Source organism: Giesbergeria sp., assembly GCF_028686475.1.
Taxonomy (GTDB): Bacteria; Pseudomonadota; Gammaproteobacteria; order Burkholderiales; family Burkholderiaceae_C; genus Simplicispira.
In genome coordinates this window covers 1-46242 of sequence record NZ_JAQUCA010000025.1, presented here as the reverse complement: position 1 = coordinate 46242, position 46242 = coordinate 1, and the positions used below count along the sequence as shown (strand labels likewise).

Sequence of the window (46242 nt, the reverse complement as noted above, 5' to 3'; positions counted from 1 at the left end):
AGCGGCGCAAGGTTGTTATGGACACACCTAACGCCTTTGCTGCTTCTCCTATGCTTACTAAGCTCTTCATAATGGATATATTAGCATAGATTTGAGTAGATTTGTTGAGTGCTGCTGCTAACCCTTTGGCACGATGCAAAGCTGGTGGTGGATGTAAAAGCCGAAGTTTTGCGCTACTTAGAGCAACTTTATGCCAACCACGCGCCAGAATTCATTTACTTCAAAACGCTTTACCACGTTTTTGAGCGCTTTTTGTCTGACCAGCAGGCCGATGCCGCCCTGTTTGACCAAACCGAGATTGTCGATACCGACATCTGGAAAGCCCTGTTCGACTTCCAAAAAGATGGTGTCAAAGGGGCCATCCACAAAATCAACGCGCACAATGGCTGCATCTTGGCCGATAGCGTGGGCTTGGGCAAAACCTATTCGGCACTGGCCATCATTAAGTATTACGAGCTACGCAACCACCGCGTGCTGGTGCTGTGCCCAAAAAAACTGCGCGACAACTGGACGGTCTATCTGGCACAAAACAACAGCGAACTCAACCCGTTCCTGAAAGACCGGCTGGCCTATACCGTGCTATCGCACACCGATTTATCACGCGATAGCGGCAAAGTAGATGGTGTCGATTTGGCCGCCCTGAACTGGGGCAATTTTGATTTGGTGGTGATTGATGAGTCGCACAACTTTCGCAACAACACCAAAGGCAAATACGACGACGAAGGCCAGCTGATTCGCAAAAGCCGTTACGAGCGCCTGCTGGACGACATCATCCGCGCAGGTGTTAAAACCAAAGTCTTGTTGCTGTCTGCCACCCCAGTCAACAACGACCTGAAAGACCTACGCAACCAAATTTACTTTGTGACCGAAGGGCGTGATGCCGCTTTTGCGAAAGATTTTGGCATCCACAGCATCAAAGATACCCTGAACAGCGCGCAAAAAACCTTTATGGACTGGGCCAAGCGCAGCGGCGATAAAGACGCACGCGACCTGATGGAACGCCTGCCTGCCGGATTTTTCACCCTGCTAGATGAAATCACCATTGCGCGCTCGCGCAAGCACATCCAAAAGTATTACCGTGCCTCGCTGGCGCAGATTGGCCAGTTTCCGCAACGGCAAAAACCGCAATCGGTGTTCTGTGACATTGACAGCAAAGGGCGCTTTCCGTCTTACGACAAGCTCAATGCCGAAATTGGCAACTACCAACTTTCGCTCTACAAACCATCCTTGTACGTCAAAGACGAATACAAAGCACTGTACGAAAAAGGCAACGTGCGTAACTTTAGCCAAGAAAGGCGCGAAGGCTTCCTCATCGACATGATGAAGGTCAACTTTTTGAAGCGACTAGAAAGCTCAGTGTCTTCCTTTGGCATCACGATGGAGCGCACCGTAGCCAAAATTGAACGCTTAGAAGACAAGCTGCAACGTTTTTTGCAACAACAAAGCGCCGCTGCTGCCGACCTGCAAGCCGACCTGTCTTTGGGGCCAGAGGAAACCGAGGAAGACGAAGACCTGGCCCAAGCCTTGGAGGTAGGCGGCAAGCTCAAATATCGCCTAGAGCATTTGCGGGTGACTGACTGGCTAAAAGACTTGGCCAGCGACAAACGGCAATTAGCCCTGCTGGCCGATAGCGCCAATGCCGTAGATGCCAGCCGCGATGCCAAACTGGCCGAGCTGCAAAAGCTGATAGCGCATAAGGTGAGCCACCCGCACACCAACCATCTGGGCCAGCCCAACCGCAAAATCATCGTTTTTTGCGCCTTTGCCGATACCGCCAACTACCTTTACGACGCGCTCCAGCCCTGGGTACGCCAAGAACTCAAGCTGCATATCGCGCTGGTATCGGGTGGCACCCGACCCAACCGCAGCACCTTTGGACAAGCCGACTTTGCCCAAATTTTGACCAACTTTGCTCCGCGTGCCAAAAAGCGCGACAAGATGGCCTCCATGCCGCAAGATGATGAAATCGACATCCTGATTGCCACCGATTGCATCTCTGAAGGGCAAAATTTGCAAGATTGCGACTACCTGATTAACTACGACATCCACTGGAACCCGGTACGCATCATCCAGCGCTTTGGCCGGATTGACCGCATTGGCAGCCCCAATGCCAGCATCCAACTGGTCAACTTTTGGCCTACGCCCGACCTGAACAAATACATCAACCTGAAGAACCGCGTCGAAGCACGCATGGCGCTGGTGGACATTGCTGCCACGGCAGAAGACAACATTTTGCAAGCCGAAGACTTGCAAGAGCTGATTACAGAAGACCTGCGCTACCGCGACAAACAACTGATGCGCCTAAAAGATGAGGTGCTGGACTTGGAAGACTTTAACGAATCGGTAGCGCTGAACGAATTTACCCTAGACGACTTTCGCATGGAGCTGGCCGGTTACATTGAGGCCAATCGGCAACAGTTGCAAGATGCCCCTTTGGGCCTGTATGCGGTAGTGCCACCGCACCCCGATTACCAAAGCATTCAGCCCGGCGTGGTCTATTGCTTGCGCCAGCGCCAAGAAGTGGCGGGCCATGAAACCGTCAACCCCTTGCAGCCTTACTTTTTGGTCTATATCCGTGATGATGGCCAAGTGCGCTACAACTTTACCGCCCCCAAGCAGGTGCTAGAGGTGTTGCGCGCCGTCTGCCAAGGGCAAACCCAAGCCCACCAGCAGCTGTGCGATTGGTTTGATGCCGAAACCCAGCACGGGCAAGACATGCAGCGCTACAACCACTTGCTGAAAAAAGCCGTGGCCGCGATGGCGGCACAGTTTGGCCGTAAAAATGTCGCCAACCTGTTTAGCGGACGTGCTGGCAAGCTGCTCGACAGCCAAGCCACCATCCAAGGCAGCACCGATTTTGACCTTATCACCTGGCTAGTTATCAAAAATGAGCAATAACACCGCACTAAAACTGAGCATCAGCCAGCGCATCCAAGCCTTTGCCAGCCAACCTTTGCGCGATGCCGCCTTGGCCCTGTTTGCCACCTTGGGTTACCGCTCGGACAAAACCATCGCTACTGAATCGGTAGAAGACTTTTGCCAGCAGTTTGACCCGGACCACCGGCTGGCCCACCCGGCGGCATGGGTGCGTGATTGGCGCAATGCCCAATTGTTGTTTCAGTTGACGGATGAGGAGCTGGCGGGCACGGTGGCCCTGTTCAAAGACGATGCGGTGCGTACCTCTTTGCTCCAGTCTTATGTTTTTATGGCGATTGAACTGGGCAGCCAGAGTTACAGCCGCAGCAAACTGGCAGGCATTGCACGCCAGCTGAATCGCATTTTTCCTATGCCGGTGCTGGTGCTGTTCAAAATGGGAGAATATCTCTCGCTGGCTGTCATAAACCGGCGCTTGAACCAGCGTGATGACAGCAAAGACGTGCTGGGCAAAGTTACCTTAATTCAAAACATTACCCTTGCCAAGCCACACCCCGGACATTTGGATATTTTGGCTTCGTTTTCCATCGCCGAACTGACAGCAAGCAAGCGCATTGTTCAAAATTTTGACCAGCTTCATGCCGCTTGGGAAGATATTTTTAATGTAGAACTGCTCAACCAGCGGTTTTATGAAGAACTGTCTAATTGGTACTTTTGGGCGCGCCATCAGGTGCGCTTCCCGGACGATTTGGAGCCAGACGCGCACACCCGCAACGCCACCAGCGTGATACGGCTACTCACCCGGCTGATTTTTTGCTGGTTTTTGAAAGAGAAAAACCTGATTCCAGAGCATATTTTTCAGCAAGATGCTTTGGCTAAACTGCTTAAAAACTTGGCAGAAGATGAAAGCAGCTACTACCGTGCTATTTTGCAAAACTTGTTTTTTGCTACCCTCAACCAGCCGATGAATGCGGGAGATACCACGCACCGCCAATTTGCCACCGAAGGCAGCTTTCAGGATAACCGCAACCAGTATGGAGTGAAAAACCTGTACCGTTATGCGGACTTGTTTCAAAATCCAGAACAAGCGCTGGCCTTGTTTGCTGATATTCCTTTCCTTAATGGGGGCTTATTTGCTTGTTTGGATGTAGAGGACGATGCAGGCAAGGTACAGTATGCTGATGGTTTTTCGCGCAACCCTAAAAAGCAGCCACAGGTGCCCAACCGCCTGTTTTTTGCCGATAGCCACACGGTGGATTTGAGCGGTAAAGAAAATTTTGGCGACAGCAAGAAAAAAAAGGCCAAGGTGCGTGGCCTGCTGCATATTCTCAACAGCTATAAATTTACCATTGCCGAAAACACCCCGGTAGAGCAAGAAATTGCGCTCGACCCCGAGCTGTTGGGCAATGTATTTGAAAACCTGCTGGCCAGCTACAACCCCGAAACTGGCGAAAGCGCCCGCCGCCAGACGGGTTCTTTTTATACACCGCGCCCGATTGTGGATTACATGGTGAACGAGGCACTGAAAGCCTATTTGGCCGATGCCCTGTGCCAGCGCTTGCCGGGCACCGACCGGGTTCATGCCCAAACCCAGTTAGATATTTTGTTTGCCTACACCGAACAAAACCACAGATTTTCGGATACCGAAAGCGATGCCCTGATTGCTGCCATAGATGCTTGCAACATTTTAGACCCAGCCTGTGGCTCGGGGGCTTACCCTATGGGTATTTTGCACAAACTGGTATTTGTGCTGGGCAAGTTAGACCCGAACAACCAAAAATGGTGCCAGCGCCAAGTCAGTAAAGCTGAGGAAATTGAAGATACACAAGCACGCGAATCGGCCATTGCTGCCATTCAAAATGATTTTAGCAACAACGCCTTAGACTATGGCCGCAAACTGTATTTGATTGAAAACTGCATCTACGGTGCAGATATTCAACCAATTGCCATTCAAATTGCCAAACTGCGCTTTTTTATCTCGCTGATTTGCGACCAAAGAACACACCAAGATAAAAGTCGCAACTTGGGTGTTCGGCCTTTGCCAAATTTAGAAACCAAGTTTGTTGCCGCCAATAGCCTGTTGGGGCTGCATTTGCCAAAAGACCGCAATTTGTTTGCAAACTCAGAAATTGAACGCTTAGAAAAAACTTTAGAGCGTGTGCGCCACCGCTATTTTTCGGCACAAAGCAGACAAGCCAAGCGCGATTTACAAAAAAAAGACCGAGAGCTGGTGCAAAAAATTGTTCAGTTGCTCAAGGCGGACGAATTTGGCAACGAAGATGTGTACCGCCGCATTGCGTGGAACCCCTACGACCACCACAGCGTGGCTGATTTTTTTCACCCGGCTACCATGTTTGGGCCGGAGTTAGAGCAGGGGTTTGATGTGGTGATTGGCAACCCGCCCTATGTGCAAATTCAAAAGTTTAGTGCGGCACACAAGCAAGCCTGGCAGGCACAGCATTACAGCACCTATGCCGCTACCGGGGATATTTATTGCCTGTTTTATGAGCAAGGCGTGCGCCTGCTCAAGCCGGGCGGGCAGTTAAGCTATATTACCTCGAATAAATGGATGCGGGCGGGGTATGGTGAAGCCTTGCGCCGCTTTTTAACGCAAGAGGTTGAATTGGCCTCGGTGATGGATTTTGGCATGGCGCAAAATTTTGGTGCAGCCACTACTTATACCTGCATTGTTCATGCCATAAAACAAAAACCTACCCGAGCAGCACGGGCCTGTTATGTTTCGGATGATAGGGTAGCCATGCGCGACCCGGAGGGCTACTTTGCTGAGTATGCTGTAACGCGGAATGATTTTAATGTAGAACCTTGGGTTTTGTTGTCAGCAGAGCGTTACCATATCAAGCAAATGGTAGAGGCACAGGGCATACCCTTGGAGAAATGGCATATTCAAATTAATCGAGGTATTTTGACTGGGTATAACGAAGCCTTTTATATCAGCAGTGAACAACGCGCTGCCTTGATAGCCGAAGACCCACGCTGTGCAGAATTGATTGTGCCGCTGTTGCGTGGGCGTGATATTCAGCGTTACGGTACTGATTGGTCATTACTCAATGATGAAAATTGGATGATTAACACCCACAATGGGATTAAAGAAAAAGGTATTTTGCCGATTAATGTGAAGCGTAATTATCCTTCTTTGTGGCAACATTTAGAACAGCATCAGGAAAAACTCAAACCCAGATTAGACCAAGGAGATGATTGGACAAATTTACGAAATTGCGCTTATTTAGATGATTTTAAGAAGCCAAAAATTATTTATCCTAATATGACTAAATATCTGCCATTTTATTTGGATACGGCAGAACATTTTTTTATTAATGATAAGGCTTTTATCCTCACCAGTGAAGAGGAGTCGCTTTCTTACCTTACGGCGGTGCTTAATTCCACACTATTTCGCTGCTGTTTTAAGGATAATTTCCCGGAGCTAATGGGCAATAGCTACGAAGTGCGTAAAATTTTCATGGACAAAATACCCATTAAAAAGCCCCATGCAGCACAGGTACCCCTGTTTGAAGCCTTGGTATCTTTGGTGCAAGCCGCCAAAGCGCAAGCGCAGTTATGCAACGATGCCAACCTAGCACTGGCAGGCGATTTTTTAACCCAAGTGATAGACGCTTGCGTGATGGAAGTTTATTTTGCCCAGCACATGGCAGAAAGAAACCTTGGCATCAGCGCCCAAGTGCAGCTTTTATTGCCTGCGCCCACCAGTGCATGGAGCCAAGAACAATGGGCCAACGCGGCCTTGGCGTTTTATCACACGGCCAATGGCAACACGCACCCCATACGCAATAGGCTGCTGCGTATCCCCGCCGATAGTCCAGAACTGTTGGCTATTATTCAGCAGGAAGGGGCGGTATGAAATTACCAAGTGCGCTGAAAATGCTCAGACAGAATCAAAAATATCCGCCAAGTTTTGAGCGGTCATAGCGCGGTCAAACCAGGCTTCAATCTGTTCGGTGTCTGCCTGTGCCACCTGCGCCAGCATATCGGCAGACAAAGGGCCAAAGCGGTGTACCAGCAGGCGTTGCAAGATACGTGCTTCGCCCTCTTGGCGGCCTTTTTGTAAGCCTTTTTGCAAGCCTTTTTGCAAGCCTTTTTGTAAGCCTTTTTGCAGACCTTCTTCTTTATGCTGGTAGGCCCACTCTTCAAACCGCGCGGCTAATGTCATTTTAAGCTCCTTCAAATCTTGTACCTTGGGCAGTGCCAAATGGTGCTTGCTTTGGCGCAGCAGCACCGCCCGAATCCAGATGGCAAAAATCCGCATAAGCTCTGGATTGTCCGCCAACCAAGCGTGGAGCTGGTCAATCACCTCCAGCACCATCGCTTGGTCGTGCGGGTGTTGAAGGCGCATCACAGCTGCCGCTAAATTGTGCATTGGTGCCAAATCAGCCTCGGTGTAGCGGTTTTCGGCAATCAGCAAGTATTGCATGTTGGGGACAAACTGTGCCACCAGCCCTGGCACCTTGGGGATGAGATCGGCAATGTTGCTGGCGGCTGTCCAAGGTGCATCGCCGTTATACAGCACGATAGGTAGCACAGGTGGCAGTTTGCGCTGTGGCAGCACCTGCTTGGCCTTGATCAAATCTTGGTACAGTAGCCCGACATAGCTCATCATGCGTACCGCCATCCACGGGTCAACTTTGCTTTGGAACTCGATCAAAATGTAAAGATAGACCCATTCCTTCCCAACTTTGACGCGCCAAACTACATCATCAGCCCGGTGGCGTAAATCGTCGGTGACGTAGCTACCGGGCATTTTTTCTAAGGTGCTGTAATCCAAACTGTGTAGCCAGTCATCAGGGATAAAGCCCAACACCAAATCGCGCACCAACTCAGGCGAGGAGAACAGTAGTTTGTACGACGCATCGTTGTCTTGGTGCATAGGGAAATTGTATGCGGTGGTGGCCTTGGCCGCGTAGGGCGGGCAAGCAATAGCCTGAAATACCGGCACTGTAGCGCAGCACAGGGATTTTTTTCCCCACAATCGGTCGTCCTAGCGGACAATAGCGCCACTTGTCACCAAACTGTAAGTTTGGGCATCCAATTGTTGTTGAAGGATTCTCAATGTTGCTTCCATTCCGTTTGCACACTGTCGCTGCTGCTCTGGGCTTGGCCGGTACTATGCTGCTGCCTGTGGCCCATGCCCAAAATATCAAAATGGCGGTGGTCATTCCGGCCACTGGCCCCGTCACCCAATACGGGGATATGGTCAAAGAAGGGGTCACGACCGCTGTGGAAATGGTCAATGCCGCTGGCGGTATCCACGGCAAAAAAATTGAACTGGTGCCGGTAGATGATGCCTGCGAACCCAAGCAAGGCCCAGTGGCGGCCAACCGGGTGGTCAATGCCAAAATTGGCTATGTGGTCGGCCCTACCTGCTCGGGTGCAGCCATTGCCGCCGCGCCGATTTACAACAATGAAGGCGTGGTGGTGGTCACACCATCGGCCACCTCGCCCGCCCTGACCGAAGGCAAGAACTTCCAGTTCATCTTCCGTACCATTGGCCGCGATGACCAACAAGGCCCAGCGGCGGCCAAGTTTATTGCCGAGAAGGTCAAGCCCAAGAAGGTGGCGGTGTTGCACGATAAGCAATCCTACGGCCAAGGCATTGCCGCCTCGGTGCGCGATGACCTGAAAAAAGCCGGGGTGAATGTGGCTTTGTTTGAAGGCATCAACGCGGGCGACAATGATTATTCCGCCGTCATCACCAAGCTCAAGAGTGCGGGCATTGATTTCGTCTATTACGGCGGTTACCACCCCGAAATGGGCTTGCTACTGCGCCAGTCGGCTGAGCAGGGCCTCAAAACCCGCTTCATGGGGCCAGAGGGCGTAGGCAACCCCGAAGTCAACTCGATTGCTGGCCCCGCCGTAGAGGGCATGTTGCTCACGCTGCCCGCTGACTTCTCGGCCAACCCCAAGAATGCCGCCATCGTCAAAGCGTTTAAGGACAAAAAGCGTGACCCATCGGGTGCGTTCCAGCTGTCTTCTTACGCTGCTGCCCAAGTGCTGATTGAGAGCATCAAGGCCGTGGGCGACAACCCCGCCAAAGTGGCTGAGCATTTGCACAAAACCTCGTTCGAGACCCCGGTGGGCACCGTGGCTTGGGACAAAAAGGGTGATTTGAAGTCGTTTGAGTTCCAGATTTACCAATGGCACAAAGACGGCGGTAAATCCTTGGCCACCAAGTAAAGCGCCGCCTCTCCCTGTCTAGTCCCTTGCCTGAGCATGGCCCCGCAGCAGCGGCGGCCATGCTTTGGTGCGTCATTCACTTGGGGGCGGCTTGCCCCCTTTCTTTTTTTGAGGATGTCTTAGGATGTCTGAACTCTTGCCACAGCTGATACAACAGCTGTTCAACGGCTTGTCGCTGGGTGCGATTTATGCGCTGATTGCCATTGGCTACACGATGGTGTACGGCATTATCGGCATGATTAACTTCGCGCATGGTGAAATTTACATGATTGGCGCTTATGCCGGGCTGGTCACCTTGTCGGTGATTGGCACGCAAAGCGGCCTGCCGATTGCCGTAGTGATTGGCCTGATGCTGCTGGTATCGGCTTTGCTAACCGGCGTATATGGTTTTGTGGTGGAGCAAGTGGCTTACAAGCCGGTGCGCCACGGCCCGCGTTTGGTGGCGTTGATTTCGGCGATTGGTATGTCGATTTTTCTGCAAAACTGGGTGGCTTTGGGCCAAGGCGCACGCGATATGGCTGTGCCCTCACTCATTCCCGGTGCGATGCGTTTTGGCACCGAAGGTGGCTTTGAGATTTATATCCCTTACTCGCGCGTGCTAATTATTGTGGTGGCGGTGGCCTTGATGGTGGCCCTGACGCTGTATATCAAGCACTCGCGCATGGGCCGGGCCTCGCGCGCTTGTTCGCAAGATATGCACATGGCCAATTTGCTGGGCATTGATACCAACCGGGTGATTTCTTTCACTTTTATTTTGGGGGCGATGCTGGCGGCGGTGGGTGGGGTACTGATTGCGCTGGCGGTGGGCAAGCTCAATCCGTTTATTGGATTTTTGGTTGGTATCAAAGCCTTTACGGCAGCGGTGCTGGGCGGTATTGGCAGCATTCCGGGGGCTATGTTGGGCGGTTTGCTGCTGGGGGTGGCCGAAACCTTTGCCGCCGCTTATATCTCGTCCGAATACAAAGATATTGTGGCTTTTGGCTTGCTGGTGCTGATTTTGTTATTCCGCCCCACTGGCCTGCTGGGTAAACCTGAAGTGGAGAAGGTGTAATGCTGCGTTCTAACCTTCGCCATGCGCTCATGGCTACTGTATTGACGGCCTTGGTGGTGATTCCGATTTTTGGCCTGCATTTAGAGCGTACTGGAGGCCGCACGGTGGTGCAGCCGCAGTGGAATTGGGTATTTGGGGCTTGCGCTTTGGTATTTGCAGTGCAAATGCTGCGCCCTTTGCTGGGTAAACGCCTATCCCATTTGCCGTGGCCTGCTCTGCCAGCGGTGTCGGGCAGTCAACGTACCGGCCTGATGTTAGCGGCTTTGCTGATTGCCGTGAGTTGGCCATTTTTTGCTGGGCGCAATGCAGTGGATATTGCCACGCTGGCCATGATTTACGTTATGTTGGGCTTGGGCCTGAACATTGTGGTCGGTTTTGCCGGTTTGCTCGATTTGGGCTTTGTCGGCTTTTATGCCGTGGGTGCTTATACCTATGGTTTGCTGTTCCATTGGGCCGGTTGGAGCTTCTGGGAAGCCCTGCCGCTGGCGGGTGCGGCCTCGGCGCTGTTTGGCTTTTTGCTCGGTTTTCCTGTACTGCGTTTGCGTGGTGATTATCTGGCCATCGTCACGCTAGGTTTTGGCGAGATTATCCGCCTGCTGCTGGTCAACCTGACCGATTGGACGGGCGGCCCAGATGGTATTTCTGGCATTCCTAAGCCTACGGTGTTTGGCTTGGAGCTGGCACGCAACCCCAGCGTTGAAGGCGGCACCACCTTCCACCAATGGCTGGGGCTGGAGTTCAATTCGCTGCACATGGTGATTTTCTTGTACCTGATGGCACTAACGCTGGCGGTATTGACGTTGTGGATTTCTAACCGCCTGATTCGGATGCCGATTGGCCGCGCTTGGGAGGCGCTGCGTGAAGACGAAATTGCCTGCCGCTCCTTGGGCCTGAACCCGATGAAAATCAAACTGTCGGCTTTTACGCTGGGGGCGATGTTTGCCGGTTTTGGTGGGGCCTTTTTTGCGGCACGCCAAGGGATTGTTAGTCCAGAATCATTCACTTTTATTGAGTCGGCTTTGATTTTGGCGATTGTGGTGCTGGGTGGCATGGGTTCCCAATTGGGGGTGATGATTGCGGCCATCTTGATTACTGTGTTGCCTGAATTGGCGCGTGAATTTTCTGAATACCGCATGTTGATATTTGGTTTGGTCATGATTTTGATGATGGTTTGGCGGCCCCAAGGGCTGCTGCCAATGCAACGCCACCATATCGAGGTGCGAACATGAGCGCCCCTTTGTTAGAAATTAGCCAACTCTCTATGCGCTTTGGGGGCCTGTTGGCGGTGGATGGGGTTGAGTTCTCGCTGCAAAGTGGCGAGATTTTTGCCATCATCGGCCCCAATGGGGCCGGTAAAACCACGGTGTTTAACTGCATCAGTGGTTTTTACAAACCCAGTACAGGCCGCATTGCGTTAGAAGGGCGCGATATTGCTGGTTTGGGTAGCCACACGGTGGCAACGCATGGCTTGGTGCGTACTTTTCAGAATGTCCGCCTGTTCAAAAACATGACAGTGTTAGAAAATCTGCTGGTGGCGCAACATCGCCATGCACGCACTGGGTTTTTGGCGGGATTATTCAATACTGCCGCTTACCGCCGCGCTGAGCAAGAAGCCATCGCCCAAGCGGTGCAGTGGCTGGATTATATGGGCCTGCGCGAGTTTGCCAACCGCGAGGCTGGTAATTTAGCCTACGGCCACCAGCGCCGCTTAGAGATTGCCCGTTGCATGATTACGCGCCCGCGTGTTTTGATGCTGGATGAACCTGCGGCGGGTTTGAATCCACAAGAGAAAAAAGACCTGCAAGGCTTGATTCGGCAATTGCGTGACCAACACCAAGTGACGGTATTGCTGATTGAGCACGATATGAGTTTGGTGATGGGCGTTTCGGAACGCATTCTGGTGATGGAATACGGCAAACCGATTGCCTTGGGCGCGCCCGAGGCGATTCGCAACGATGCGCGGGTGATTAAAGCCTATCTGGGAGAAGAATAATGCAAACCATGTTGGAACTACGCGACATCAATACCTACTATGGAGCCATTCGGGCCGCCAGTGATGTCAGTTTGCGCGTGAACCAAGGCGAGATTGTCTCTCTGATTGGCTCCAACGGTGCGGGCAAAACCACCTTGCTGATGACAGTGTGTGGCAACCCGCGCGCCAGCAGTGGCAGCGTTTGGTTGGAGGGCGAAAATATCACCAACTTAGCGCCCCATTTGATTATGCGAAAAGGCATTGCCATTTCGCCTGAAGGACGGCGCGTGTTTGCCGACCTGACCGTGACCGAGAACCTGAAAATGGGTGGTTTCTTTCTCGATAATACCGAGATTGAAGCCGGTATCGAGCATGTGTTTGGCTTGTTTCCGCGCCTGCGCGAGCGGGCGCACCAGCGTTCGGGCACGATGTCGGGCGGTGAGCAGCAAATGCTGGCGATTGGGCGTGCATTGATGTCTAAACCACGTTTGCTGTTGCTGGATGAGCCTACCTTGGGTTTGGCACCGCTTATCATCGCACAAATTTTTGAAATTATTCAAAAAGTGCGTAGTGAAGGCGTGACGGTGTTTCTGGTGGAGCAAAATGCCAACAAAGCACTGCAAATTGCCGACCGGGGTTATGTGCTAGAAAATGGCCGCGTGGTGTTAGAAGATACCGGGGCCAATTTATTGGCCAACGGTGAGATTCGCAAAGCCTATTTAGGCGCGTAAACTGCAACCCTTTGCTCCTGTCCTATGCCCCAAACTCTGGCCGTCCCCGCGCACAGCGAACTCATCATTAAAAAAAGCCGTTTTATCGGTTGCGTGCAGCCGATGAGCGACCGCGCCAGCGCCCAAGCCCATGTCGATGCCCTCTGGAAAGCGCATCCCGGCGCGGCGCATATCTGTTGGGCTTTGCTGGCGGGTGGCCAATCGGCGGCAGTGGACGATGGCGAACCCAGCGGCACCGCTGGGCGGCCCATGTTGGATGTGTTGCGCCACCAAGACCTAGAAGGTGTTTTGGCTACGGTGGTGCGTTATTTTGGTGGGGTCAAACTGGGGGCCGGGGGCTTGGTGCGCGCCTATACCGACAGCATCGCCCAAGCCTTGCTCACAGCACAGAAGGTACAGCTGCAACGTATGCAAACCTTGCAATGCTTGGTGCCCTACGCTTTAGAGGGCTTGTTGCGGCGCGAGATTGAGTACGCTGGGGCAGAACTGTTGCAGGTCGAGCACGCCTCATTGGTCACGCTGCACCTGCGTTTGCCGCAAACCCAAGCGGCCACTTTTGTCGCCCATATCAACGAGCAAGCGCAGGGCAGGGCCGGTTGGCTGTAAGAGACTGCGGCGCAGCGCTGCAAAACCGATTGCGCCCAGCCGCTTTGGCGGCATACAGGGCATCGTCGGCCAGTTTTAATACCGCATCGGCACTCCCCTCTGGCCCAGCTACCACCGAGGCCACGCCCACGCTGAGGGTCACGCAGCCCCAAGGGGATTGGGTATGGGGAATATGCAGCGCCTGCACCCCTTGGCGCAGTGCCTCGGCCATCTGGGCGGCTGCGCTGGGTTCTGCGCTGCTGGCCAGCAGCAAGACAAACTCCTCGCCCCCATAGCGGGCCGCTATATCGCCCGCACGGCGGCTCAGGGCGTGTAGCACTTGGGCTACTTGTACCAAGCAGGCATCTCCGGCGGGGTGGCCGTAGTGGTCGTTAAAGGTTTTAAAGCAATCCACATCGGTCATGAGTACCGAAAACACCGCCCCTTGGCGGCTGGCGCGCGCCCATTCTTGTGCCAGCAGGTGGTCAAAATGGCGGCGGTTGAACAGCCCGGTCAGGCCATCGGTGATAGACAGGGTTTCCAATTGTTGATTGGCCTGTTCTAACTCCATCGCTTGCTGTGCCAGCGCTTGGTTTTGTTGTTGTAACAGAGCTTGGCTATCGAGCAAGGCGGTTTCTAGGCGTTCATAAATCATCAGCACCAAGCCCATCGACAGCAACATCAAGCCAACAATGATGATTAAGAAGGAAAGGTACTGTACCGGGTTGTCATCGAGTATGGATTTCATGGTGACGTAGCCGGTAAGCGTCGTCACGCAGCGCAAGATAAACACCAAAACCACCAACACAAACCCGGTGATTAAAATATATTGACCGCGCCCCGGTGTTTGTTGGCGCCATTGCCACAGCAGCAACGCGGCCAGCGCCGACTGCACCGAAAAGATAGCCCCACCCACCACGATGCGAGCGGTGCCGTAGGGCAACAACAGCGGAAACAGCAGCAGCACCACGGCCACTGGCCCCCACAGCCACGCCGGATGCAGCCTCCGCTGCTGAAAACGGACAATGCCCAAGGAAAACAGAGAAAACACCAGCGCTATCAGCGCATTGGCCAGCACAATCGACCAGACATCGCTGATTTGGCCGCGCAAGGAAAACAACACGTAGGCCACAGCATGGGCGACCAGCGCACCGGCCCAGATAGGCAATACTTGCGTGCTACTGCGGCGGTACGACACCACGGCCAGCGCTATGGCAAGCACCACACTGACCAAAATGATGAGCAGAAATGAGGCCGCAGCAGTCAAACCTGCTCCTTTGGGTTGTTATAGGTGAGTTACCAGATATTACCCACATTCAATAAAGTAAGTACTCCCAGCACGGCAAAAATGGCCGCTGCAATACCATGAACTAGCTTCATGGGGATGCGCTCGGCCACGGTGTTGCCCAAATACACCGCCGGAACATTGGCCAGCATCATGCCAAACGTGGTGCCCGCCACCACTAAAACAAAATCGGGGTACTTGGCCGCCAAGGCCACGGTGGCAATTTGGGTTTTGTCGCCCATCTCGGCCAAAAAGAAGGCCAGCACCGTGGTGCCAAACACGCCCAGCAGCACTTTGCTATCGGCGGCATCGTCATCGACCTCGTCTGGAACCAGCATCCACGCCGCCATCGCCAAGAAAGACACGCCAATCACCCAGCGCAATAACTCTGGCCCCAGCAGGCTGGCCACCCATTGCCCTACCGCCCCAGCTAAGGCATGGTTGGCCAAGGTGGCTACCAAAATGCCCCAAATAATGGGCCACGGTTTGCGAAATTTGGCGGCCAGCAACACGGCCAGCAACTGGGTTTTGTCGCCCATTTCGCCCAGCGCTACCACGCCGGTAGAGACAAAGAAAGATTCCATCACAACTCCAAGGGCCGCCAGCAAAACAAAGACTGCACCGCCCGGCGGCCCATCCGCAGGCGGTACAGTCAAAGGTCTTGCCAGGCTTGGAAGCTGCTTGCACCATGTCCGAGCCGGACAAGTCTGTTGACGCAAGCCCCTGCAAGGGCGCAGGGCGGCTACTCCCCAATGACGAGTAAGGGCGCAGATTGTAAGCCCCTGCACAGCGTCCGCAGGCTTTTATTCGCATCCAAAGGGGCACAGTTTGTGGCAAAAAAAGCACCCTTCCTCTTGGAAAGCGCTTTTTTTCCCAGTAGCATCGCTACAGCCAGTGGAGAAACAGATTTTCGCTGGTTCACACTGCCCGTTATCAACAAGGAAACTCAACATGGCAACTGCAAAAAAAGCCCCGGCCAAAGCCACCACCGCTGCCGCCAAGCCTGAAAAGGCTGCCAAGGTCAGCAAACCTGCTGCTGCCGAAGCTGCGCCAGCAGCAGCGCCTGCGGCCAAAAAGCGCACCCCCAACGCGGCTTTCATGAAGCCCCTGACCCCCAGCGCCGAACTGGCCGCTGTGGTGGGCAAGGCACCCCTGCCACGCACCGAAATCATCAGCAAGCTGTGGGCTTACATCAAAGAACACAAGCTGCAAGACGAAGCCAACAAGCGCAACATCAACGCCGATGCCAAGCTGGCAAAAGTGTTTGGCAAGCCCCAAGTGTCGATGTTCGAGATGGCCGGCCTGATTGGCAAGCACGTTAAATAAATGAAATAAATCCAGCGCTGGCGTTTAGCTGTAGCGCTACACCGGTTTATCCGATGCCAGGGGGTGTGATGCCCACTGGCATTTTTTATGGCGCTTTAATCCGATAGGGCTTGGAGGAGTTCGGTTTCGATGGCAATTTGGCGCGCGCTGTGCTGCAATTCGGGGCCTTCGACCAGAAAGGTGTCTTCGACCCGTTCGCCCAAGGTACTGACTTTGGCCAATTGCACGCTCAGGCCGTGGCGGGCCAACACGCGCGTTACCAAGTAGAGCAAACCAGCGCGGTCACTGGCCGAGATGGCCAACAGCCAACGCTGGGCTTTTTCGTCGGGGTGCAGCGTGACGCGCGGCGCTATCGGAAAACTCTTGGCACGCCGTGACAGGCGCTTGCGCCCTGGCTCGGGCAGGGGGCCGCTGGCTTGCAGGGCTTGGCCTAGGTCGCTTTCTACCATGTGCGTCAACTCGCGGTAGTGGCCCGGTTGCAAGGTGGCCACCACTTGGAAGGTATCGAGGGCATAGCCGTTGCGCGCCGTGTGTACGCGTGCATCCAAAATGCTAAAACCTGCCCGGTCAAAATAGCCACAAATGCGGGCGAACAGGTCGGGCTGGTCAGGGGCATAGACCAGCACTTGCAAGCCTTCACCGGCCAAAGATTGGCGCGCGCGCACCACGGGGCGCTCGTTGCCCACATAGCGCGACAGGTGGCGCGTGTGCCAAGCGATGTCGGCGGCTTCGTGGCGCATAAAGTAGCTCACATCGAGCGTATCCCAGAGTTTTTTATGCGATTCAAACGGTTGCGCCACCAGCGCCAGCAGCACCAAGGCTTCGCGTTTGCGTGCTTCAATTTCAGCGGCGGCATCGGGGGCGCGGCCACCCAAGGTACGCAAGGTGGCGCGGTAGAGGTCTTCTAGCAGTTTGCCTTTCCAGGCGTTCCAGACTTTGGGGCTGGTGCCGCGAATATCGGCCACCGTGAGCAGGTACAGCGCTGTGAGGTAGCGCTCGTTGCCCACACGCTGGGCAAAAGCCCCAATCACATCGGGGTCGCTCAGGTCTTGCTTTTGTGCTACTTGGCTCATGGTGAGGTGTTCGCGCACTACAAACTCAATCAACTGGGCATCTTCGCAGGCGATGCCATGCTGGCGGCAAAAGCGCCGCGCCACCACGGCGCCAATTTGGGAGTGGTCGCCACCCCGGCCCTTGCCGATGTCGTGGAACAGCGCTGCCACGTACAAAATCCAAGGTTTGTCCCAACCGGCGGCCAATTGCGAGCAAAACGGGTATTCGTGCGCGTGGTCCGCCATAAAGAAGCGGCGCACATTGCGTAGCACCATCAGGATGTGCTGGTCCACGGTATAGACGTGGAACAAGTCGTGCTGCATCTGGCCAACAATGCGCCGAAAAGACCACAGGTAGCGCCCCAGCACCGAGGTTTGGTTCATCAGCCGCATGGCGTGGGTGATGCCTGCTGGCTGTTGCAGGATACGCAAAAAGGCAGCCCGGTTCACGGGGTCACGCCGAAAAGCCCCATCCATCACGCTGCGCGCCCGGTACAAAGCACGCAGGGTGCGCGCCGAGAGGTGCTGCAAACCGGCCGAAGTTTGATACAGCAAAAAGGTTTCTAAGATGGCGTGCGGATCGCGCTGGTACAGGTCGTCGCTGGCAATTTCTATCATGCCCGCTTTGTCTAAAAAGCGGGCGTTGATGGGCCGGGGGGCGTGGTCAGACGGGTTGAGGCGCTCTTCAATGTTCAGCAGCAAAATTTGGCACAACTGCGTCACGGCTTTGGCGGCCCAGTAATAGCGGCGCATCAGGGCTTCGCTGGCGCGCAGGGGCAGGCCGCTGCCATCGGGGGCCTCGGAGCGGTAGCCAAACGATTCGGCCACAGCGGTTTGCAAATCAAACACGAGGCGGTCTTCACGTCGCCCGGCAATGGCGTGCAAGCGCGCGCGCACCAAAGACAGCAGGGCTTCGTTACGCAGGAGTTGGCGCAGTTCAAACACCGTGGCCAAGCCACTGCGCGCCAGTTCTTTCCAGCTTTGGCCTAGTCCAGCGGCCCGCGCTACCCACAGCACGGTTTGCAAATCGCGCAAACTGCCGGGCGATTCTTTGCAATTGGGTTCTAAGGCGTAGGGGGTGTTGTCGTATTTGTTGTGGCGCTGGCGCATCTCCAGCGTTTTGGCAATCAAGAAGGCTTTGGGGTCTAAGTGGGCGCGGTATTGCTGTTGGAACTCGCTAAACAGGGCTGCATGGCCGCACAACAGGCGCGCTTCCAACAACGAGGTTTGCACCGTCACATCTTGCGCTGCTTCAGAGGTGCATTCGGCCACCGTGCGGACGCTGGAGCCAATTTCTAGCCCCACATCCCAGCAGCTGCTGATAAAGGCTTCAATCGCGGGGCGCTGCGTGGTGGCGGTGTCGCTGTCGGGCAAGAGCAGCAAGACATCGACATCCGAATGTGGAAACAACTCGCCCCGGCCAAAACCGCCCACAGCCACCAAGGCCATGTTGTCGGGCAAAGCGGCGCGCTGCCACAGCTGCGTGAGCAAACTATCGACAATCCGCGCCAAAGCGCGCAAATGGGTATGGATGCCACGGGTAGAGGCTTGCGAGGCGGCCAGCGTGGCCAGCAGCTCGGCTTTATCGTGGCGATAGCGTTCGCGCAGGGCTTGCAGTTCAGTCATGGCGGGTATTTTGCAAGAAACAAAAAACACCCAACCATGCAAGAACTGTGCGCGGTGTGGCCTAGGTGCAGGTGGCTTTGACGAAGTCGGGCAGCGCTGGGTAGCCTTCAGACAGGGTCAGCACTTCGTAGCCGGTAGGTGTAACCAGCACGGTATGCTCCCATTGGGCCGATAAGCTACGGTCTTTGGTGATGATAGTCCAGCCATCGTTGCCCAGTTCTTTGATGTCGCGCTTGCCTGCATTGAGCATCGGCTCGATGGTAAAAATCATGCCGGGCTTGAGTTCTTCTAAAGTACCGGGGCGGCCATAGTGCAGCACTTGGGGTTCTTCGTGAAAATTTTGCCCAATGCCGTGGCCGCAAAACTCGCGCACAACGGTTAGGTAGTGGCCTTCGGCAAACTTTTGGATGGCATGGCCAATATCACCCAAGCGCGCACCGGGACGCACTTGCAAAATACCAATCCACATCGCTTCATAAGTCAGGGCGCACAGGCGTTTGGCGGCAACCGAACACTCGCCAATCAGGTACATGCGGCTGCTGTCACCATACCAGCCGTCGTCGGTAATCACGGTGACATCCACATTCACAATGTCGCCCTTTTTCAGGGGCTTGTCGTTCGGGATGCCGTGGCACACCACATGGTTGACCGAGGTACACAAAGAGGCCGGATAGGGCGGATAACCCGCTGGCTGGTAGCCAATGGTGGCCGATTTGGTGCCTTGGCGCGCCATGCACTCGGCACCGATGCGGTCAATTTCTAGGGTGGTGATGCCGGGGCGGATGTGTGGCGCGATGGTGTCCAGCACTTCAGAGGCCAGACGGCAGGCCCGGCGCATCGCGTCGATTTCTGGGCCCGTTTTAATGGTGATGCTCATAGGCCCGTGATTATCCCATTGCCCTTTGCCATTGCCCACAGCGGGGGCTTGGGCCGGGGTGGGCCGGTAAAATGGCCGCTTCTGCTGGCGCTGTCCAGCCTGCCCATCATTTACCCAACCAGGCCGCCAACGTGACCTTGCATACCACCACGCTTGCGGGCGCTAATGCCCTCAGCCCCTTCCGCGCCCAGCAACTTTTGCCCGCGCTCCAAGCCATCCACCCCAAAATTGCAACCATTGGCGCACGCTTTGTCCATCTGGTGGCTACCGATGCGGCCCCCGCGCCAGACACCCTAGAGCGCCTGACCGCCTTGCTCACCTATGGTGAGCCTTATGCTGGCCCCACCGATGGCGCGGCCCTGATGGTCACGCCGCGCTTGGGCACGGTCTCGCCTTGGGCCTCTAAAGCCACCGACATTGCCCACAATTGTGGTTTGGCCGTGCGCCGCATTGAGCGCGTGACCGAATACCACCTCACCTTGCAGTCTGGCCTGCTGAGCAAGCCCAGCCTGAATGCCGAGCAGCTCCAGCAAGTGGCCGCTTTGCTGCACGACCGCATGACCGAATCGGTGGTGATGGATTTAAGCGCCGCGCAAGCCCTGTTTACTGAGCTGCCTGCCCAACCGATGGAGCGTGTGGATGTGCTGGGCGGTGGCCGAGCAGCACTCATCGCCGCCAATAAGCAATGGGGGCTGGCGCTGGCCGAGGACGAAATCGACTACTTGGTCAACGCCTTCCAAGGCTTGCAGCGCAACCCGACCGATGTGGAGCTGATGATGTTCGCGCAGGCCAACAGCGAACACTGCCGCCACAAAATTTTTAATGCCCAATTCACCATTGATGGGCAAACCCAAGACAAAAGCCTGTTTGCGATGATTCGCAACACGCACCAACTGGCCCCACAACACACCGTGGTGGCCTATTCTGACAATGCCTCCATCATGGAAGGCAGTGTGGTCGAGCGCTTTGTGGCCCGGATGCAAGGCGATGCCAACAGCTACCAAAAAGAGCCGGCCACGCACCATGTGCTGATGAAGGTAGAAACGCACAACCACCCGACAGCGATTTCGCCCTTCCCCGGTGCCTCTACTGGCGCGGGCGGCGAAATCCGCGATGAGGGCGCTACTGGGCGTGGCTCCAAACCCAAAGCGGGTCTGACCGGCTTTACCGTGTCCAAACTTTGGGACGGCGCTTCTGACCAAGCAGGTGGCAAACCCGGCCATATCGCCAGCCCGCTGCAAATCATGGTCGAAGGCCCGCTGGGCGGCGCCGCCTTTAACAACGAGTTTGGCCGCCCCAACTTGGCTGGTTATTTCCGCGAATACGAGCAAACCGTGGCCGGTGTGCAGCGCGGCTACCACAAGCCCATCATGATTGCCGGTGGCTTGGGTGTAATTGATGCCGAGCAAACGCAAAAAATCGAATTTCCTGCTGGTTCGCTGTTGATTCAACTCGGTGGGCCGGGGATGCGGATTGGCATGGGTGGCAGTGCGGCCAGCTCGATGGCCACCGGCACGAATGCCGCTGAACTCGATTTTGACTCGGTGCAGCGCGGCAACCCGGAAATTGAGCGCCGCGCCCAAGAAGTGATTAACCACTGCTGGGCGCAGGGCGACAAGAACCCGATTTTGGCAATCCACGATGTGGGCGCGGGCGGCCTGTCCAATGCCTTCCCAGAGCTAACGAATGATGCCGGACGCGGTGCGCGTTTTGACCTGCGTGCGGTGCAATTAGAAGAGTCTGGCCTGTCGCCCAAAGAAATTTGGAGCAACGAAAGCCAAGAGCGCTATGTGCTGGCCATTGCGCCCGAATCCTTGGAGCAGTTCCGCGCCTTCTGTGAGCGTGAGCGTTGCCCGTTTGCCGTGATTGGCACAGCTACCGAGCAGCGCCAACTGGTGCTAGAAGATACCGCTGCCACGGTAGCAGAGCAAAAATTCCCGGTGGATATGCCGATGTCGGTGTTGTTGGGCAAGCCGCCCAAGATGCACCGCGATGTCCAAACCGTGCAGCGCACCTTCCAGCCGATGGAACTGACGGGGGTGAATCTGCAAAAAGCCATCATTGATGTGCTGAGTCATCCCACCGTGGCTTCCAAACGCTTCCTTATCACGATTGGTGACCGCGCTGTGGGCGGCCTGACACACCGCGACCAAATGGTGGGGCCGTGGCAGATTCCGGTGGCCGATGTCGCCGTGACGCTGGCCGATTTCAAGGGCTTTGCTGGCGAAGCGATGGCGATGGGTGAGCGCACCCCGCTGGCTGCCTTGGATGCCCCCGCTTCGGGCCGCATGGCGATTGCCGAAGCCATCACCAACCTGCTGGCTGCGCCGGTGGAGTTGTCGCGCGTCAAATTGTCGGCCAACTGGATGGCCGCTTGTGGCGAGCCGGGCGAAGATGCTGCCCTGTACGAAACAGTAAAAGCCGTGGGCATGGAGCTGTGCCCCGCCTTGGGTATCTCGATTCCGGTGGGCAAAGATTCGCTGTCCATGCGTACCCAATGGCAGCACGCTGGCGAAAGCCATAAAGTGGTGTCGCCCGTCAGCCTCATCATCACCGCCTTTGCTACCTTGCCTGATGTGCGCGGCACCCTCACGCCGCAACTGAACGCGCAAGAAGAAGACACCACGCTGCTGTTGGTCGATTTGGGCAAGGGCCAGCACCGCATGGGCGGCAGCATTTTGGGCCAAGTGCTGAACCAATCGGGCGATGTGGTGCCCGATTTGGACGATGCCCAAGACCTGATGCAATTGGTCAAGGCCATCAACACCCTGCGCGCCCAAGGCCAAATTTTGGCCTACCACGACCGCAGCGATGGCGGTTTGCTGGCTGCCGTGGCCGAAATGGCCTTTGCAGGCCATGTGGGTGTGGCTTTGAATGTGGATATGCTGGTCACAGAAGGCGACGGCATCAGCGACAGCCGCATGGACACCGGCGACTCTAAGAACTGGGCGCAGCAAGTCAGCGCCCGCCGCGAAGAACTGACGCTCAAAGCCCTGTTCAGCGAAGAATTGGGCGTGGTGTTGCAAGTACGCACCGCCGAGCGCAACGCCGTGATGCAAACCTTGCGCGAGCATGGTTTGTCCAAATTCAGCCACTTTATCGGCAAGACCCGTCCACTCAGCTCTAGCATTGATGCGGGCAAGGGCCAATTGTCCATTTGGCGCGATGCCAAAGAGGTGTTCAGTGCGCCACTGGCCGACCTGCACCAAGTTTGGGACAGCGTGAGCTGGAAAATCTGCCAACAGCGGGACAACCCCGCCTGTGCCGATGCCGAACACGCCGCCGCTGGCGACCCGCAAGACCCCGGTATGCACGTCCATCTGACGTTTGACCCAGCAGACAATGTGGCAGCGCCGTTCCTGAACCTCTCGCGCCCCAAAGTGGCCGTGTTGCGTGAGCAGGGGGTCAACTCCCACGTTGAAATGGCCTATGCTTTCACCGAAGCTGGTTTTGAGGCTGTGGATGTCCACATGACCGACCTGCAAACCGGCCGTGTGCGTTTGCAAGATGTACAAGGCGTAGTGGCCTGCGGTGGCTTTAGCTACGGCGATACCTTGGGCGCGGGCATTGGCTGGGCGCGTTCCATCACCTTTAACCCGGTGCTGGCCGAGCAGTTCCAAGGCTTCTTTGCCCGCCCCGACACCTTTGGCTTGGGCGTGTGCAATGGCTGCCAAATGTTTGCCGAACTGGCCGACATCATCCCCGGCGCACAAGATTGGCCACGTTTTACCACCAACCAAAGCGAGCGCTTTGAAGCCCGCCTCAGCATGGTGGAAGTGTTGGAGTCGCCCAGCATCTTCTTGCAGGGCATGGCCGGTAGCCGCCTGCCCATTGTGGTGTCGCACGGCGAGGGTTATGCCAATTTTGCCCATCGTGGCAACACGGCCCAAGTGCTGGCGGCGATGCGCTACGTGGATAACACCGGCGCAGCCACCGAGCGCTACCCCTTCAACCCGAATGGCAGCGCGGGCGGCCTGACGGGCGTGACCACCGCCGATGGCCGCTTTACCGCCATGATGCCGCACCCCGAGCGCGTGTTCCGCAATGTGCAAATGAGCTGGACGGACGTGGCCGCCAGTGGTGGCATCACAGCGGCCAGCCCGTGGATGCACCTGTGGCGCAATGCACGCCGTTGGCTGGGTTAAAAACCAGCGGCCTGCTCCACCGCTCTTAGCGGCGTACCTTGGCGGGTATGTCCGCTTGGGCCAGTTTACGCACTGGCTCTTTCTTTTTGGCCGTAGTGGTGCTGGTGCTGGCGCTGGGGCGCTCTTTGGCCATGACCGCCCGTTTGCCAACCACTTTGGCTTGTGTGGTGCTGGCAGGAGGTGGGGTCTTCTTCGCTACCGAAGTGTCTTGCTTTGTGCTGGTGGCAGCTGCTACGCTGGTTTTGAGCTGGACTGGCAAAAACAACACCACTTCTTGGCCGGGTTTGAAGCTGGCTTTGGCCTTCACATCGTTCCAATCGGCCACACTGGCCGGGCTAACCCGGTAGCGCTGCGCCAGCGTCAACACCGTGTCACGCTTTTTAGCGCGCACTACGGTGCGCCGGGTGACAATTTCGGGCGTGAGGGCAATATGGCCGTTGTCGGCCACATGCTCGGCCACATCTTCGCGTGTGGTGGTCGAGCGCGGCACCATCAGCGCCGAACCCGCTTTAATCAGCATACGCGGCGGGATGTTGTTGAGGGCGCGTAACTCGCTCTCGGGCATCCCGGCGCGCTGGGCAGCATCGGCCACGCTCATGGTTTGGGGCACTGTCCAGACCGTCCAGCTGGCGTATTGGCCTTGGTTGTGTGCCTCTAGGTTGCGCTCAAAAACTTTGGCGTTGTCCCAGGGTAACAAAATTTGTGGCGTACCAGCGGCCAAAATCACCGGTTTGTTGTGCGATGGGTTGAGCGCCCGAAAATCAGCCTCGCGCACCCCGGCCAGTTTGGCCACCAAAGCGACATCAATATCGCGTTTGATGTCCACGGTTTGAAAATAGGGGTGGTTTTCAATCAGCGGCAGTTCGGTTTTGAAGGCATCGGGGTTGGCGACGATGTTTTTGACGGCCTGCAATTTGGGCACATACATGCGCGTTTCGGCGGGCATGTTCAGGTCGGTGTAGCGCGTGCCCAAACCGGCTTTTTGATTTTTGGCAATCGCCCGGCCCACGCTGCCCTCGCCCCAGTTGTAGGCGGCCAAGGCCAAGTGCCAGTCGCCAAACATGCCGTGCAGCTTTTGCAGATAATCCAGTGCCGCGCGGGTGGAGGCCAACACATCGCGCCGGTCATCGCGAAACACGTTTTGCTTGAGGTCAAAATATGTGCCGGTGGCGGGCATAAATTGCCACATGCCAGCGGCTTTGGCGCTAGAGACCGCTTGCGGATTGAAAGCACTCTCAATGTAGGGCAGCAGGGCCAACTCGGTCGGCATCCCCCGGCGTTCTAATTCTTCCACAATGTGGAAAAGATATTTGCTGGAGCGCTCGGTCATGCGCTGCATGTAGTCGGGGCGGTTGGCGTACCACTGTTCGCGGTCTTGCACCAAATCATGCTCTAAATCGGGCATGGCAAAGCCGCGCCGGATGCGGTCCCACAAGTCTGCCGGGGTAAACAGGGGCGCTACTTTGCCATTGCCTGCTTTGGCCGGGGTCAGGGGTTGTAAAGATTTGTCCGCGTTCAGGGCGCTATAACTTTGGTTTTGCCAAGCAGAGCCATCGGCATCGGCAGTGGTAGCAGGGTTGCTGCCCAAGGTAGCGGCACAGCCGGAGAGCAGCAGGGCACCGGCCAAGCAGGTCAGAGACAGAATTTGCATTGTTAAAAATTATTTTTCCATTCCCGCAGCGTAGCCAGCACGGCCACGGCATCATCGGGGTTAAGACATGAGGAAGGGGCCTGCGCTTGCGCTGCCGCTGCTACGGCAGGAACGCGGCAGCGCAGAAAGGGATTAATTTGCTGCTCTAGGCCGATGTGCGAGGGCAACGTGGGTTGCTGCTGGGCGCGCAAGGCTTGGCATTGTTGCTGGTATTGGGCCAACTCTGCATTGTCAGGCTCGACTGTGCGCGCAAACTGGAGGTTGGACAGCGTATATTCGTGCGCGCAGCAAACGCGGGTATCGGTTGGCAAAGCCGCCAATGCGTCTAAGGAGGCCAGCATTTGCGCCGGTGTGCCCTCAAACAAGCGGCCACAACCGCCCGAGAACAAAGTATCGCCGCAAAACAGCAGCGGTGCTTGCTCTGGCACGTTGGCGTAGTAGGCGATGTGGCCTGCGGTGTGGCCGGGCACATCCAGCACTGCAAACGACAAGCCCAAAGCCTTGACCTGTTGGCCGCCGTGCAGTGGCAGCGTGCCTGCGGGCATGGCCTCTCGGGCCGGGCCATATACCGTGGCACCGGTGGCGGCACACAGGGCGGCGATACCCCCAACATGGTCACTGTGGTGGTGCGTGACTAGAATGGCCTGCAACTGCAAGCCTAGCCGGTCTAGTGCTTGCAGCACGGGCGCGGCATCGCCGGGGTCAATCACCAAGGCCTGGCCTGCATCGTGCAGCATCCAGATATAGTTATCGGAAAAAGCGGGCAGTGGTAGCAGATTCATGAGTACAGAAATTATAGATTTGCACCATTGGTTCGATTCTGCGCCGGGACGCTATCTGTTGCAATGGGAGCAGGGTTGTTTTGATGCTGCCGTGGCCGATATTTTTGGCTACCATGCTTTGCAGATAGGAATGCCCTTGCTCGATGGTTTGCAGGGCAGTCGGATTCCGCAGCGCTGGCGCGCAGCTGGGGCCACTTTTGTCGCTGGCCCCGGTGCCGGCCCAGCGCCCCATGTGGTGTTGCACAGTGGGGCGCTGCCGTTTGCCGATAATAGTTTAGATTTGGTGTTGCTGCCACATACCCTAGAACTCAGCCCAGACCCCCATGCCGCCCTGCGCGAGGTAGCGCGTGTGCTATTGCCCGAGGGTCGGGTGGTGATTAGCGGTATCAACCCGCTGAGTTTGTGGGGCTTGCACCAGCGTCGATGCTTGCAGCGCTGGGGCGGGCCGTGGTATTTGCCCGAAGATTGCCAATTCATTGCCCCGTGGCGTTTGCGCGATTGGTTGCAGCTGCTCAGCTTTGAGGTCGGTGCGATGCAGTTTGGCTGTTATCGCCCGGCTTTACGCACCGAGGGCTGGTTGCGCCGTTTTGCTTGCCTAGACCGGCTCGGTCCCCATGCTTGGCCCATTTTGGGCGCGGGCTATTTTGTCGTGGCCATCAAGCGCGTGCATGGTATGCGCTTGCTAGAGCCTGCATGGCGCCATCGGCCAGCACCGGCGATGCCGGGGGTATCGGCCATTAACCGCAACCGCGACTCGGCGCAGCACAGCAGCATCAACATCCCTGATAGGAAAAATACGTGAACGAGGTTGAAATTTACACCGATGGCGCTTGCAAAGGCAACCCCGGCCCCGGTGGCTGGGGGGCGCTGCTGTGTGCTGGTACGGCAGAAAAAGAACTGTGCGGCGGCGAATTAAACACCACCAACAACCGCATGGAGCTGTTGGCGGTGATAGAGGCACTATCGGCGCTCAAACGCCCCTGTGCAGTCGATTTGTACCTTGATAGCCAATATGTGCGCCAAGGCATTACCGAGTGGATTCACGGCTGGAAGGCCAAGGGCTGGAAAACTGCCAGCAAGCAACCCGTCAAAAATGTGGAACTCTGGCAGCGTCTCGATGCCCTAGTGCATGGGGGTCAGCACCGCATTGCTTGGCATTGGGTCAAAGGCCATTCCGGCCACCCCGGCAACGAGCGCGCCGACGCTTTGGCCAATCGGGGGGTAGAGCAGGTCTTGGGCCGCTAACGCAGGAGCTAAAAACAGCAGCATGGCTAGTCAAAAAGCAATCTATGGTTGGATAGCCGCCGTGGGCATCGTGGGTTCGGGGGCGGCGGCGTGGTGGTGGCAACAGCAGCCAGCAGCCCCGGCCAAGCTACCCAGCAGCACGGCACCCCATTTCACCCCCCACTCCAGCAGCAAGGCCGCTGGGGCCGCCAAGCCCATCAGTGTAGAGGTAGCACAGGTGCGCGGCATGGCTTTGCGCGATGAGGTGCAAGCCGTGGGCAGCTTGCGCTCGCGCCGCAGTGTGATGTTGCGCCCAGAAGTGAGCGGACGGGTGCTGGCCCTGAACTTTACCGACGGGGCCAAAGTGCGCCAAGGGCAATGGTTGGTGCAGTTAGACGACCAATTGCCGCAAGCGCAAATCCAGCAAGCCAAGGCCGAATTGTCCATCGCCCGTGCCAACCACCAGCGTAACCAAGAGTTGGTGGCGCAAGGCTTTATCAGCCAGCGCTCTTTGGATGAAAGTGCCGCCAATTGGCAAGTGGCGCAAGCCAAGCTGGCGCTGGCCCAAGCCACGGCGGCGCGGCTGCGTTTGGTGGCTCCGTTTGCTGGCGTGGCTGGCATTGCCAATGTGCATGTGGGCGATTACCTGAAAGATGGCACAGACATCGTGCATATCGAGGACATGGAAAGTCTGCTGGTGGATTTCCGCCTGCCCGAGCGCTACCAAAGCCAAATTAGGCGCGGCCAAACGGTGCGTATCAGCTTGGATGCCTTGCCCGGCGCAGAATATCTGGCCACGGTGCAAGCCTTAGACCCACTGATTGATGCCAATGGGCGCTCACTGGCGGTGCGTGCCAGTTTAGATAACCGCGCTGGCACCTTGCGCCCCGGCATGTTTGCCCGTATTCAGGTCGAATTGGGCCAGCGTGACAACGCCCGCATGGTGCCCGAAGCAGCCATCGTGCCCCAAGGCGATAGCGCCTTGGTGTGGAAGTTTCTCCCTACCGCTGGGAGCCAAGCCGGACAGGTGCGCCGTACCCCGGTGCATTTGGGCCTGCGCCGCGATGGTTTGGTCGAAATTACCCAAGGCTTAGAACTGGGCGATAGCGTCGTCACGGCGGGGCAGCAACGGCTGCAACAAGATGGGGCCACAGTCCGCCTGTTTGTACCGATGGCAGCAGGAGGCTAAGCCATGCAGTTGGCCGAAATCTCGATTCGCCGCCCGGTGCTGGCGACGGTGCTGTCCTTGCTGGTGTTACTGATAGGTGCGGTTAGTTTTAACCGCCTGTCGGTGCGCGAATACCCCAAAATTGATGAGCCGGTGGTCACGGTTTCGGTGTCTTACGCTGGCGCTTCGGCAGAAGTGATTGAATCCCAAGTCACCAAACCGCTAGAAGATTCCATCGCGGGCATTGATGGCGTGGATGTGATTACCTCCATCAGCCGTGCCGAGCGCAGCCAAATTTCAGTGCGTTTTCGCTTAGAAAAAGATGCCGACAATGCGGCGGCTGAAGTACGCGACCGCACCGCACGGGTGCGTAATCGTTTGCCCGACAATGTCGATGAGCCAGTGATTGCCAAAGTGGAGGCCGATGCCTTTCCGGTGATGTGGTTGGCCTTTAGCAGCGATACGCGCACGCCTTTAGAAATCAATGAGCTGCTCAACCGCATCGTCAAGCCGCGCTTACAAACCGTGACCGGTGTGGCCGATGTGCCGATTTATGGCGAACGCCGCTATGCCATGCGCGTGTGGTTAGACCCGCAGCGGCTGGCCGCTTACCGCCTCACGCCGCAAGATGTGGAAGATGCCATTCGGCGCAACAATTTGGAGCTGCCCGCCGGGCGCATCGAATCGCAGCAGCGCGAATTTAGCGTGACTTCACAAACCAGCTTGGTGCAGGCCGAGCAATTCGCCCAACTGGTGATTCGTACTGTGAATGGTTTTCCGGTGCGTTTGCGCGATGTAGCCGAGGTGGCCGAAGGTCCCGCCAGTGACCGCAGCAAAGTGCGTCTGAATGGCCGTGAGGCCATCTCGGTGGGGGTGATTCGCCAAGCGACGGCCAATCCACTGGAGTTGTCCGCCGGGGTGCGCGCCATGCTGCCCACTTTGCAAGCCGATTTGCCCACCGATGTGAAGGTGGAAGTGGCCAACGATAACTCGCTGTTCATTGACCGCTCGGTCAAAAGCGTCTATCAAACCATTGCCGAGGCAGTGTTTTTGGTGGCGCTGGTGATTTTTGTCTTCTTACGCACTTTGCGTGCCTCCATCATCCCGATTGTCACGATTCCGGTCAGTTTGGTCGGTACCTTTGCCCTGATGCAGTGGGCCGGATTCTCTATCAATACCCTGACTTTGCTGGCGCTGGTGTTGGCGATTGGCTTGGTGGTGGACGATGCCATCGTGATGTTAGAAAACATCTACCGCCACATTGAGGACGGTATGGAGCCTTTTGCAGCGGCCATCCAAGGTGCGCGTGAAATCGGCTTTGCGATTGTCGCCATGACCTTGACGCTGGTGGCGGTGTACGCTCCTTTGGCCTTTACACCGGGGCGCACCGGGCGTTTGTTTGTCGAGTTTGCGCTGGCGCTGGCGGGGGCGGTGTTGGTATCGGGTTTTGTCGCCTTGACGCTATCGCCCATGATGTGTTCTTTGTTGCTCAAGCACAACCCCAAGCCGCATTGGTTTGACCGCACGATGGAGCGTGCGCTTACGGGGTTGTCTAATGCCTATGGCCGCTTGTTGCGCTGGCTGCTCACCGCCCGTTACCACGGGGCTGGAGTGCTGGGGGCTGCCTTGTTGCAAGCGCGTTGGCTGGTGCTGCTGATGATGGCGGCCAGTGGGCTGGCGCTGTGGTGGATTTATCCGCAAATGAAGCAAGAGCTATCGCCGTTGGAAGACCGGGGCACGATTGTGGCCAACATCACCGCCCCTGATGGCGCGACACTCGATTACACCAACCGCTATGCACTGGAGCTGGAGCAAATAGGGCGCGACTACCCCGAATTTGACCGCATTTTTGCCAACATCGGCAACCCGACGGTGTCGCAGGGCAGTGTGGTCTATCGCACCGTCGATTGGGAGCAACGCAGCCGCAGCAGCTTAGATTTGGCGCGCCAATTGCAACCACGTTTGGCCAGTTTGCCGGGGGTGAACGCCTTTCCGATTACCCCGCCTTCTTTGGGGCAGGGCTTTCGCTCGCGGCCTTTGCATTATGTGATTCAAACCTCAGACAGCTATGAGAACTTGAGCGCCGTGGCCGAGCAAATGCTGGCCGCGATGGCCAAGAATCCCGGTATTTTGTCGCCTGATGTAGATTTACGCCTGAACAAGCCCGAATTGCGTATCGAGGTGAACCGCGAACGCGCCGCCGATATGGGTGTGAACGTGGACGTGGTAGCAAAAACCATCGAAACCATGTTGGGTGGGCGCACCGTGACGCGCTACCAACGCGATGCCGAACAATACGATGTGATGGTGCAAACCCAAGCCAGTGGCCGCACTACCCCCGAAGACATCGACAACATCTATGTGCGTGGCCCACAAGAAGCCATGATTCCACTCTCGGCTTTGGTCACGGTGCGCGAAACCGTTAGCCCACGCGAGTTAAACCACTTTGGCCAGCGTCGTTCGGCCACCATCACCGCCAACTTGGCCCCCGACTACGCTTTGGGCGAAGCCTTGGCCTTTATGGATGCCACGGCGGCACAAATACTGAAACCCGGTTACACCACCGATTTGAACGGCACCTCGCGCGAATTCAAAAACTCGCAAGGTGCTTTGGGCGTAGTGTTTGTGCTGGCGCTGGTGTTTATTTTTTTGGTGCTGGCCGCTCAGTTCGAGAGCTTTATTGACCCGCTGGTGATTATGTTGTCGGTGCCGCTGTCGATGGTGGGGGCGCTGTGGGCCTTGCAGTGGAGCGGCGGTTCGCTCAACGTCTATTCGCAAATTGGTTTGATCACTTTGGTGGGCTTGATTACCAAACATGGCATTTTGCTGGTCGAGTTCAGCAACCAGTTGCGCCAACAGGGGCTGGAGCTGGTGGATGCGCTGGTGCAAGCCTCGGCGCAACGTCTGCGCCCTATTTTGATGACCACGGCAGCGATGGTGTTGGGGGCCGTGCCTTTGGCCTTGGCCAGTGGTGCCGGTGCTGAAACCCGGCAGCAAATTGGCTGGGTGATTGTCGGCGGCATGGGGGTGGGCACGTTGTTGACCATTTTTGTCGTGCCCACCATGTACGCGCTCTTGGCACGCCGCCGCGTACCCGGAGCGCGTGCCTAAACTTTAGGCTTGCACGCTTTCCAGCGCTGCGTTGAGCGTGGCGCTGGGGCGCATTACAGCATCCAGCTTTTGCTCATCGGGCAGGTAGTAGCCGCCAATGTCCACTGGCTGGCCTTGCACGCTGTTGAGTTCATCGACAATTTTTTGCTCGTTCTCGGTCAGTTGCTTGGCCAAGGGGGCAAATTGAGCAGCTAAAGCAGCATCTTCGGTTTGTGCGGCCAAGGCTTGTGCCCAATACAGGGCCAAGTAGAACTGGCTGCCACGGTTGTCCAGCTGGCCGGTTTTGGGGCTGGGGTTCTTGTTGTTGTCCAACAGTTTGCCGGTGGCTGCATCCAAGGTTTTGGCCAACAGCTTGGCCTTGGCGTTGTTTTCTTTCAGGCCCAAGTCTTCCAGCGATACCGCCAGTGCCAAGAACTCGCCCAGCGAATCCCAGCGCAGGTGGTTTTCTTCCACCAGTTGCTGCACATGTTTGGGTGCGGAGCCGCCCGCGCCGGTTTCGTACATGCCACCACCGGCCATCAAAGGCACGATGGACAGCATTTTGGCCGAGGTGCCCAGTTCCATGATGGGGAACAGGTCGGTCAGGTAGTCGCGCAGAATGTTACCGGTAGCGCTGATGGTATCTTGGCCCCGAATCACGCGCTCCAGCGTGTAGCGCATGGCGCGCACTTGGCTCATGATTTGGATGTCTAGGCCAGTGGTGTCATGCTCGTGCAGGTACATTTTGACCTTGGTGATGAGCTGGGCTTCGTGCGGACGGTAAGCATCGAGCCAGAACACCACGGGCATACCCGAGTTGCGCGCGCGGTTGACGGCCAGTTTCACCCAGTCGCGGATGGCGGCATCCTTGACTTGGCACATGCGCCAGATGTCGCCTTGCTCCACGTTTTGGCTCAGCAGCACTTCGCCGGTGGCGATGTCGGTGATGTTGGCCACGCCGTCTTCGGGGATTTCAAAGGTTTTGTCGTGGCTGCCGTATTCTTCGGCTTGTTGTGCCATCAGGCCGACGTTGGGCACCGTGCCCATCGTGCGCGGGTCAAAATTGCCATGCCACTTACAGAAGTTAATCATCTCTTGGTAGATGCGCGCAAAGGTGGACTCGGGCATCACGGCCTTCACGTCCTTCAGGCGGCCATCGGCCCCCCACATTTTGCCGCCATTGCGAATCATGGCAGGCATGGAGGCATCGACAATGATGTCGTTGGGCGAGTGGAAGTTGGTGATGCCCTTGGCCGAGTCCACCATCGCCAGCTCAGGGCGACCTTCGTGGCAGGCGTGCAAATCGCGCTTGATTTCGTCTTGTTGGCTTTGTGGCAGTGTGGCAATCTTGTTGTACAAGTCCACCATGCCGTTGTTGACGTTGACACCCAGTTCTTCAAACAGCTTGGCGTGTTTTTCAAACGCTTCTTTGTAGAAAATTTTCACGCAGTGACCGAACACGATGGGGTGCGAGACCTTCATCATGGTGGCCTTGACGTGCAAGGAGAACATCACGCCGGTTTTGTGTGCGTCTTCGATTTCTTTTTCGTAGAAGGCTACCAGCGCTTTTTTGCTCATGAACATGCTGTCGATGACTTCGCGGTCTAGCAGCGAGACTTTTTCTTTCAGCACGATGGTTTTGCCGCTCTTGGTTAGCAATTCCATCTTCACGTCACGCGCGCGGTCTAAGGTCATGGACTTTTCACCGTGGTAGAAGTCTCCGGCGTGCATGTGCGAGACGTGGCTGCGCGAGGCTTGGCTCCATTCGGCCATGCTGTGCGGGTTTTTGCGCGCATACTCTTTTACTGCCTTGGGGGCGCGGCGGTCCGAGTTGCCTTCGCGCAGTACCGGGTTGACGGCGCTACCAATGCACTTGTTGTAGCGCGCGCGAATCTCTTTTTCTTTCTCATCCTTGGGTTGCTCTGGGAAGTCAGGGATGGCGTAGCCCTTGGCTTGCAGCTCTTGGATGGCTAATTTAAGCTGACCCACCGAAGCGCTGATGTTGGGCAACTTGATGATGTTGGCTTCGGGCTTGAGCGTGAGTTTGCCCAGTGCGGCCAGATTGTCTGGGGCGCGCTGCTCTTCGCTCAGGTATTCGGGAAATTGGCCCAGAATACGTGCGGCCACCGAGATGTCGCTGGTCTCTACCGCGATGCCAGCAGGCTTGGCAAAAGTGCGAACAATCGGCAAAAACGAGGCCGTGGCCAGACGGGGCGCTTCATCGGTCAGGGTGTAGATGATGGTCGGTGCTTGGGTACTCATGGGCTTATCTCCAAAAATGAGAGTCAACGAAGACGCTGGCAACTGTAACAACACGCCGAGAGGCGTACTCCGATGGTGCCTGATTTTCGTGCCCAGTCATTGGTAGAAATCCGGTTTTTGGTAATCAAATTGCACAATGTAAAATTTAACGCCATTCCACACAGAAATTTTTTTTGCTGCTGGTGTTTAGCGGGTGCGCTTGCGCTAGAACAGACGTTTCTCTCTGGTGTCTTTTCTTTTTCTTTTGGGGTAAATTAGCTTATGTCTTGGTTTTTGTCTGTTTTTTTACGTCGTTGCGGGCTGTGGGCGTGGGCGCTGTTGGGCGCTGTGTGGGCAACGGGTGCTGTGGCGCAAGAAGGCCCGCAGCTAGACCTGCCGCGCGTGGTACTGACCGCCGGTATGCACCGCATTGATGCCCAAGTGGCCCAAGCGCCCCACGAGCGCCAAATTGGCTTAATGCACCGAAAAAACATGCCCGGCCACGAGGGCATGTTGTTTATTTTTGAGCAGCCAGCGGTGCAGTGCTTTTGGATGAAAAACACCCTGTTGCCCCTCAGCGCCGCTTTTGTGGCCGACGATGGCAGCATCGTCAATGTGGTGGATATGCAGCCGCAAAGTTTGGATTCACATTGCTCAGCCAAGCCGGTGCGTTACGTGTTAGAGATGAACCAAGGCTGGTTTAAGCAGCGTGGTCTCCAAGCCGGTGCGCGTTTGGCTGGGCCAGTGTTTCGCCAGCACTGATGCGCTGGCTGGGTGGACGCTTTAGTCGGTGGCAATGGTTTGCAGTGCATGGGCGCTGTTGGCCCCCACAGGCAAGCGGCGCACATACTTGAAGGTGCCGGTGGCATGGCAGCAAATGCGGCCTTGGGCATCAAAAATAGTGGCCTCGGTAAAGGCCAGCGTGGCGGTGCGGTGCAATAGCTTGCCTTTGGCCACCAGCGGCCCGCGTGCAGCTTGCATGAAATTGGTTTTCATTTCGATGGTGACTGCGCCCATGTGGGGGGCGCTACTGCGCGCGGCAATCGCCATCGTGACATCCAACAAGGTCATGCTGGCGCCGCCGTGGGTGATGGCAAAGGAGTTCAGATGCTCGGGTTGGGCCTCGTAGTGCAGCTCTGACTCGCCATGCTCCATGCGGTGCAGGGTAAAGCCCAGCAGTTTTACAAACGGAATATCAACACCAAAACTCAACATGGCAACTCTCAAACAGGGGAAAAAACGCGACACGATAAAGCATGGACGGGTTTCACACTTGCAGCCATTCTTGGCGCACTTCGGGGCGGGCGCGCAGTTGCTCAGGCGTGCCGCTAAAGACGATGCGCCCTTGGCCCATTAGCACCACGCGGTCGGACACTTCTAGGGCAATCGACAATTTTTGCTCGATTAACAACACGGCAATACCGCGTTGGCGCAGGGTTTGCAAAAATTGCCCTACCAAGGTCACCAATTGTGGGGCCAAGCCTTCGGTGGGTTCATCAATCAGCATTAGTTCGGGTGCGCCCATCAGGGTGCGGCACAGGGTGAGCATTTGCTGCTCGCCGCCCGAGAGTACCCCGGCGCGTGTGTGCTGGCGCTGGCGCAGTTGCGGAAACAGCTGGTACATGTCTTCTACCGACCAAACCGGGGCAGAGGCTTTGTGCTGTGGTTTTTTTTGCCCCAACAACAGGTTTTGCGCTACCGTTAAGGCAGAAAAAACCTCACGCCCTTCGGGCACATAACCCAAGCCACGCTGGGCGATGTCGTGCGGGGCTAAACCGGCCAAACTGTGGCCGCGCCATTGCAGGGTGCCGCGCCAGTCCACCAGCCCCATAATCGCCTTGGCCGTGGTGGAGCGCCCCGAGCCATTGCGTCCCAGCAGGGCCACAATCTCACCGGCTTGCACGCTCAAACTAACCCCTTGCAGTATGTGGCTATGGCCATAGTAGGCGTGTAAATCTTCTATGTGCAACATGGCGTTCATTTTTGTGCTTAGGCTTCTCAGGTGGCCCCCAGATAGGCGGCTTGTACCTGCGGATTGGCGCGTATCTGCTCTGGGGTGTCGTAGGCCATGATTTTTCCTTGCACCAAGACGGCAATTTTGTCGGCCAAGCCAAACACCACTTCCATATCGTGTTCTACCGTGAGCAAGGTGCGCCCTTGGGTGGCTTGCCGAATTAAGGCGATGAAATGCGTGGTCTCGCTGCGGCTCATGCCAGCGGTGGGTTCATCTAACAAAATCACGCTGGCCCCGCTGGCCAAAGTCAGGCCCAACTCCAGCGCGCGCTGCTGGGCGTAGCTCAGTTGCATGGCGGGGGTGTGGCGCTGCGCGGTCAGTTGTAGCAGTTCTAGCAGTTCGTGGCTGCGTGCATTGACATCGCGCAAACCGGGCAGCCAATGCCAAAAGCTATAACCGTAGCCTAGGCTCCAAAGCAAGCTGCAACGCAGGTTGTCCAGCACCGAGAGCCGTGGAAACAAGCTGCTGATTTGAAAACTGCGTGACAAACCTAGCCGGTGGATGTCGTGCGCGGCTTTGCCATCAATGCGCTGGCCTTGCAGGTAAATTTGCCCACTGCTGGGTGCCAGCCGCCCGCTGATTAAGTGAAACAGGGTCGATTTGCCCGCACCGTTGGGGCCAATCAGGGCAATGCGTTCGCCGGGCGCGATGGCCAAATCAACACCCTGCACAATCTCAGTGCTGCCAAAGCGTTTATGTACCGCGCGCAACTCCAGCGCCCAGGGCATCGCTGGCGCTACTGGGTTGGGGGCTGGGTTAGGCTGCATGGGACGATGGCTCTCTTTGGGGCTAAAAAACGCGCACACTACCATTTAGCCCTGCTATTGCCGATAATGGAAAACATGTTTCAGAAAGTGCCCTTCATGTTGCAACGCCTTCCTGCTCTTTTTGCGCTGCTTTTACTTACTGGTTGTGATATTCCGGGCATTAGCCCCAGCCCTGCCGTGTTGCAAAAGGAAGCCGAGGCCAAGGCCATAGGCAGTGCTTGTCGCCATGCTTTGCGTGGCTTAGAAGATTGCTATACCCTCAACCCCAAGGCCACCAAGGCAGCCGTGTTTGCGGGCTGGAAGGATATGGATGCCTACATGCGCGAGAACAAAATCGAGGGCACGCCTTCGATGTTGGGCAAGGCCGAAAAACCAGCCAAGCCCGCCTCCACCGAGGAAATCATTGAGCCAGCAGCGCGCAGTGGCACAACCCAAGGGCGCAGCTAATCTTTCCACGCTTGCAAGCGCTTAGGCGCGTTCAAACACCGCCATGCTTTCGACGTGGGCGGTGTGCGGAAACATGTTCACCATGCCTGCCTGCACGCAGCGGTAACCGGCTTGGTGTACCAACAAGCCCGCATCGCGCGCTAAAGTAGCCGGGTTGCAACTCACATAGACAATGCGTTGCGGTGGCTGCCAACCTTCGGCGCAAGCGGGCAAGGCTGGCGCGCCTTCGGCCCCGATGCGTGCTTGTTCAATATCGGCCAACGCTTTGGATAAAGCAAAAGCGCCTTCGCGTGGTGGGTCAATCAGCCATTTTTCGGCCACGCCATCGGCCACCAGCATCTCGGGGGTCATTTCAAACAGGTTGCGTGCGACAAACTGGGTGGGGGCTAAGGGCTGACCGCGCAGGGTTTGGGTTTGGTTCAGGGCGTAGTTATCGCGTGAACGGGCGACCAAGGCTTCACTGCCTTCAATGCCCAGCACCTCGCGCGCTTGCGTGGCCAGTGGCAGGGTAAAGTTGCCCAAACCACAGAACCAATCAATCACACGCTCGTGTTTTTGCACCTCCAGCAGACGCAGCGCCCGCGAGACCAAAACCCGGTTGATGTGCGGATTGACTTGGGTGAAATCGGTCGGCTTGAACGGCATGGTGATGCCAAACTCGGGCAGGGCGTAAGATAGTTGCGGGCTGTCGGCATCCAGCAGGCGCACGGTATCCGGCCCCTTGGATTGCAGCCACCATTGCACTTGGTGTTCGGCGGCAAAGGCGCGCAGTTTGTCCACATCGGCGCTTGAAAGCGGCTCCAGATGGCGCAGCACCAAGGCCGTGACGGCATCGCCACAGGCCAGCTCGATTTGCGGGCAGGTGTCGCGCGCCTCTAACGAGGCCACCAAAGCGCGCAACGGCATCAGCATGGCACTGACATGGGTCGGCAAAATCGGGCAAACTTCCATATCGGCCACATAACGGCTTTTGCGCTCATGAAAGCCCACCAGCACCGTGCCTTTTTTAATCACATGGCGCACCGACAAGCGCGCGCGGTAGCGGTAGCCCCAAGCTGGGCCTTCTATCGGGCGCAACAGGGTTTCGGGCTTGACCTTGCCCAAATGCCACAGGTTGTCCTCTAACACGCGCTGCTTGACGGCCACTTGGGCGCTGGCATCCAGATGCTGCATTTTGCAACCACCGCAAGCGCCAGAATGCAGGCCAAAATGGGGGCAGCCAGGGCGCACACGCAACGGCGATTCTTTGTGAATGGCCGTCAGGCTGGCTTGCTCCCAGTTGTTCTTTTTGCGGTGGGTGTTGGCCGTGACCCATTCAAACGGCAAAGCACCATCAATAAAGACGACTTTGCCATCGGGCTTGCGCGCCACGCCTTGGGCATCTAAATCCATAGAATGCACCTCCAGCCAATCGGCGGGGTACGCGGGTGGGGTTGTTTCGTTCAAATCGCTCATGGCCGCCATTGTCTCAGCACCGCCTGTGCAGACCAAGGCCAGAGGGTGGAAAATCGCCCCCTATGACGAGTCTTCTTCCTCCTACTCCCGGCGCAGCAGTGGAGCCGCCTAGCCCTGCTGCCCGGCCTGCACCACGCAATCCCGCCGATTTATTTTGGTCTTTTACTTGGCTGGCCTTGCAAGGTTTTGGCGGCGTGATGGCTTTGGTGCAGCGCGAGGTGGTAGATAAAAAACGCTGGCTCAGCCGAGAAGAATTTTTAGAAGAATGGGCGGTGGCCCAAGTGATGCCCGGCCCCAACGTGGTGAATTTGTCCATCATGATTGGAGACCGCTATTTTGGCCTGCGTGGGGCTGTGGCAGCGATGGCAGGGATGTTGCTCTTGCCTCTGGTGCTGGTGTTGCTGGCCGCTTTGGCCTATGCCCATTGGGCCGCCCATCCGGCGGTAGCGGGTGCTTTGCGCGGCATGGGAGCCGTAGCGGCGGGTATGGTGGGTGGCATGGGGCTCAAACTCATGCCCGCTTTGCGTCAACACCCCTTGGGGCCGGTGCTCAGTGGCCTGATCGCCGTAGCTGCTTTTGTAGCGGTGGCGTGGTGGCGTATTCCCTTGCCGTGGGTACTGCTGGTTTTGGGCTTGTTGGCCTATGGCCTGACTTGGCGCAAGGTGGCCCCATGATTGTTTTAAGTTTGCAGGCCGCTGATTGGCTAGGGCTGCTGCTGTATTTTTTATCGCTGTCTTTACTGGCGGTGGGCGGAGCGATTTCTTTGGCCCCAGAAATGCACCGTTTTTTGGTCGATGAACAGGGCTGGCTGACCGAATTGCAATTCAATGCCAGCATTGCGATTGCACAGGCTGCGCCGGGGCCTAATTTGCTGTTTGTGGCCCTGTTGGGCTGGAACGTGGGCCTAAATGCTGCTGGCAGCAGCACGGGCAGCGCTGCTTGGGCGCTGGGTTTGCTCGGTGCTGGTTTGACGATGCTGGGCATTTTGTTGCCCAGTGCCACCTTAACGTGGCTGGCCACGCGCTGGGCGCAGCGCAACCGCCACCGGCGCGGTGTGCGCGCCTTTAAGCAAGGCATGGCCCCGCTGGTGATTGGTTTCATCATGGCCACAGCGTGGGTATTGGGCCGGGGCCAAGGCCAAATCGACACCGATGCCGGTTTATGGCTGCTGGGCTTGGTCTGTGCCTTGCTGGTGTGGCGCACCCAGCTGCATTTGCTGTGGCTGCTGGCGCTGGGGGCGGTGTTGGGGGTGCTGGGCTGGGTGTAAGGCTTTTTTAAGCCTGCCAATCAGCCACCGCGCTGGCGCAGAGCCTCGTACAAGCAAATACCGCTGGCTACCGAGACGTTCAGGCTCTCTACCGCGCCTTTCATGGGGATACTCACCAGCGCATCGCAGGTTTTGCGCGTCAGTTGGCGAATGCCATCGCCTTCGGCCCCTAACACTAAGGCGACTGGGCCTTTGAGGTCGGCTTGGTAGATGCTTTGCGGTGCGTCGCCGCTGGTGCCAATAATCCAGATGTTGCGCTCTTTTAGCTCGTTGAGCGTGCGCGCCAAATTGGTCACCATAAAGTAGGGCACGGTCTCAGCAGCGCCGCTGGCCACCTTGGCCACCGTGGCATTGATGCCCGAGGCGTGGTCTTTGGGCGCAATCACCGCATGGGCACCAGCGCCATCGGCCACACGCAAGCAAGCACCCAAATTGTGTGGGTCAGTCACGCCATCGAGTACCAATAACAGGGGAGCCGTCACGCCGCTGGCTTCCAGATTTTCTAGCAGCTCGTCCAGCGAGGTGATTTGCGCCACTGGCTCGACCCGTGCCGCCACCCCCTGATGGCCGTGGCTACCGGCCAGCTTGGCTAGGCGCAGGCTATCGGCCTCAATCAGCCGGGCACCAGCTTCACGGGCGCGGTCTAAAAATTGGCGCATCCGCGCATCGCGCCGCGTGGCCTCGTAATAAATTTCAATGATGGATTTTGGTGCCGTTTTGAGGCGCACACCCACGGCATGGAAGCCGAACAAGACTTTAGGGGAAGACATGAAAAAATAGGGCTACGAAGAGCGGTTAGATTTTAGAAGCTAGGATTAGGCTGCTGGCGACGTTGCGCCCACCACCACAGGGCCATGCCGCCAAAGATCATCGGCAAGCACAGCCATTGGCCCATACTCATGCCCAAGGGCAGCAAGCCCAAAAAGCTGTCGGGTTCACGGAAAAACTCAGCAACAAAGCGCAACAGCCCATAACCGAACAGAAAGGCTGCCGCCACCTGTCCCGGTAGGCGCTCACGCCGCGCATACAGCCACAGCAGCACAAACAGCAGCAAGCCTTCTAGCAAAAATTGGTAAATTTGCGATGGATGGCGCGGTTGCAGCGAACCACTGTGGGCAAACACCATACCCCAAGGTAAATCTGGGCTGGCAAAACGCCCCCACAGCTCCCCATTGATAAAGTTACCAATCCGGCCTGCCGCCAAGCCAGTTGGCACACAGGGGGCGACAAAATCCGCCACTTGCAACCAAGGCCGTTGGCGTGAATGGGCAAACCACAGCACCGAGGCCAATACGCCCAACATGCCGCCATGAAAACTCATGCCGCCCTGCCAAATCGCAAAAATCTCCAAGGGATGGGCAGCGTAATAACCCGGCTTGTAAAACAAGCAATACCCCAAACGCCCCCCCAGAATCACGCCGACCACGCCCAAAAATAAGATGTCTTCTACATCGCGGCGCGACCAAGCTGCCGCACCAGACAGCTGCACAAACGGCGCATGGCGCAAACGCCGATGGCCCAAAAACATGAACAGCGCAAAAGCGGCCAGATAGGTCAGGCCATACCAGTGAATCGCCAACGGCCCCAATTGCAGGGCCACCGGATTGATGTGCGGGTAAATCAACATGGGGGCGATTGTGCCCGCTGCTGGCAATGCTGGTGTTTCAGTGCAGCAATTGTTGCCATTCTTGTGTCGTGAGCAAGGGCATCCAACTGTTGTGGTCGTCTTCGTCTCTCAGGAGCAGGGTGGTAGGGCCACGTTGGCGCGCTAACTCTAAGAGTTGCTGCCCGGTGCTGGTTCCTACGACTTCATCGCGCCCGGCAAGCAAGATACTGACGGGGCCAGCATAGCGCGGCAGGTATTGGTCAGAGGCAAAAGTGTCTTTGAGCAGCCAGGATACGGGCAACATCCAATACTTGTTTGCTGCTACCTCGGTAATGCTACGAAACGGGGTAAGCAACACCAGTTTGCTCGGCGGCACGCGGGCCTGTGCGGCTACCTGCGTGGCCACCCCTGTGCCCAAAGATTTACCCAGCAAAATCACCGGCTGTGGGCTGGGGGTGCGCTCGCGCCAGTGTTCGTACAAGGCCAGCGCTTCGCGCACCATGTGGGCCTCGGTCGGTTGGCCATCGCGCCAGCCAAAACCCGGATATTCTGCCAATACCAAGCGATAACCCAAGGCATGAAAGTGCCGGTAGTAGGGCAGGTACTTCCAAGCGTGGCCAGAATTGCCGTGGTAAAAAATGACGGTGCCTCGGCTGGCAGACGGAGGCGGCTCCGTCACGATGGCATGGTGTTCGGTATCGACACCGGAGCCGACCGGCAAATCAGACATAGCGGCCAATAAATCGGGCACGCTGTGCTGTTCGGGGCGGTACAGCAACTGGCCTTGCTGTGCGTACATATAAGCACAGACCAGCAAATAAGCGGCCAAAAGCAGGGACAACCCTGCAATTAGCCGATTTTTGATGTGTTGGGTAGGTTTGCTGGGAAATGCGGGCAAGGCGGCTGGGGTGTTTAAACCGAAGCGGCCACGATGTCGCGTGCTGCGCTTTCCAGGGCTTGTGCCTTGGCGGCATCACCCATCGCTACGCCTTCGGCGCGCACAATACGTACATCGGTCACGCCAAAAAAGCCCAATACGGTTTGCAGGTAGCTTTCTTGGTGTTCCATGGCTTGGCCGGCTTCGCTGGTGGAGTAAATGCCGCCACGGGTAGAGGCAATAATCACGATTTTACCTTTGGCCAAGCCTTCGGGGCCAGTGGCGGTGTAACGGAAGGTACGGCCCGGTTGGGCGATACGGTCCACCCAAGCCTTGAGCTGACTAGGAATGCTGAAGTTATAAAACGGAGCGCCAATCACCACCACATCGGCGGCCAAAAATTGGCTCACCAAGCGCTCAGAGACGGCGTTTTCGCGCTGTTGCACTTCGGTCAACCCCTCGGTTTGGCCGGTGCGTGGGGCCATCGCATCCATCGTGAAGTGGCCGGGGGCATCGGCTACCAAGTCTAAATAGCTGACTTGGGTGTCGGCGTGTTTGGCTTTCCAAGCCTCGACAATTTGTGCGGTCAGTTGGCGCGATACGGAAGCGGCGCCGGTGATGGCGGAATCAATGTGCAGCAGTTGCATGGTGTGTCTTTCGGTAGATAAGCCACCGGTGGCGGCGATGGATTGATTATGCGCGCATTACCATAGTGCGATAAGTGGGCAAAATCAGTCTAGTTTGTCCTATTTTTAGAACAATGAAGCCATCCATGCAAGATTTAAATGACATGCTGTATTTTGCCGAGGTCGTCGAACGCGGCGGCTTTGCTGCGGCGGGACGTGCTTTGGGCCTGCCCAAATCGCGCTTGTCGCGCCGGGTGGCGGCTTTAGAGGCCCAATTGGGCGTGCGCTTGTTACAACGCACCACGCGCCAGCTGTCCGTGACCGAAGTAGGGGCCGCTTATCTGCAACATTGCCAAGCGGTACGCGAGGCAGCACAGGCCGCACAAGATGTGATTCACCAAGTGCAAACCGCGCCGCGTGGCACCTTGCGGATTAGTTGCCCGGTCACGTTGGCGCAAACGGTGCTGGGCGAGTTGATGCCCGAATTTATGGCGCGCTATCCGCTGGTGCGGGTAGAAATGCAAATCACCAACCGCGCGGTGCATGTGGTGGAAGAGGGCGTGGATGTGGCCTTGCGTGTGCGCTCTTCCTTAGAAGACAGTGGCAGCTTGGTCGTCAAGCGCCTAGACCAAGCCCGGCAGGTGTTGGTCGCCAGCCCTGCCCTGTTGCAACGCCAAGGCAACCCGCAAACTTTGGCCGATTTATTGCGTATGGACAGCATCGCCATGTCGGCCCCCGAAGGGCGCGCCACGTGGCACCTGAGTGGCCCGAATGGGGCCGAGCAGGTACTGCACCACCAGCCGCGCTATGTGGCTGATGATTTGTTAACGCTCAAATTTGCAGCGGTGGCAGGCACCGGCATTTGTTGGTTGCCCGATTATTTATGCCATGAAGAATTGCGCGATGGGCGTTTGCTGCAAGTATTGCCCGAATGGGCACCCAAGCCCGGCATTGTCCATGCGGTGTTTGCCTCGCGCCGGGGACTGGCCCCGGCGGTGCGTAGTTTTTTAGATTACTTGGCCGACAGCCTGCCGGGGCATTTGCTGGCCCCGTGCGATTTTTAGCGCAGGCGCAAAGCGGCGCTGCTGCTGCGGCCAAAGTGGCCCTCGTTGACCCGAAAGGCAGCTACCAAATCGGCCAATTGCTGCGCTTGGGCCTCTAGGTTGGCAGCAGCTTCGGAGCTTTCCTCGACCAAAGCGCCGTTTTGTTGTGTCATTTGGTCTAATTGGCCCACCGCCAAATTGACTTGCGAAATGCCTTCGCTTTGCTCTACCGCCGCCGCGCTAATCTCGGCAATCATGCCGTTGACGCGCTGCACGCCCTGCACAATTTCGTTCATGGCCGCACCGGCATCGGCCACCAACTGCTTGCCCGAATCTACTTTGTCCACACTGGCCTGAATCAGCTGTTTGATTTCTTTGGCCGCTGCCGCACTGCGTCCGGCCAAGCTACGCACTTCGGTCGCCACCACGGCAAAGCCACGCCCTTGCTCCCCGGCGCGCGCGGCTTCTACCGCTGCATTCAGCGCCAAAATGTTGGTTTGGAAGGCAATGCCATCAATCACGCCAATGATGTCGCCAATTTTTTGGCTGCTGTGGTGGATTTCTTGCATGGTATCTACCACCTGCCCCATGACTACGCCGCCTTTGCTGGCAGCATTGGCCGCTGTGCTGGCCAAACTGTTGGCTTGCTGGGCCGAATCGGCGCTTTGGCGCACGGTGGCGGTGAGCTGCTCCATGCTGTGGGCGGTGGTCTCTAGGCTAGAGGCGGTTTGTTCGGTGCGGGTGCCCAAGTTTTGGTTGCCGCTGGCAATGTCGGCACTGGTGGCGCGCAATTGTTGGATGTTGTTACGCACGGCGGCCACCAAGGTATGAAAGCGCTGCTGCATATCCCGCACTGCCGCCATCACGCTGCTGCTATCGCCGGGGCGTACCGGCACGGATACCGTCAGGTCGCCGTTTTGCATCGCCTGTACCACGGCGCGCACCTCGCTGGGTTCGGCCCCCAGTTCCCGGTTGATGCTGCGTGAGAGCGTGGTGGTAACGCCCACGCTAATTAACACCGCCAAGAGCGTGATACCCAGCATCACGCCGGTAAACTGCGCTGCCTCATGGTTGGCAAAGTTGTTGTTTTGCAAAATGCGCTGTTCTTCAAAATCAATCAGTTGATTGATGGCCGCTAACCATTGGCCGTATTGGGGTTTGGCCTCATCCCAGAGCAGGGCTTCGGCACCCATGCGGTCACCGGCTTGCACCAGCGCTATCACCTTGCCCGAGGTAGCCAAGGTGCGCGCTTCAATCTCTTGAATGGCTTTCAATAATGGGGCCACCTCTGGCGGCACATTATCGCCTTGGCGCAACACGGCTTCGAGCTGCTGGCCTGCATTGGCGTAAAAAGTACCCAGTTGCTGCATCGCTTGTAATTCTTTTTGCTGTGCTGCTGGGTCTGGGGCTAAAACGATATCGCGCAGGGCGATAGCACGGTCGTGCGCCGAGCCACGAAAGTTAATGGCCGCGCGTTGAATGATGGCATTTTGGCTGGCGTTGGCTGTCAGGGCGCTGTCAATGCCGCGCGCAATGTAAACGCTGTAAATAGACATGCCTAACAAGGCCATGATGACCAGACCGAAGCCCGCCATCAGGCGCTGGCTGATTTTCCATGTTTGCATAGGTAGCTCGTTTTTGAAAAAAATTTGTAGCAAGAAGTGTCGCTGATTTATCCAATGCTTGCTATGCTGTGGTTGTTGTTCGCTGTTTAACAAGTAGCCAATAGGCAAAAAAGGGAGGACGTGTCATGGGGAAATTTTTTTTCAATTCTCGTCTAGCGCAGGGCATAGGCTTACCCCCCAAAACATGGATAGGGCTTATTTTGGCGGCATCGGCGTTATCGGCGGCTGCCCAAACCGCCCTGAACGTCCGCTTGGCCGGGCATGGTGACGGGGTAGTCACTTCTGCGCCCGCCGGGATTGACTGTGGCAGCAGCTGCTCGGCCAGTTTGGCCCCAGCTACGGTCGTCACATTGACGGCCACGCCAGCGGCAGACAGTGGCTTTGTTGGCTGGAGCGGTGCCTGTGCGGGCAGCAACCACACTTGTGCCGTTACCTTGGACCAGGCCAAGTCGGTGGTGGCGGTGTTTGGTATCCGACAAGTCCAAGGTGTGGGCGCAGTCAGGGGTTAGCAGCAGCACTCAACAAATCTACTCAAATCTATGCTAATATATCCATTATGAAGAGCTTAGTAAGCATAGGAGAAGCAGCAAAGGCGTTAGGTGTGTCCATAACAACCTTGCGCCGCTGG

The 46242-nt window shown here is 56.8% G+C and carries 37 protein-coding genes and 1 riboswitch; of the genes, 20 read left to right on the top strand and 17 right to left on the bottom strand.

All coding sequences use genetic code 11. The features are described from left to right. Positions 1–108 precede the first annotated feature (108 nt). Complete coding sequence (locus tag PHX60_RS13790; RefSeq protein ID WP_300078800.1) at positions 109–2898, top strand: DEAD/DEAH box helicase; 2790 nt, start codon at positions 109–111, stop codon at positions 2896–2898. Next, positions 2888–6751 (top strand): Eco57I restriction-modification methylase domain-containing protein, encoded by a 3864-nt coding sequence (locus PHX60_RS13785; RefSeq protein ID WP_300078798.1) that lies wholly within the window; start codon positions 2888–2890, stop codon positions 6749–6751. The genes PHX60_RS13790 and PHX60_RS13785 overlap by 11 nt, the downstream gene beginning before the upstream one ends. Positions 6752–6775: 24 nt before the next feature. On the opposite strand, the gene PHX60_RS13780 is transcribed toward PHX60_RS13785, so the two are convergent. Continuing rightward, positions 6776–7774, bottom strand: coding sequence for an Rpn family recombination-promoting nuclease/putative transposase (locus tag PHX60_RS13780; RefSeq protein WP_300078796.1), 999 nt, complete (start codon positions 7772–7774; stop codon positions 6776–6778). A gap of 182 nt (positions 7775–7956) precedes the next feature. On the opposite strand from PHX60_RS13780, the gene PHX60_RS13775 reads away from it, so the two are divergent. From PHX60_RS13775 to PHX60_RS13750, 6 genes are all read left to right on the top strand, one after another. Beyond that, positions 7957–9081, top strand: a complete 1125-nt coding sequence (locus PHX60_RS13775; RefSeq protein ID WP_300078793.1) for a branched-chain amino acid ABC transporter substrate-binding protein — start codon at positions 7957–7959, stop codon at positions 9079–9081. Between the two features lie 124 nt (positions 9082–9205). Beyond that, positions 9206–10132: a high-affinity branched-chain amino acid ABC transporter permease LivH gene (gene livH, locus PHX60_RS13770; protein ID WP_300078791.1), complete on the top strand. Its 927-nt coding sequence runs from the start codon at positions 9206–9208 to the stop codon at positions 10130–10132. Continuing rightward, on the top strand, positions 10132–11361 hold the full coding sequence (locus tag PHX60_RS13765) for a high-affinity branched-chain amino acid ABC transporter permease LivM (protein WP_300078788.1): 1230 nt from the start codon (positions 10132–10134) through the stop codon (positions 11359–11361). The genes livH and PHX60_RS13765 overlap by 1 nt, the downstream gene beginning before the upstream one ends. Continuing rightward, complete coding sequence (gene livG / locus PHX60_RS13760; RefSeq protein ID WP_300078786.1) at positions 11358–12125, top strand: high-affinity branched-chain amino acid ABC transporter ATP-binding protein LivG; 768 nt, start codon at positions 11358–11360, stop codon at positions 12123–12125. The genes PHX60_RS13765 and livG overlap by 4 nt, the downstream gene beginning before the upstream one ends. A gap of 8 nt (positions 12126–12133) precedes the next feature. Beyond that, a complete protein-coding gene (locus PHX60_RS13755; RefSeq protein ID WP_300078802.1) occupies positions 12134–12835 on the top strand; it encodes an ABC transporter ATP-binding protein in 702 nt (233 codons plus the stop codon). A 24-nt stretch (positions 12836–12859) separates the two neighbouring features. Next, positions 12860–13441: a YigZ family protein gene (locus PHX60_RS13750; protein ID WP_300078784.1), complete on the top strand. Its 582-nt coding sequence runs from the start codon at positions 12860–12862 to the stop codon at positions 13439–13441. Here PHX60_RS13750 and PHX60_RS13745 read toward each other — a convergent pair. Together PHX60_RS13745 and PHX60_RS13740 are read right to left on the bottom strand one after the other, a co-directional pair. Then, positions 13404–14687: a GGDEF domain-containing protein gene (locus PHX60_RS13745; RefSeq protein WP_300078782.1), complete on the bottom strand. Its 1284-nt coding sequence runs from the start codon at positions 14685–14687 to the stop codon at positions 13404–13406. The genes PHX60_RS13750 and PHX60_RS13745 overlap by 38 nt on opposite strands. A 29-nt stretch (positions 14688–14716) precedes the next feature. Continuing rightward, complete coding sequence (locus tag PHX60_RS13740; protein WP_300078780.1) at positions 14717–15289, bottom strand: TMEM165/GDT1 family protein; 573 nt, start codon at positions 15287–15289, stop codon at positions 14717–14719. A gap of 3 nt (positions 15290–15292) precedes the next feature. Continuing rightward, a riboswitch (yybP-ykoY riboswitch) is annotated at positions 15293–15468 on the bottom strand. Positions 15469–15656: 188 nt separating this feature from the next. On the opposite strand from PHX60_RS13740, the gene PHX60_RS13735 reads away from it, so the two are divergent. Next, on the top strand, positions 15657–16031 hold the full coding sequence (locus PHX60_RS13735) for an SWIB/MDM2 domain-containing protein (RefSeq protein ID WP_300078778.1): 375 nt from the start codon (positions 15657–15659) through the stop codon (positions 16029–16031). 95 nt (positions 16032–16126) lie between these two features. Here the strand turns inward: PHX60_RS13735 and PHX60_RS13730 are convergent, their stop codons facing one another. Both PHX60_RS13730 and map read right to left on the bottom strand, forming a co-directional pair. Next, positions 16127–18709 (bottom strand): [protein-PII] uridylyltransferase, encoded by a 2583-nt coding sequence (locus PHX60_RS13730; protein WP_300078777.1) that lies wholly within the window; start codon positions 18707–18709, stop codon positions 16127–16129. 61 nt (positions 18710–18770) lie between these two features. Continuing rightward, entirely contained in the window at positions 18771–19586 is an 816-nt protein-coding gene (gene map / locus PHX60_RS13725; RefSeq protein ID WP_300078774.1) for a type I methionyl aminopeptidase, read from the bottom strand. A gap of 131 nt (positions 19587–19717) precedes the next feature. Between map and purL the strand changes: the two genes are divergently transcribed. Next, the gene (gene purL / locus PHX60_RS13720; RefSeq protein WP_300078772.1) at positions 19718–23731 is read left to right on the top strand and encodes a phosphoribosylformylglycinamidine synthase; all 4014 of its coding nucleotides are present in this window, start codon (positions 19718–19720) and stop codon (positions 23729–23731) included. A 25-nt stretch (positions 23732–23756) separates the two neighbouring features. Here the strand turns inward: purL and PHX60_RS13715 are convergent, their stop codons facing one another. Together PHX60_RS13715 and gloB are read right to left on the bottom strand one after the other, a co-directional pair. After that, on the bottom strand, positions 23757–25382 hold the full coding sequence (locus PHX60_RS13715; protein ID WP_300078770.1) for a transglycosylase SLT domain-containing protein: 1626 nt from the start codon (positions 25380–25382) through the stop codon (positions 23757–23759). Between the two features lie 2 nt (positions 25383–25384). Further along, on the bottom strand, positions 25385–26164 hold the full coding sequence (gene gloB, locus PHX60_RS13710) for a hydroxyacylglutathione hydrolase (protein ID WP_300078768.1): 780 nt from the start codon (positions 26162–26164) through the stop codon (positions 25385–25387). Between gloB and PHX60_RS13705 the strand changes: the two genes are divergently transcribed. From PHX60_RS13705 to PHX60_RS13690, 4 genes are read left to right on the top strand one after another with little or no spacing between them, the layout of a single operon-like run. Beyond that, positions 26163–26966, top strand: coding sequence for a class I SAM-dependent methyltransferase (locus PHX60_RS13705; protein ID WP_300078765.1), 804 nt, complete (start codon positions 26163–26165; stop codon positions 26964–26966). The two genes, gloB and PHX60_RS13705, sit on opposite strands and share 2 nt — an antisense overlap. Then, positions 26963–27409, top strand: a complete 447-nt coding sequence (rnhA, locus tag PHX60_RS13700) for a ribonuclease HI (protein WP_300078763.1) — start codon at positions 26963–26965, stop codon at positions 27407–27409. The genes PHX60_RS13705 and rnhA overlap by 4 nt, the downstream gene beginning before the upstream one ends. Positions 27410–27431: 22 nt before the next feature. Continuing rightward, entirely contained in the window at positions 27432–28577 is a 1146-nt protein-coding gene (locus PHX60_RS13695; RefSeq protein ID WP_300078761.1) for an efflux RND transporter periplasmic adaptor subunit, read from the top strand. A gap of 3 nt (positions 28578–28580) precedes the next feature. After that, positions 28581–31667: an efflux RND transporter permease subunit gene (locus PHX60_RS13690; RefSeq protein ID WP_300078759.1), complete on the top strand. Its 3087-nt coding sequence runs from the start codon at positions 28581–28583 to the stop codon at positions 31665–31667. 3 nt (positions 31668–31670) lie between these two features. Here the strand turns inward: PHX60_RS13690 and PHX60_RS13685 are convergent, their stop codons facing one another. Then, positions 31671–33908 (bottom strand): NADP-dependent isocitrate dehydrogenase, encoded by a 2238-nt coding sequence (locus PHX60_RS13685; protein WP_300078756.1) that lies wholly within the window; start codon positions 33906–33908, stop codon positions 31671–31673. Positions 33909–34169: 261 nt separating this feature from the next. Here PHX60_RS13685 and PHX60_RS13680 point away from each other — a divergent pair, with 261 nt between their 5' ends. Next, positions 34170–34649: a DUF192 domain-containing protein gene (locus tag PHX60_RS13680; protein WP_300078753.1), complete on the top strand. Its 480-nt coding sequence runs from the start codon at positions 34170–34172 to the stop codon at positions 34647–34649. A gap of 21 nt (positions 34650–34670) precedes the next feature. Here PHX60_RS13680 and PHX60_RS13675 read toward each other — a convergent pair whose 3' ends face one another. From PHX60_RS13675 to PHX60_RS13665, 3 genes are read right to left on the bottom strand one after another with little or no spacing between them, the layout of a single operon-like run. Further along, entirely contained in the window at positions 34671–35102 is a 432-nt protein-coding gene (locus PHX60_RS13675) for a PaaI family thioesterase (RefSeq protein WP_300078751.1), read from the bottom strand. 52 nt (positions 35103–35154) lie between these two features. Beyond that, positions 35155–35859 (bottom strand): ABC transporter ATP-binding protein, encoded by a 705-nt coding sequence (locus PHX60_RS13670; RefSeq protein WP_300078748.1) that lies wholly within the window; start codon positions 35857–35859, stop codon positions 35155–35157. Between the two features lie 26 nt (positions 35860–35885). After that, complete coding sequence (locus tag PHX60_RS13665; protein WP_300078746.1) at positions 35886–36668, bottom strand: ABC transporter ATP-binding protein; 783 nt, start codon at positions 36666–36668, stop codon at positions 35886–35888. Positions 36669–36764: 96 nt separating this feature from the next. On the opposite strand from PHX60_RS13665, the gene PHX60_RS13660 reads away from it, so the two are divergent. After that, positions 36765–37115, top strand: coding sequence for a hypothetical protein (locus PHX60_RS13660; protein ID WP_300078744.1), 351 nt, complete (start codon positions 36765–36767; stop codon positions 37113–37115). A gap of 21 nt (positions 37116–37136) precedes the next feature. On the opposite strand, the gene rlmD is transcribed toward PHX60_RS13660, so the two are convergent. Then, positions 37137–38570, bottom strand: coding sequence for a 23S rRNA (uracil(1939)-C(5))-methyltransferase RlmD (rlmD, locus tag PHX60_RS13655; RefSeq protein WP_300078743.1), 1434 nt, complete (start codon positions 38568–38570; stop codon positions 37137–37139). 62 nt (positions 38571–38632) lie between these two features. On the opposite strand from rlmD, the gene PHX60_RS13650 reads away from it, so the two are divergent. Further along, positions 38633–39244 carry a chromate transporter gene (locus tag PHX60_RS13650; protein ID WP_300078740.1) on the top strand — a complete coding sequence of 204 codons (612 nt, stop codon included), beginning with the start codon at positions 38633–38635 and terminating at the stop codon, positions 39242–39244. After that, a complete protein-coding gene (locus PHX60_RS13645) occupies positions 39241–39837 on the top strand; it encodes a chromate transporter (protein WP_300078738.1) in 597 nt (198 codons plus the stop codon). The genes PHX60_RS13650 and PHX60_RS13645 overlap by 4 nt, the downstream gene beginning before the upstream one ends. A gap of 20 nt (positions 39838–39857) precedes the next feature. On the opposite strand, the gene rlmB is transcribed toward PHX60_RS13645, so the two are convergent. From rlmB to PHX60_RS13625, 4 genes are all read right to left on the bottom strand, one after another. Beyond that, a complete protein-coding gene (rlmB, locus tag PHX60_RS13640; protein WP_300078736.1) occupies positions 39858–40607 on the bottom strand; it encodes a 23S rRNA (guanosine(2251)-2'-O)-methyltransferase RlmB in 750 nt (249 codons plus the stop codon). Positions 40608–40639: 32 nt separating this feature from the next. Next, entirely contained in the window at positions 40640–41464 is an 825-nt protein-coding gene (gene lgt, locus PHX60_RS13635) for a prolipoprotein diacylglyceryl transferase (protein WP_300078734.1), read from the bottom strand. Positions 41465–41501: 37 nt separating this feature from the next. After that, positions 41502–42284, bottom strand: a complete 783-nt coding sequence (locus PHX60_RS13630; RefSeq protein ID WP_300078732.1) for an alpha/beta fold hydrolase — start codon at positions 42282–42284, stop codon at positions 41502–41504. Between the two features lie 71 nt (positions 42285–42355). Next, positions 42356–42967, bottom strand: a complete 612-nt coding sequence (locus tag PHX60_RS13625; protein WP_300078730.1) for an FMN-dependent NADH-azoreductase — start codon at positions 42965–42967, stop codon at positions 42356–42358. Positions 42968–43092: 125 nt separating this feature from the next. Here PHX60_RS13625 and PHX60_RS13620 point away from each other — a divergent pair, with 125 nt between their 5' ends. Further along, positions 43093–44010 (top strand): LysR family transcriptional regulator, encoded by a 918-nt coding sequence (locus PHX60_RS13620; protein WP_300078728.1) that lies wholly within the window; start codon positions 43093–43095, stop codon positions 44008–44010. Here PHX60_RS13620 and PHX60_RS13615 read toward each other — a convergent pair. Then, on the bottom strand, positions 44007–45614 hold the full coding sequence (locus tag PHX60_RS13615) for a methyl-accepting chemotaxis protein (protein WP_300078726.1): 1608 nt from the start codon (positions 45612–45614) through the stop codon (positions 44007–44009). The two genes, PHX60_RS13620 and PHX60_RS13615, sit on opposite strands and share 4 nt — an antisense overlap. 125 nt (positions 45615–45739) lie before the next feature. Between PHX60_RS13615 and PHX60_RS13610 the strand changes: the two genes are divergently transcribed. Continuing rightward, positions 45740–46123 carry a hypothetical protein gene (locus tag PHX60_RS13610; protein ID WP_300078724.1) on the top strand — a complete coding sequence of 128 codons (384 nt, stop codon included), beginning with the start codon at positions 45740–45742 and terminating at the stop codon, positions 46121–46123. Positions 46124–46242: the final 119 nt, after the last annotated feature.

Coding starts and splice junctions, on each gene's coding strand:
- PHX60_RS13685 (WP_300078756.1), bottom strand. CDS start 33,908: ATGAGTACCCAAGCACCGACCATCATCTACACCCTGACCGATGAAGCG.
- PHX60_RS13785 (WP_300078798.1), top strand. CDS start 2,888: ATGAGCAATAACACCGCACTAAAACTGAGCATCAGCCAGCGCATCCAA.
- PHX60_RS13695 (WP_300078761.1), top strand. CDS start 27,432: ATGGCTAGTCAAAAAGCAATCTATGGTTGGATAGCCGCCGTGGGCATC.
- PHX60_RS13740 (WP_300078780.1), bottom strand. CDS start 15,289: ATGGAATCTTTCTTTGTCTCTACCGGCGTGGTAGCGCTGGGCGAAATG.
- PHX60_RS13690 (WP_300078759.1), top strand. CDS start 28,581: ATGCAGTTGGCCGAAATCTCGATTCGCCGCCCGGTGCTGGCGACGGTG.
- PHX60_RS13780 (WP_300078796.1), bottom strand. CDS start 7,774: ATGCACCAAGACAACGATGCGTCGTACAAACTACTGTTCTCCTCGCCT.
- PHX60_RS13750 (WP_300078784.1), top strand. CDS start 12,860: ATGCCCCAAACTCTGGCCGTCCCCGCGCACAGCGAACTCATCATTAAA.
- PHX60_RS13680 (WP_300078753.1), top strand. CDS start 34,170: ATGTCTTGGTTTTTGTCTGTTTTTTTACGTCGTTGCGGGCTGTGGGCG.
- PHX60_RS13665 (WP_300078746.1), bottom strand. CDS start 36,668: ATGCAGCCTAACCCAGCCCCCAACCCAGTAGCGCCAGCGATGCCCTGG.
- lgt (WP_300078734.1), bottom strand. CDS start 41,464: ATGTTGATTTACCCGCACATCAATCCGGTGGCCCTGCAATTGGGGCCG.
- livH (WP_300078791.1), top strand. CDS start 9,206: ATGTCTGAACTCTTGCCACAGCTGATACAACAGCTGTTCAACGGCTTG.
- gloB (WP_300078768.1), bottom strand. CDS start 26,164: ATGAATCTGCTACCACTGCCCGCTTTTTCCGATAACTATATCTGGATG.
- PHX60_RS13735 (WP_300078778.1), top strand. CDS start 15,657: ATGGCAACTGCAAAAAAAGCCCCGGCCAAAGCCACCACCGCTGCCGCC.
- PHX60_RS13675 (WP_300078751.1), bottom strand. CDS start 35,102: ATGTTGAGTTTTGGTGTTGATATTCCGTTTGTAAAACTGCTGGGCTTT.
- PHX60_RS13610 (WP_300078724.1), top strand. CDS start 45,740: ATGGGGAAATTTTTTTTCAATTCTCGTCTAGCGCAGGGCATAGGCTTA.
- PHX60_RS13775 (WP_300078793.1), top strand. CDS start 7,957: ATGTTGCTTCCATTCCGTTTGCACACTGTCGCTGCTGCTCTGGGCTTG.
- livG (WP_300078786.1), top strand. CDS start 11,358: ATGAGCGCCCCTTTGTTAGAAATTAGCCAACTCTCTATGCGCTTTGGG.
- PHX60_RS13705 (WP_300078765.1), top strand. CDS start 26,163: ATGAGTACAGAAATTATAGATTTGCACCATTGGTTCGATTCTGCGCCG.
- rlmB (WP_300078736.1), bottom strand. CDS start 40,607: ATGTCTTCCCCTAAAGTCTTGTTCGGCTTCCATGCCGTGGGTGTGCGC.
- PHX60_RS13730 (WP_300078777.1), bottom strand. CDS start 18,709: ATGACTGAACTGCAAGCCCTGCGCGAACGCTATCGCCACGATAAAGCC.
- PHX60_RS13625 (WP_300078730.1), bottom strand. CDS start 42,967: ATGCAACTGCTGCACATTGATTCCGCCATCACCGGCGCCGCTTCCGTA.
- PHX60_RS13650 (WP_300078740.1), top strand. CDS start 38,633: ATGACGAGTCTTCTTCCTCCTACTCCCGGCGCAGCAGTGGAGCCGCCT.
- PHX60_RS13755 (WP_300078802.1), top strand. CDS start 12,134: ATGTTGGAACTACGCGACATCAATACCTACTATGGAGCCATTCGGGCC.
- PHX60_RS13670 (WP_300078748.1), bottom strand. CDS start 35,859: ATGTTGCACATAGAAGATTTACACGCCTACTATGGCCATAGCCACATA.
- PHX60_RS13615 (WP_300078726.1), bottom strand. CDS start 45,614: ATGCAAACATGGAAAATCAGCCAGCGCCTGATGGCGGGCTTCGGTCTG.
- PHX60_RS13660 (WP_300078744.1), top strand. CDS start 36,765: ATGTTGCAACGCCTTCCTGCTCTTTTTGCGCTGCTTTTACTTACTGGT.
- PHX60_RS13645 (WP_300078738.1), top strand. CDS start 39,241: ATGATTGTTTTAAGTTTGCAGGCCGCTGATTGGCTAGGGCTGCTGCTG.
- PHX60_RS13620 (WP_300078728.1), top strand. CDS start 43,093: ATGCAAGATTTAAATGACATGCTGTATTTTGCCGAGGTCGTCGAACGC.
- rlmD (WP_300078743.1), bottom strand. CDS start 38,570: ATGAGCGATTTGAACGAAACAACCCCACCCGCGTACCCCGCCGATTGG.
- PHX60_RS13715 (WP_300078770.1), bottom strand. CDS start 25,382: ATGCAAATTCTGTCTCTGACCTGCTTGGCCGGTGCCCTGCTGCTCTCC.
- PHX60_RS13765 (WP_300078788.1), top strand. CDS start 10,132: ATGCTGCGTTCTAACCTTCGCCATGCGCTCATGGCTACTGTATTGACG.
- map (WP_300078774.1), bottom strand. CDS start 19,586: ATGAGCATCACCATTAAAACGGGCCCAGAAATCGACGCGATGCGCCGG.